The following is a 56,168-nucleotide window of genomic DNA, read 5'->3' as shown; positions in this document are numbered from 1 at the left end:
GCGCCCGGCGCGCGCGCCCCGCCCGCCGGGCCGGGGGGGGCGGGGGGGGGGGGGGCCGGGGGGCCGGGCCCCCCCCCCCGGGGGCGGCCGGCCGGGGCGGCCGTCGTCCTCGGCACGCTCTGCGCCCAACTGCTGTTCCCCAGCGACCGCGCGACCGGCGTCGTCGTCACCATCCTGGCCGCCTTCGCCGGGGCCGGCAGCGGCACGGCGCTGGCCCGGGCGGCAGACATCGGCGGTCCCGGCCGGACACTGTCGTCCGTCGCCGGATCCCTGCTTGCCGCCACCACGTTCGCCTTCGCGATGCGCGGCGAGCGGTCGGCCACGTCCACCGGCCCGGCGACGACGGCCCGGTCGGCCAACCCGCCGCTCACCGACCTCGACACCCCGCAGCCCGCGACGCACCCGGTGCCCTGACCATGCCGTCCGTCCCGACGCGGGCCGCTGGCGCGCACCGGGACGAGCGGCGTGAGGCGCGACAACCGGGGCGGGCGGTGCGAGCTGGCCGACAAGGGTGCACGATGCGGGTGGGCAGCGCCGAGAAAAGGTGCAAGGTGGATAGCGCGGGGCGGGACGGGGCACGGCGAACGGGCTGCTCAGACGCGGCGCCGGTGAACGCCGTGTCGGATCGCGCCCACGCGGGTCGTGACAACCCGGTTCGCCTGGAAAGCTGGCCTGCGGCAATACCTAGCCGAGGGGGTGTCGTGGCTGCCGGTCCGGTGGGCAACCGCATGGTGGCGGGCCGATATCGGCTTGTCGGGCGGCTGGGTGCGGGTGCGATGGGCACCGTGTGGCGGGCGTTCGACACCGTCCTCGAGACCGAGGCCGCCCTGAAGGAGATCGAGTTCGCCGGCGGGGTCGCCGGTCCCGAGCGGGCCGAGCGGGCCGACCGGGTCGAGCGGGCGATGCGGGAGGCCCGGCACGCCGCGAAGCTGCGCAGCCATCCGCACGTTGTCACGATCCTCGACGTCGTCCTGGAGAACGGCCTGCCGTGGATCGTGATGGAGCTCGTGCCGTCCCGGTCCCTGTACGAGCTCGTCCGGGATGACGGTCCGATGCCCGTCCCGGAGGTTGCCCGGGCCGGGCTCGCGATCCTCGACGCGCTCGTCGCCGCGCGGGAGCACGGCATCGTCCATCGGGACGTCAAGCCCTCGAACGTGCTGATCGCGACGGACGGCCGGGTGGTCCTCACCGACTTCGGCATCGCCACCGGCGACGGCGATCCCACCCTCACCGTCACGGGCGTGCTCGGAACACCGCTGTACATGGCGCCGGAACGGCTCAACAACGAGCCGGCGACGTTCGAGGCGGACCTGTTCAGCCTCGGCGGCACGCTCTACTTCGCCGTCGAGGGGCATCCGCCGTTCGAGCGGGACAGCTTCGGCGCGATGCTCGCCGCGATCGTCCTGTACCCGCCGGCGCCGGCGCACCGGGCCGGGCAGCTCGGCGAGGTGCTCGACGGCCTGCTGGAGAAGGACCCGGCCCTGCGGATCACCCCGCGGCGGGCCCGCGAACTGCTCGCCCGCGTGGCTGCGGCCGCCCCGGCGGCACCTGGTCCGACCGGCCGCGGCAGCGACAGCGATGACGGCCTGGGCGACGGGAGCGGTGACGTCACCCAGTTCGCTCCCCGCACCACGCGCCGGCCGCCGCCCGGGCGCCCTCCGGTCGACTTCCCGGAGCTGCCCGAGCCCGTCCCGGCCGTGTCCGTCCCGGCGCCACCGGTCCCGGCGTCCGCGACCGCCGGCGCGCCGGGCGTGGCCGGGGAGGCTGAGGTCGGCCCGGCGGCACCGGGCGAGGTCAGCGCGAGCGAGCAGGACGGCGCGGTGCTGCTGCGGTGGGAGCCGTCGGCGACCCCGGGGGTGTCCTACCGGGTCTGTCGGGTGCTGGCGGACCCGGCCGCGCCGAACGGCCGCCGGGAGCGAAGCCTGGGCATCACCAGCGGCACCGAGCTGTTCGACGCCGGCGTGCCCCGCGGCGTCCCGCACTGGCACGAGGTCGTGGCCGTTCTCGCCGGGCGCTCCGGCCGGCTGCGCTCGGAGCCGGCCCGCACCGCGTCACGGATCCTGACCCCGGTGGTGACCGCGTTGCGGGCGTCGATGTCGGCGGACACCGACGTCGGGGACGCGGTGGAGCTGTCCTGGCGGCCGATGCCCGGTTACGACGAGGTCCTGATCGAGCGGCGGTTCGCCGAGGCGTCGCCGCTGTCGGGCGCCAAGCGCCGCTTCCGCGGCGAGGGCGGTCATTTCGTCGACACCGACACGGCGGCGGGCGCGGTGTACCGCTACCGGGTGTGGGTCGCCGGCCCGGACGGGTCGGACGCGCTGTCCCCGGGGGACACGGCGGAGGTCGTCGTCCGGGTCGTGGCCCGGCCCCGACCGGTCCTCGACCTCGAGGCACGGTCGACGCTCGGGGGAGCCGTCCTGCGGTGGACGACAGTGCCGGGCACGGTCGTGCGCATCTACGCGACGGACAGCCCCGCGCAGTCCGGCCTGCTCGGGACGGGCCCGTTCGGCCCGGCGGACCACGAGGTCGGGGTCGGGTCGCTGGAGGGCCGGGCCCGCCTCGTCGGGGAGAGCCGGCGCGGGCGGCTCGTCGACCCCCATGCGGCCGGCACGGTCGTCTACACCCCGATCACCGTGGCGGAGAACCGCGCGGTGATCGGCAGCGCGGTCAGCCACACCGAGACCTGATCCGCCGAGACATCCGGCCCAGCCGAGACATCCGGCCCAGCCGACCCGTCCTCGCGGGGGCACCGCCGGCCGACCCGGCGGGAGATGCCAGCATGCAACCTCGTGGAGAGTCCAGACGACGCCGGCCACGCCGGCATGATCGACGCCGCGCCCGCCACCGACTCCGCCCAGGGCCCGGACGACGGCCCCTCGCCCGCCTTCGGCTACCTCGACGTCGACGCCGACACGGCGCGCCGCGCCAGCCGCGTCTACTGGGACGGCGCGGCCGCCGAATACCAGGCCGAGCACGGGGAGTTCCTCGGCGACAGCGACTTCTGCTGGAGTCCGGAGGGGCTGCGCGAGTCGGACCTGCACCTGCTCGGTGACGTGGCCGGACGGACCGTCCTTGAGGTCGGCTGCGGCGGCGCCCAGTGCTCCCGGTGGCTGCACGGGCAGGGCGCCCGGGTGGTCGGGTTCGACCTGTCCAGCGGACAGCTCGCGCAGGCCCGCACCTACGCCGCCCGGACCGGCATCGACGTCCCCCTCGTGCAGGCCGACGCCGTGGCCCTGCCGTTCGCCGACGGGAGCGTGGACATCGCCTGTTCGGCGTTCGGCGCGGTCCCGTTCGTCGCCGACAGCGGTGCGCTCATGCGGGAGGTCGCCCGGGTGCTGCGGCCCGGCGGGCGCTGGGTGTTCTCGACCACGCATCCGTTCGTCTGGTGCCTGCCGGACGACCCGGACGAGAACGGGCTGCGGGTCTACCACAGCTACTTCGACCGGCGCGCCTACACCGAGCACGACGAGCAGGGCCAGGCGATCTACACCGAGACCCACCGGACGATCGGCGACCGGGTCCGCGAGATCGTCGCGGCGGGGCTGATCCTGCACGACATCATCGAGCCGGAGTGGCCGGAGGGACTCGAGCAGACCTGGGGTCAGTGGGGTCCACGGCGCGGCGAGTACGTGCCGTCCACGTCGATCTTCGTGGCGAGCCGGCCGCCGGCAGGCTGAGGATCCGTCGTTGACCTGCGGGTTTCCGCTCGGCCGTGGGTAAGGCGACCCGCACTGCCGGCGAACGATAGTGAACCGGTCGCTCAACGGCGCACCAGTGCGCCCCACTATGCACACAACACCCAAGGGTGCGCGGAGGTGCCCTTATCACCCCCGTTATGGTTGGCCCCGCATTCGCCGTTGGGGGCACACCGTGGAACACACTCACTCCACACTCGGAGATGCCACGTTCAGGCGCGGCAATTCGGGGGTTCGTGCGTGCACGGCCGTGGCGCTCGCGTTGGCGCTCGGCCTGACGGCCGGATGTTCGGCCTCGGCCGGCGCCAGCCCGTTCACCCCGGCACCGCACGCGGCCCGGACGGCTCCTGACGTCGCCGCCGACCCGCTGCCGCCGCTGAGCAAGTTCGTCACCCAGCCGGACGGCAGCCAGGTGTCGACCGTCAGCGCCGACTACCTGTTCGAGTCGAGCAGCAGCACCCTGCTGCCGGCGGCGGTCACCGCCCTCGCGCAGATCCTGCCGGCGATCCGGGAGCACCCCGGACCGATCTCGGTGATCGGGTACAGCGACGGCATCGGGCGCGCCGAGGACAACCAGAAGCTGTCGCTGGACCGGGCGAAGGCAGTCGAGGCCTGGCTGGCAACGCAGGACATTCCCAGCTCCGTGCTGGACGTCGAGGGCAGGGGCGAGCAGGGCGCCCAGAACGACGTCGCCGACGCGAGCCGACGCCGAGTGGAGATCGTGCTGCGATGAGGTACCAGGTGCTGATCCCCCGGGTGCGGGCCCGCCTACCCCGTCGACGCCGACTCGCCGTGCTGGTCGCGGCCTCGATGCTCGCGACGCCGCTGCTGGCGGCCTGCGACACCGGCGGACTGCTGGGCGGCAGGGCCCAGGCCTCCGGGCCACTCGACTGCACCCAGTACCAGGAGGACACGCCCAGCTCGGGCGCGCCGCTGCTGCTGATGCTGCTCGACGTGTCCGACAACTCGGCGGCCACCGCGCAGCGGGTGGCCACCCGCGTGCAGCCCTACCTGGACACGGCGTTGAAGGACGGCGCCTACGTCAAGCTGGTCGCCAGCGGCGGCGGGCCCACGACGTACTCGGACTGCTTCCACGGCGACCGGATGTTCCAGATCAAGCGGAACAACAGCCGCCGGGCGGAGAAGGACCGGGCCGCCGCGTCGAAGGCCCTGGGCACCGAGATCAACCATGTCGTGCAGGCCGAGCGGGTCACCACGACCGGCAGTGTCACCGGTCTGCTGGGCGGGATCAACGACGAGGTGGCCGCCGTGCGGTCGACGCCCGGCGCGAAGGTCACCGACGTGACCGTGCTCGTCTGGACCGACCTGCTGGGCACCGGCCAGGATTCCGACTGCCTCGACGTCAACGGGAAGAAGGCCTCCGTCACGATCGCCGAAGCACTGGTCAAACGTTGCTTCTCCACCGGGCAGATCGCCTCGGTCGGCAACGACAGGGTCCGGTTCCTCGGCGTGAACGAGGGCGGCGCGGACCGGCCGCAGCAGGACCTCGCCCGCTTCCTCAAGGGTGAGCTGTGCCGTCGGATCAGCAGTGACTGTAGTTAGTTCCCTGGCCGACCCATCCTTACCGGCCACACCCACCAGCCCGTCCGCCCAGGCAGTCTCGGCCCCCCGCCCGCCCACGCCCCACCCCGCAGCGCCCGACATCCCGGAGCACGACGTCCGCACCCGTCGCGGCCCGCGCCACGCCGATCCCGCCGAACCGTCGCCGACCGCGACGGTCCTGGTGGAACCCAAGCCGAGGAGTCGACTCATGGGCGTCCTGCACGAACCCGAAGAGCAGCATTTCAGTCCCGCACTGATGCGCTCGACCGTTGTCATCCTCACCTGCCTCGTCCTGCTGGCGGTGTTGGAGACCTGGGTCTGGCTGACCTTGTCGACCTCCTTCGCCCGGGTCTCGGTGACCGGCTCAATGATCGTCACGGCGGTCAGTTTCTTCATCGCGGGCAACACCTTCCGCCTGCGTGACATCCGCCGCCGCGTCGGCAACCAGGCCCGCGCCGGCCGGATCGCCCCGATCGACGCCCTGTCGCAACTCCCGCCGCGGGAGACGATCCAGCGCCGGTTCATGCTCGGCGTCGTCGGCGCCATCGTCGGTGTCGGCACCCTGGTGCTGACCATGGTGTTCTCCGGCGACGAGGCGCAGGGCGCCCGCGAGGCGATGGTCGCGTCGGTGCTCGGCATCGTCTGCGCGATGCTCTGCTTCGTCGGCGGCACCTTCGCCCGCCCCATCGACTGACCGCCCGACACCGGAAAGTAGGAGCCTGAAACGGTGCTGCGCAGGGGAAACCAGCCGGGACGTCTGGCCAAGCAGCTCATCCGCCGGGTGGGAGACGCCGACGTCGCGCTCGCGGGGGCGGAGACCCGCCCGAAGGTACTCAAAAGCCTGGAGGAGGCGGAGGTCCAGGAGGTCCGGGCTTCCGTCCGCGCCGACGGGCGGACACTCGAAGAACTGATCGCCGAACTCCGCATGGAAATCGACTCCCGGGCGGAACGCCGGGAACGGCGCACGGAGCTGGTGAAGAACAAGGTCGAGCAGGGCCGGCTGTGGCGCACCGTCGGCGTGCAGGAACGCATCCCGCAGATGGACCTCGCCGGACCGGCCCGCACCGCGGTCCTGTCCGTGCTCGCGGCCCTGGACTTCTACGTGTTCGCCCAGTCGTACGCGGTGCTCGCCGACGTCGGCGGCTACGGCCCCGAATGGTGGCTGGGTGGCCTGCTCGGGGTCGCGGTGTTCATCGCCGGCGTGGCGCTCGCGCACGGCATCAAGGCGTCCATCCTGGCCCGTGCCCAGAAGCAGATGCTCATGGACGCCGACAACGGCCGGCTGCGGATCGACGAGGACATCCGGGAACAGCTCGTCGAGTCGCGCTCGTCGCCGCTGGCCCTGGGCCTGACGACGGCGATCTTCCTGCTGCTGTCGATCGCTGGGGTGCTCGTGCGCAGCCAGGGCACCGCCGGCACGACCACCGGCGGGGCGGTGATCCTGTTCCAGGCGCTGATCCCGCTGGTCGCCGTCGCCGTCGAGCTGTACCTGCACGACCCGACGGAACGCGACGAGCCGCTGCCGAACCTCGTCGACCGTCGCCTCGAGCGACGCCTCGCCAAGGCGGAGCGTCGGCTGCGCATCGTCGCCGCCCAGGTGGAGGCGAAGGTCTCCAAGATCGAGAAGCTCTACCGGGTCGAGGAGGCCATCCTCGACGTCGAACAGAAGGACATGGGCCTGCGCCACACCACCGACCTGGTGCTCGGCGGCGGCCACATCCCGACGGTCCCGACGAACGGGCGGGTCGCCGAGGTGGACCGCGACCAGCTCGAGAAGACCATCAAGATGGCCCGTCGCTCCTGACCACCGGCCTCGCCTCCGCCCGCGCCTCCACCGGCGCGGGCGGAGCATCGTCGTCGTGGCGCAGGCCGATCCAGGCGTTGACGACGGCCCAGTGCATGGTCAGCCACTGCCGGCGGCCGACGTCGGAGGCGGGAATCTGCGCCATCGGCACCCGCCACCAGCGCAGCAGCAGGGGGGCGGTCAGCGGCATCGCCCGCCAGACCTCACCGGGGGCGCTGAGTTCGTCCAGGCCGGCGTGCGCGACGACCATCGTGGCGGTGATCGTGCCGCCGGCGAGCGCGGCGAGCACCCCGGCCGGCCGCGGCGGAAGGACGGCGTCGAAGTCCTCGGCGACCGCGGCCCGGTCCCACTGACCGCGCGCCCGCAGCCGGGCGATCAGCCGGCGCCGCCGCGACGGCGTGAAGTTCGCCCCCTCCGGGAAGATCACCAGCGCCTCCGCATCACCCAGCCCGCGGGCCAGCGCGCCAATCCGCCGGGCCGCGGTGTCATCCGAGCCGTCATTGCGCAGGAAGCAGGCGCCGAGCCGGCCGAGCAGGACGTCGATCGCCGGATCAAGCTGAAGGCGATCGATGAGCACCACCCGCGGCACCAGCCCGTAGCGGCTGAGCAACAGGTGGATCAGGACGAACGAGTCCCCCGGGCCGGCATGGCGGCTGAGCACCAGGACCCGTGACGGGTCAGCGTCCGTCCCCGCATCGGCCTCGGCGGGCTCCGGGGGTGGTTCGAGGATCTCCAGCCGGAACCGGAGCCACACGCCGGCGGCGGCGAGCAGGAACGTCAGGACGCGACGCAGCAGCCAGACATGCGCGGCCTCGAAGCGCCGGCGCCCGAGCAGCGGCCGCGCCAGCCAGAGACCGAAGGCGGCGACCAGCACCACCACCTCGGCGCTCAGGTAGTTCGCCGCGAGCATCGCCGCCCTGGCGAGCCGCAGCCGGCGGTCCAGCGGCGCGGCCAGCAGGCCGAGCACGGCCACGGCGAGCGCCACCACCACCAGCACCCCCGCCACCGGCACGAACAGCGGATCGATCAGAAGCCGTCGCACCGCCTTCGGTGGAACGCGCATGCATCCCCGCCCTTCTCAGCCGACGTCGACCCGGTGCACCGAACCGTCCGCCGCCGTGTCGAGGTAGGCCGCAGTGGCCTTCCGGGCCGCCTCGATACGCCGCAGCAACCCGCCGGTCGACCGGTAGCGCAGCGGAACCAGCGGTGCGCCCCGATCACCGACCGGCAGCACATGCACGGCGACCCCCGCGGGCAGCCGCGCCATCGCCTCGGTGAACCCGCGGCGCCGGGCGATCTCGAAGGCGACCAGACCCGCCTCCCACGGCCAGCGCGGCGGCCGCAACGGCCGCTCGATCCGCCCGACGTGCAGCACGTAGACGGTGTGGGCGCCGAGCTCCACGGCCCGCCCGACCGGATTGCTGTCGACGATCCCGCCGTCGATGAAATGCTCGTCGCCGATGCGCACCGGCGGCAGCAGCGCCGGCACCGCGCAGGACGCCAGCACCGCGTCGACCAGCGGCCCGGCGTCGAACCAGTGCGCCGCCGCCCGCTCGATGCTGGCCGCGACGCACTGGAACCGGACGGCCAGCTCCTCGATCCGCACCGGCGGCAGATGCGTGTTCAGCAGCATCCGCAGCGGCCCGTTGGAATGCAGGTGACCATGGCGGACCACGGTGGCCAGCCGCTGCGCCGGGCCGCCCGCGAACACGTCGGTGACGCTGAGCTTCGACCACAGGTCGGTCAGCCGCTCGATCGTGGCCTGCGACGGCTCGGCCGCCACCGCGGCCCCGTTGATCGCGCCCACCGACGTCCCGACCACCAGATCCGGCAGAATCCCCGCGTCGAACAGCGCGGCCAGCATCCCGACCTCACTGGCCCCGAGAATGCCCCCACCCCCGAGCACGAAGGCCACCGGGCCGACTCCCCCGGTTCCGTCGGTTCCCCCGGTTCCCGCGCCCTTGCTGGCGTTGATCGCCGCACGCGCCGCCGGGACCCCGTCACCCGAGGGCGCGGGCACAGCGTCGCCGTCCGCCGCCGGCGCATCGCCGTCGTCCGCGTCCTCGGCCGCCGTCATCCGTACCTCCGTTGCCCACCGCCGGGGCCGACCAGGCACCGGGCACCGATCCGCTCCCTACCCGATCCTCCTCCGGTGACCCGTCCCGGCCCCCCGCGTTCGCCCCACCGAGCCGGACCGGGCGTGCCAGGCCGACTTGCTTCGATCAGCCGCCGCCGGGCGGTGGCCTCCGCAATTTCGAAAAGGTCCCGGTAGGAGACCGTGCTCAGGACGGCTGGAATTCGGCAGTCGGCGGTCCGCAGCGGGGTCAGTCGGCGGCGTCCACGCCTCATCCGCCCCGGTGCAGGAGACGAAGAAGTCCACTCGGTTCGCGGAGGAAGGCGCCGCCCCGCCAGCCACCGGGTATGTCGACCTGGCCCCCATCGATCCCGATCAGGGTTCGGTCGGTAGTCATGGCAGGACGTCCTGGTCGGGTGGAAAATGCCGCTGGGAATCGAATCTCCTACGTCCGACGAATACTTCTCGGGTTCGATGGAAGCAGTTGGCGGGCGTACCGGGCCTGGCACGCCGCGCGCGGTTGATCGTCGGGTTGGGTGTACCGCTCGGATGGTTTCCCGGGAACCGCTGCCGCGGCGCCGACGAGCACCGTGTTCCCCGGTCGGTTGCCTGAGGGGTGGAATGTCCCGGCACGGAATCTGCTGTTCACCGACCGGGATGAACTTCTCGACCACATGCACGACCAGTGCAACGGCGGGGTGAGCCGGGTCGCGGTCTGGTCACCAGCCGCGACTCCGCTGTGGCCCGGGTCGGGGTCGGGGCCGCCCAGCCGCACCTGATCCTCGCCGACGACACCCCGCACCATCCCGGGCTCACCGCGACCGTCACCGCCGCCCGTACCCGCCTCGAAGCCGACCGTGCCGGTCCGCCGCCCTGCTCGACCAACTCGCGTTCCTCGCCCCCGAACTCATTCCCCTGGCCCACACCCGACCCGGCGACACATCGCCGCCGGGCAGGGCGCTGGCTGGTGGCGAGGTCTATGAGCTGGGCCGAGCTGCCGCCGGCCGGGTCGGCGGCCGGTGATGCCTGGGTGGGCCGCGAGGCGCGCGGGCTGGGTGCGGACAACGGGGGCCGAGCGGTGAGAATGTGGCGCATGCTTACCGACGACGACGTGGACGACATCGTGTTCCGGGCGGCCGGCAGCGGCGATCATCGAGGGGCTGCGGCCACGTTGGAGGAGCTCGCCGAGCGGACGGAGAACCATGGCGAGTCGGTGTCCCGGGCCTCGCTGATGGTGGATGCGGGCAGCCAGTTCGGGCTCGTGCAGGACTGGGCCGAGGCGGTCCGTTGCTACCGGGTGGCCGTCGACGACGGTGGTGCGTGCCCGGTGGATCCGCGGGTCTGGCTGCACGACGGGCTGCTGCGCGGCGGGCAGAGTGCTGAGGCGGCGGAGCTGCGGGCGGAGCTGAAGGCGTCCCGTTCGACCGACCCGGGGGTCTACGAGGCCGTCGCGGAGAGCCTCGAGGCCGTCGACCTGCTGCAGGACGCCCACACCTGGTTCACGATGGGTTACCACCGCTGTGAGGGGTCCCCGGTGCCGGACTTCCTGCTCGATCTCCTGCTCGTCGGCCGCCGGCGGGTGCGCCGTGCGCTCGGCCACCCGGCCGACCCGCTGGACGAGGTAGCCGAGGACTACATCGAGACGGTGGGAAGCTGACTCCGACCTGGTGGGAGCGAGCGGATCGCTACCGGGAAGAGACGCCGCCGACCTCGTGTTGCGGCCTGTCGTGAGCCCGACCCGTTGCGTCCCGCTGTCCGTGCTCGACCTCGTGCCCGTCGGCACCGGTGTGACCCCGGCGGAGGCGATCCGCGGGTCGCTGGAGCTGGCCCGGCGCGCCGAGCAGCTCGGCTACACCCGGTACTGGCTGGCGGAGCACCACGGGATGCCGGGCATCGCGAGTTCGGCGACGACGCTGCTCATCGGGCAGGTCGCCGCCGCGACGAGCACGATCCGGGTGGGTTCCGGCGGGGTGATGCTGCCCAACCACGCGCCGCTCGCCGTCGCCGAGCAGTTCGGGACGCTCGGCGTGCTGTTCCCGGGTCGGATCGATCTGGGCATCGGCCGGGCCCCGGGCACCGACCCGGCGACCGCGCGGGCGCTGCGGCGCGCCGCGGGGTCGCTCGCGGTCAACGACTTCGCCGACCGGCTGGCCGAGCTCACGACCTTCCTGGCCGGTGGCGCGTTCGCGGCGGACCATCCAATGCACGGCGTGGCCGCGTTTCCACAGGCTCCGACGCCGCCGCTGTGGCTGCTCGGGTCCAGCGGCTACAGCGCCCAGGTCGCCGGGATGCTCGGCCTGCCGTTCGCGTTCGCCCACCATTTCAGCGCGGCGAACACGATCCCGGCGCTCGATCTCTATCGCCGGTCGTTCCGGGGGTCGCCCGGGCGGGAGCGGCCGTACGCGATCGTCGCCACCGCGGTGATCTGCGCCGACGACGACGATCAGGCGCAGTGGCTGCAGGCGCCCGTGCGGCTGGCGATGCTGCGGCTGCGGGGTGGCCGTCCCGGCATGTTCCCGTCGCCGCAGGAGGCCGCCGACCATCCCTGGACTCCGCAGGAACGGGCGGCGGCGGAGAACATCACGTCCTCGCACATCGTCGGCTCGCCGATGACGGTGCGCGCGGGCCTCGACGCGCTGCTCGACGCGACCGACGCGGACGAGATCATGATCGTCACCAATACCCAGCAGCCGGCCGACCGCGTCCGTTCCCTCGAACTGGTCGCCGAGATCGGCGACCTCGCCCCGGCGGACCCGGCCGGCGTGGGCGTGGGCTGACGGATCGGCCTGAACCGCGTCCGGGCGTCCGGGCACGGCCGGGAGGGTAGGCCGGCCGTGCCAGGTCGGGAGTAGACCGGTCAGGCGGCGCGGCGTAGTCCGAACCGGCGGCCGGCGGCGTGGCCGTGACGCGGGCCGGTCAGGGAACCGGAGCGCAGGGTCCGCTCGGTGATCTTCGCGACGAGGCCGCGCGGCAGGAACCGCGAGGCGTTGGACGTCAGGTAGTTCAGCCGGCCGTCGATGACATACGCCTGGCCCCGGTCGAGCGCCCGGAAGGCCGCCGCCACCACCTCGTCGGTCGTGCGCAGCCGCCCGCCGGCGGACATCCGCGACCCGAGCACCCGGAAGAAGTCGGTGTCGGTCGGCCCCGGGCACAGCGCCAGCACCTGGACCCCGCGCGGACGGCACTCGGCCCACAGGGCGATCGACAGGGACAGCACGAACGCCTTCGTGGCGCCGTACACGGCCATGTACGGGACGCCCTGGAAGGCCGACGTCGACGACGTGTTGATCAGCGTGCCGCTGCCCCGCGCCACCATCGCGGGCAGGAACAGGTGGGCCACTCGCTCGACTGCCACGGCGTTCAGCATGACCTCGCGGTGGTCCTGGTCCGCGGACAGCTCGTGGTAGGCGCCGCGAGTGCCGAACCCGGCGTTGTTGACCACGATGTCGATCTCCAGGCCGATCTCCGCGACGGCCTTGGCGAGCTGGTCGGGGCCGCTTTCCTCGGCCAGGTCGACGGCGACGGTGTACACGTCGACGCCGTGACGCTCGCGCAGCCCATCGGCGACCTGGCGCAGCCGCGGCTCGGCCGGCGCGACCAGCACCAGCCGGGCGCCCCGCGCCGCGTACGCCTCGGCGAACGCCGCGCCGATGCCCGACGACGCCCCGGTGACCAGCGCGGTGCTCAACTTCAAATCCGCTTCCGCGGCCATGGTCCTCCCTGCTCGGCCGCGCGCGTGACCGTGTTCGGGTCACCCGCGCGACCCAGAACGGTTTCCGGATAGCGACATCATTGAATATGTCGCTCCAGACCTAATATCCGACCGCAGGGCGGGACACCGATAGGTACGGGCCCGTTGGTGGCGGACGACGGCGCGTGGCCCGACCGGGCTACACCTGGTCGAGCAGGTGCCGTTCGCGCACAGCGGCCACCGACAGCGTTCGGTAACCGACGTCGTCGAAGAGCACGGTGATCCGGTCGTCCTCGGCGCGCACCACCTGGCCCGCGCCCCAGGACACATGCCGCACGGCGCAGCCCGCCGGGAACGGCGCCTCGCCCTCGCCGGACTCGACGCGGCGCTGGTCGGCCCGCAGCTGCTCGGCCTGGCGCTGCTCGGGCAGGCCCGTCAGGCAGGTGTCGCAGTTCCCGCACGGCCCGGACGTCGGCTCACCGAAGTAGGTGAGCAGGAAGACCCGCCGGCAGTCCCGGGTCTCGGCGTAGGCGCGCATCATCTCGACGCGGGAGCGCTCGATCTCCACCCGCGACTCGGCGACCGCGGCCGCCCGGCGGGCGGCCTCCGGCGGCTCTGGGGCGTCCGCCCGCGCGGCCACCCGGCCGTCCTCGTGCATCGTCACCACGTCCGCGCAGGCCAGCAGGTCGACGAGCCGGGTCAACGCCGAGTCGCGCAGGTCGGCCGCGGCGGCCAGTTCCTTCGGGGTCACCGGTCCCTCGGCGTGCCCGAGCAGCGTGGCGACGCGCTGCAGCGCGGTCTCGTCGACCCGCCCGGAAGCGAAGAAGCGCCGCAGCCCGAGGTCCTCCGGCCGGTAGAACAGGCAGGCCACCGCGGCCTCGCCGTCCCGCCCGGCCCGGCCGATCTCCTGGTAGTACGAGTCGATCGAGTCGGCGACGTCGGCGTGGATGACGGCCCGGACGTTCGGCTTGTCGATACCCATCCCGAACGCGGTGGTGGCGACCACCACGTCGCACCGGTCCGCGGCGAAGTCGGCCTCGACCTCCCGGCGCACGGCGGCCCGTAGGCCGGCGTGGTACGGGTGGACGGACAGGCCGAAGCCCGCGAGTTCCTCGGCCAGTTCCTCGGTGGCCCGCCGGGTCGCCGCGTACACCAGCGCCGGCTTGGTCTCCGCCGCGATGCGCTCGACGAGACGGGCCCGCTTCTCGTCCTCGTCGGTGAACGACACCACCGACAGGAAGATCTCCGGCCGGTCGAAGCCGCGGACGACCTCGACCTCGTTCCGCATCCGCAGCCGCTCGCGGATCTCGCGGCGCACCGGTGGTGCCGCCGTGGCGGTCAGCGCCACCACCGTCGGCCGGCCGAGATCCTCGATGACCTGGCCGAGGAGCAGGTAGTCGGGCCGGAAACCGTGCCCCCAGGAGGCGATGCAGTGCGCCTCGTCGACGACGAACAGGGACGGCCGCGCCTCCCGCAGCGCCGCCCGCACGTCCGCGCGGGCCAACTGCTCCGGGGCCAGGAAGAGAAACTCGGTGCGGCCCTGGCGGACCGCGTCGAACGCGGCCTGCCGCGCCGCCGCGCCGGCGTCCGAGTTCGCCGCGACCGCAGGCTCGCCGAGCAGGCCGGACAGGCGTTCGGACAGGCTGCGCACCTGATCCCGCTGCAGGGCGATCAGCGGCGAGACCACGACAGTCGGACCGTCCCGCAGCAGCGCCGGGATCTGGTAGACCGCCGACTTGCCGCCACCGGTGGGCAGCACGCACAGCGTGTCCCGTCCTTCGAGGATCGCCCGCATGGCGTCGAGCTGACCGTCGCGCAGCTCGGCGAACCCGAAGCCCTCCGCGGCGACCAGCTCCAGCAGATCACCGAGCTCGTCGTGTTCCTCCTCCGCGACGGCCGCAGCCGCCCCGGGAGACGGTTCGGTGCCCGAGGACGGGGCCGGTTTGTCGTCCGGCGGGACCGCCGGCGCGCCACGCAGCCAGCCGGACAGCAGTCTTGCGATTCGATCACGACGTTTCATGGTCCCCACGGCGTACCCCGTCCCCGCTGAACAGCACCCTCCGGCGAACACGAAGGTGACAATCCTCGCCCGACCAAGCCCCTCGCCCGACCGGGTCAAAACCGGGGCGGGCAGTTCCGGCCCCGCCGGCGCAACTCGCCAGCCAGCCGCGACTTCGGAAAGTATCTGATCGGTTACAGTCGTGCGACTACCGGTCGGCTCGTCGCGGAAGGACAGTATTGATGCGTAGCCGGAGAGTCCGACAACAGCTTGTGCCGATTATCGCGATGCTGGCCGTGGCTGCGGTCGCCTTCGTGCTGGTCGCCCACGTGCTGGCCGACTCCACCGGCGGCGACGCGACGTCCTCCGCCCCGGCCGGGACCGGCGCCGACGACGAGCAGGCGGGCGCGGCTGCGCGCCGGGCGCTCGCGGCGGGCGTCCGCCCCGTGCCGGCGACGCCGCCGGGCAAGCTGCGCTTCGGGCTCGGCCCCGGGCTCGACAGCGCCCAGAACTCCCCCCTGGCCCAGGACCTCGACTTCTACAGCACCTGGTTCAACGGCCACAGCGACCTGAGCTTCCTGCGCCAGTGGAAGGCCGACCTGATCCCCCAGGTCTACCGGTCGGGCCACGGCATCCACCTCATCGTCTGGCTCGACGGCACCGGCGCGACCAGCTCCTTTCAGACCCCGCACGGCCCGGCCTGCGGCCGTGAGTACCCGCTGTCGAGCTCGTTCCTCGACGACGCCCGCGAGCTCGCCTCGATCTTCACCGGCCCCGCCGACGGCCCGGCCCTCTACGTCACCCTCTTCACCGAGTTCCAGACATACCCGTGCCAGCCGAACGCGTGGGCCGCGAGCCCCGAGACCACGAACTACTACCTCACCCTGCAGGACCAGTACCTCGCCGCGTTGCGCATCTTCCACGACGGCGCGCCGAACGCGCGGGTCTCCCTCGGCTGGGGCGGCTGGCAGGACCGCTGGGACGACCCCGCGACCGGCGCCGGCCGGTCGATGTTCCCCCATTTCGCGGACGTGATGCGAGCCTCGGACTTCGAGAGCTTCCAGGCGATGGGCGACGACCCGAATGCTCCGGACGTCGTGGCGATGACAGGGCAGCTCGGCCAGTACGGCCCGGTCATGCTCGCCCATTTCAAGTCCGGCTCCCCGTCGACGTGGACGGCGGACATGTACACGCTGCTGTCCGGCGACGCCCCCCGCCAGCTCAGCCAGAACGGCCTGTTCGCCTTCAGTTTCATGGACCAGGACAACATCAACGCCTCCCCCGCGGCCCTGGCCCAGGCCCGCGGCGCCATCCAGAGCCACGGCGTGCACGCCCCCCGCTGACCAGCGGCGCACCTGGGTCGTGTCCGGCCGATCATGCTAGGGGCAGCCGGACCCTTGACCGCTACTCCCCGCAGCGGGGCTGCGGGGGGTGGTCCCTCTGAATCGCAGCGACCCCTGACTGCCGTCGCTCACCGTGACCTTTGACCGGCAGCACAGCCGGCGCCTCCACCGAAGCCGACCGACCGGCCGACCGGCCGGGCCACAGCACACCCAGAGACGACTCGCCCACCAGCAAGATCGCCCGGACGCGACCTAGCCGGTGGCGGCGCACGGTTCGGGGGCGCGGGCGGCGGCGACGAGGGCGGCGAGGGCGGCGGACAGGTGGGGGGCCTGCTGGGAGCCGCGGCGGACGGCGGCGAAGATCGGCCGGACCGGCGCCCGGCCCGCGATCGGGCGGATGACCACCTCTGGTGTCGAGGACAGCCGCGCCAACCGGGGGATCAGGCTGACGCCGCAGCCCGCGGCGATCAGGCCGAGGACCGCGGCGAAGTCGTCGGCGTTGTGGCAGACCCGCGGGACGAAGCCGGCCGCCGCGCAGGCGGAGTGGGCGACCTCGCGGCAGGCGGTGCCCGGCCGGCTGACGATGAAGTCCTCCGCCGCGAGCGACTCCAGCGAGACCGCCGGCGCCGAGGCGCACGGATGGTCGGCGGGCAGCGCGACGTCGAGCGGGTCGTCGAGCAGTGGGATCTGCAGCAGCCGCGGATCGGCGGGACGCGCCGCCGCGTGGGTGATGCTCAGCGCGAGGTCGAGGTCGCCCGCGAGCAGCAGGTCGAAGCACTCGGGCTCGGGGACGTCCGTCACGTGCAGCTGCAACCGCGGCCGGCTCTCCCGCAGCGCGGTGAGCGCCGGGGCGACGATCGCGGAGATCGCCGTGGCGAACGCGGCCACCGCGACCGTCCCGACCCGGCCCTCGTCGAACGCCGCGAGATCAGCTTCCGCCCGTTCGAGCTGGGCGAACAGGATGTCGGCGTGCTCCAGGAGCACCCGGGCGGCCGGGGTGAGCCGCACCCGACGGCCGGCGGGGTCGAGCAGCCGGACACCGGTCTCCTTCGCGAGCGCGGCGAGTTGCTGACTGACCGCCGACGGCGTCAGGTGCAGGGCGGCCGCGGTCGCGACGACCGTCCCCCGAGTGTCCAGTTCCCGCAGCAGCCGCAGCCGGCGCACATCGATCATGCAGGGAATCTTAATAGTCAGGTCCACAGAAATTAGCTGGACTGCACATCCCGCGATCGGAATGGTAAGGGCCATGAGCTACGTGATTCTGACCGCGGCGACGATCATCGGCCTCGCTGCCTGGCTGTGGGGGCCGGACACCCGCGACGGCAGGGACTGGGCCCGCCGCGGCACCGGCTCCGGCCTTGGCTTCGGCCCCGACAGCAGGCTCCCCGGCCGGGACGAGTTCGGCCTTCCCGGCGACTTCGACGAACGCGGCGGAACCGGCCGCGGCCCGGGTGGCGGGGGACCGGGTGGCGGCGGACCGTGGGCGGGCTGGGCGAACGCCGCCCGCAGCCGGCGGGGATCAGCGCCTTCCGTGGATCTTCGACCACCCACACGAAGATCCACAGCACGACGATCCCAGCCGCGATCGCGCCGACACCACACCCCACGAATCGTCAAGATCGACGGGGGACGAGGACGGGCCTAGCGCGCGGGGTCGCCGACGGCGGCGACGTCCTCGCCGAGATAGGCCTGGCGGACCCGGTCGTCGGCGAGCAGGCCGGCGGCGCTGTCCGCGAGTACGACCCGGCCGTTCTCCAGCACGTAGCCTCGGCCGGCGATCCGCAGGGCGCTGGCCGCGTTCTGCTCGACCAGCAGCACCGCGACCCCGTCCCGGTTGATCTCGGCGATCACCTCGAAGATGGTCTGGACGACCATCGGCGCGAGGCCCATCGACGGCTCGTCGAGCAGGACCAACCGGGGCCGGCTCATCAGCGCCCGCCCGATGGCGAGCATCTGCTGCTCTCCGCCGGAGAGCGTCCCGCCGGCCTGGCCGATCCGTTCCTGCAGCCGCGGGAACAGGCCGTACACCCGCTCCAGATCCTCGCGCGTGTGGCGGCGGTCGCGGTAGGCGCCCATCAGCAGGTTCTCCCGGACGCTCATACTCGGGAACACCCGGCGGCCCTCGGGCACGTGACTGACCCCGCGGGCGACCAGGTCGTGCGCGGGGATCTCGGACAGCGGCCGGCCGTCCAGCAGGATCTCGCCCGACCGGGGCCGCAGCAGCCCGGAGACCGTGCGCAGGGTGGTCGTCTTGCCGGCGCCGTTCGCGCCCAGCAGGGTGACGATCTCTCCTTCGCCGACCTCCAGGCTGATTCCGCGCAGGGCGATCACCGCCCCGTAGGCGACCTCGACGTCCGTCAACGTCAGCAGCATCAGCGCAGCTCCTTGCGCGTCCCGGCGTCGACGCCGCCAGCGGGTGCGGCGTCGCCGGTGGTGTCGGCGACGCCGAGGTACGCCTCGATGACCGCGGGGTTGCGCTGCACCTCGCCGGGCGTGCCGTGGGCGATCACCCGGCCGAAGTTCAGCACGGTGACCGACGTCGCCAGCGACATCACCAGGGTCATGTCGTGCTCGATGAGCAGCACCGACACACCCGTGCCGGAAATTCGGGTGATCAGCGCGGCGAGGTCGCGCTTCTCCGCCGGGTTGGTGCCGGCGGCCGGTTCGTCGAGCAGCAGCAGGCCTGGGCCGGTGCCCAGCGCGCGGGCGATCTCCAGCCGGCGCTGCTCGCCGTACGGCAGGGAGGCGGCGAGTTCGTGCGTGCGGTGCCCGAGGCCCACCAGGTCCAGCAGCTCGCCCGCGCGACGCACGCCGTCCCGCTCGGCGCGCCGCGCGTGTGGCAGCCCGAGGATCGCGCTCACCGCGCCGTAACGCTGCCGGACCTCGGTGCCGATCTGCACGTTCTCCAGCGCGGACAGCGCGGGGAACAGCCGGATGTTCTGGAAGGTCCGGGCCACCCCGAGCCGGGTGATCGCGTGCGGACGGCGGCCGACGAGTTCGGCCGGGCGGCCGGAGGACGGCCAGAAGGTGACCGACCCGTGCTGCGGCCGGTACGCCCCGGTGAGGCAGTTGAACAGCGAGGTCTTGCCCGCGCCGTTCGGGCCGATCACGGCGAGGATCTCCCCGCGGCGCTGGCGGAGCGAGACGCCGTCGAGGCTCGTCACGCCGCCGAAGCGCAGTTGCAGGTCACGCGCCTCGACGACCAGGTCACCGGTGTCGTCACCGGCGCCGGGGCTCACGGCCGGCCGCCGGCGGGCGCGGAGCCGAGGGAGTCGGCGGAGCCGATCCCGGCCTCGGACAGCTCGATCTCGCGCCGTCGGCGCCGGGACGGCACGAGCCCCTGCGGACGGAAGATCATCATGATCACGATGACGGCCCCGAAGTAGATGTAACGGTCCGCGGGCTCGACCTTGTCCCGCAGGTAGAAGGCGAGGCCCTGGAGCACCACCGCGCCGACGACGACGCCGAGCCGCGAGCCCATCCCACCGAAGATGACCACCGCGACGACGAAGAACGACGCCTGCAGACTGAAGGACTGCGGGTTGAAGAACTGCTTCGACGCGAACATCACGCCGGCGAAGCCGGACACCGACGCGCCGATCGCGAAGGCCAGCAGCTTCAGCCGCAGCGTCGCCACCCCGGTGGCCTCGGCGGCGACCTCGTCCTCCCGGATCGCCGCCCAGGCCCGGCCGATCCTGGACCGTTCGAGCCGCCCGAAAGCGATCATCACCAGGACGACGATGGCCAGCAGCAGGTAGTAGTAGGGCTTGGGATCGATCCCCCACGTGTAGTCGAGGCCGAGCAGGTGGACCGACAGGTGCGGCACGCCGAACGCGCCCCGGGCCCCGTTGGTGATGCCGTCGGCGTTGTTGGCGACCAGATGGATGATCTCCCCGAACCCGAGGGTGACGATCGCCAGGTAGTCACCGCGCAGCCGCAGGGTCGGCGCGCCCAGGATGACACCGGCGAGCGCGGCGAGGACCAGCGCGATCGGGAACACGAAGAACGGGTTGAGCGTGAACGGCGCGTGCCACGGCATCGCCGACTGCGAGGTGAAGTAGGCCGTGGTGTAGGCGCCGATGGCGAAGAACGCGATGTAGCCGAGGTCCAGCAGGCCGGCGTAGCCGACGACGACGTTCAGCCCGAGCGCGAGCAGCGCGTAGATGCCGATGTCGGTGACCATCGACTGCTGGGCCGCGGTGGAGACCACCTGCGGCGCGATGATCGCGATGGCGAGGAGCACGACGTTCAGGACGATCGGGGCGCCGCGGCGGCCGTAGGCGGCGCCGACCGGCGCGCGCACCGGCGCGGTGAGCCGGGTGAGCACCCCCCGCAGCTCCGCCCAGAGCACCAGCACCACCCACAGCGCGACGGCGAGGATGAGGAACAGCACGATCCGCGGATCGGCGATCGAGTCCCAGGCGGCCTGCAGGGGTTCGTCGGAGTTGCCCGTCGGCCCGGTGACGACCGCGGCGAGCAGCCCGACCAGCACCAGCGCACCGAGCTGGCGCAGCCGGGCCGGCGTGAACAACATCGCCGGATGCCACGGCGACCGCCCACCCGGCGCCACCCCACCCGCGGGCGCGCCGCGGCCGACAGCCGCCGAGTCGCCGGCAGGACTGCGGGGCGGGGGCGCCGGGCCGTCGGTGGGGTTGGCACCGGCGGGGCGCGCTGCCCCGGACTGGGCCGGGGGGCGTCGCAGCGCCATGGTGTCGGCGTCGGGAGCCGCGCCGGCGGGGACGCCGCGGACCGGGTCCGGCTGGTCGCCCGGGTTCGCGGGCGAGGGCTGGCCCGGGACGTTCGGGGCGCTCACGCGGCCCGCCCCAGGCGCTCACCGAGCAGGCCGGACGGTCGAATCATCAGGATCGCCACCAGCACGAGGAAGGCGATGACGTCCTTGTAGGACGCCTGGAACAGGTAGCCACCATAACTCTCGACGAGGCCGAGCAGCAGGCCACCGAGCATGGCCCCGCGGACGTTCCCGATGCCGCCGAGGACGGCGGCGGTGAACGCCTTCACCCCGGGGACGAAGCCCATGCTGTACGACGCGTTGAACGTCATCGCGTAGAGGAAGCCGCCCGCGCCGGCGAGCAGGCCGCCGACGATGAACGTGACAATGATGATCCGCTCGACGTCGACGCCCATCAGCACGGCGGTGTCGGCGTCCTGGGCAACCGCCCGGATGCCCTGGCCGAGGCGGGTGCCGGCGACGAGGCGGTCGAGGCCGACGAGCATCGCGATGGCGACGGCGAAGATGACCAGCGACTGGGTCGACACGTCGGCGCCGAAGAGCTTGAACACCGTGCCGTTGTGGAACAGGTCGGGCAGGTCGACGTTCTGCCGGCCGAACTCCTTGCCGGCGAGGTTCACGGCGAACAGCGACGCGCCGATCGCGCTGATCAGATAGGCCAGCCGGGGCGCCGAGCGGCGGCGCAGCGGCCGGTAGGCGACCCGTTCGAGGGTGAGGGCGGCGAGCCCGCCGCAGATCGCGCCGGCGCCCAGGCCGATCGCGACCAGCCCGACGGACTCCAGCCCGCCGGGCACCGACCCGTCCCCGGGCAGCAGCGCGCGGGCCACGAACAGCCCGCCGAAGGATCCCAGCATGAACACCTCGCTGTGGGCGAAGTTGATCAGCTGGAGCACTCCGTACACCAGCGTGTACCCGAGCGCGATGACCGCGTACAGCGACCCGACCATCAGACCGTCGATGGTGAGCTGCCAGAACTGGTCGAGGAAACCCATGCGTAGGCCGTTCGTCAGTTGGCAAGGTTCGTGGGACAGAGCGGTTCGTGGGACAGAGCATTCCGCCGGACGGAGCGGTTTGCCAGCGGGCTGGCAGGGCGGTGGCCGGACACCACCCGGGTGTCCGGCCACCGCCGCGCCGATGTCAGGACTTGAGCAGGTCCGCGGTGTTGCCGAGCACGGCGATCTGACCGTTCTTGACCTGGTAGATGAACACGTTCGAGCCCTTGACCTCGCCGTTGGACTCGAAGGCGACGGTCTTGGTGATGCCCGCGTGGTTGACGCTGGGGAACGCCTTGAGGACCGACTCGCGGCTCACGTCGCTGCCCAGCTGCTTGAACACGTCCGCCAGCGCGAGGGTGGCGTCGTACGCCTCACCGGAGTAGGTGCCGGGCTTGGCGCCGTTGTTGACCTTCTTGAACGACGCGACGAACGCGGCGGCCTTCGGGTCGGAGTTCACGTCACCGCAGGGGCAGGTCAGGTAGGTGCCCTCGGCGGCGGCGGCACCGGCCTGCGCGACGTACTGCGGGTCGAGCGAGCCGTCACCGCTGACGACCTTGCCGGCGAAGCCCTTGTCCTTGAGCGCCTTCGACAGCAGCGCCGTCTCGGCGTAGTAGCCCGAGTAGTACAGGACGTCCGGCTTCGCAGCGATGATCTTCGTCGCCTCGGACGTGTAGTCCTTGGTCGGGTTGATGCCGTCGTGGATCACGGTGACGCCCTTGGCCTTGAGCTCCGGCTCCAGAGCGCCGGACAGGCCGGTGCCGTACTCGCTCTTGTCGTCGAGCGAGTAGACCGTCTTGGCCTTGAGCACGGTCGCGACGTAGTCGGCCGCGGCCTTGCCCTGCACCGTGTCCGGCGCGATGACCCGGTAGAAGGTCTTGAAGCCCAGCGTCGTCAGCGCGGGGTTCGTCGCCGACGGGCTCACCGAGAGCAGGCCGGCCTCGGTGTAGTTCGGCTCGCTGGCCTTCGTGGCGCCGGAGAACATCGGCCCGACCACGGCGACGACCTTGGAGTTGTCGATCAGCTTCTGGGCTGCGGTCGGACCCTGGTCGGCGGAGCCGGCGTCGTCGGACTCGACCACCTTCAGCTCGAACGGCGAGCTCGCGTCCGCGTTGACCTCCGCGACCGCGGTCCGGATGCCGTACAGCGCGTTCAGTCCGAGCTGCTGGTTGTCGCCCGAGAGCACCCCCTGATAGCCGATGGTGATCGTTTTCTTCCCACTGGACGAGCTGTCACCACCGCTGCTCCCACAGGCCGCTGCCGACAGTGTCACCGTCGCGGCCAAGGCTATCGCTCCCAGGAGCGGGCGCCTACCCATCGATGTTCCTCCTCCGGTTCGGCCGGACGCGACCACACTGCCGTCGCCCGACCACGCTGTGTCGCTGCCCCCGCACGCCCGACGTCTCGCCGCCGGCCGCGTTCGCCGCGCTTGAGATGGCGGCAACCTAGTCCTTCGAGCAGATCGCCCGAAAGCGGCCACAACAGGTTGTTACACCAGTGACACATTCGTGGACGTTAGGCGCGCCGCCGTTCATCTGCGTGGGCTTCCCGAGACCGAGTTCCCACTACAGACCAATTACGGTGAAAGAGTGCGGATATGTACCTCTACCAGGCAGGTTGGCTGGTACCCGGCCTCGCGGGCGGTCGCTGCCAATGCGGGGCGACGCCGGCGACCGTCCCCGCCGGACGAATGTAGGACAACTCACCGAAATCGCTCGGTAACACATCCCGGTACGCCGCGACGTCATCCACGGTCTGATTGACTGACGCGAGAGTGTCGTGCCTACCCAACGACTGAAGCCAGCGTCCGGTTCGGGCCAGCGAGACCTGGACGTGCCAGCCACCGCCCTCGCGGACCCGGCGGGCCAGCGCGTCCAGCACGCCGTAGGCGGCGAGGTAGCCGGTGGCGTGATCGAGCGCCTGGGCGGGCAGCGGCACCGGGCGCGCCGATCCGCTGGCCGCCGCCGCGCCGAGAGCGAGCCCGGACGCGGTCTGCACCAGACTGTCGAACCCACGCAGCCCGCGCCAGGGCCCCCGCCGCCCGTAGGCGCTGATGGACGCGTAGACGATGCCGGGCCGCAGCCGCGCCACCGCGTCGGGCCCGAGGCCGATCCGGTCCAGGGCGCCCGGGCGGTAGGCCTGTAGGACGACGTCCGCGGTGGCGATCAGTTTGCGCAGCCGGCGCGCGTCGGCCGCCACCCGCAGATCGAGATACGCGTTGCGTTTGCCGAAGCCGGTGTCGGCCAGCAGACTGCCCATCTCCGGCAGGTGCGGGGCGTCGATCCGCAGCACGTCCGCGCCATAGGCGGCGAGCGTGCGCCCCGCGACCGGACCGGCGATGACGCGGCTCAGGTCCAGCACCCGCAGCCCGGCGGCAGGCAGTGCGTCCATCCCGGCCGCCATTCCGGCGGGCATCCAGGCGGGTATGGCCCGGACGGGCGGCAGTGGCTCCGCCGCGGTCTCCCCCAGCCGGGTGGTCTCCACCAGCGGCAGCCCGTCCAGCGCACGGGCCTGCTCGTGCGCCGACCATGCCTGCTCCGATCGGGCCATGGTCGCGCACATCCCCGCAGCCTGAAGGTCCGCCTCCAGCGACGACGCGTCACGGCGGCGGATGGCCCGGGCTACGGCGGCCGGGTCGTTCGACGCGCCGAGCAGTCCCAGTACTCCGTCGCGATGGTGCGCGAAGTTGCAGTGCAGCTGGATCCACCGGTCGTCGGCGGTGGCGTAGTAGCCGGAGACCGGATCCCACGGTGTTGGCGGCGGCTGCCCGTCGGTCCGCAGATAACGCTCGCTGCGGAAGGCTGCGGCGGCATGCCGGGTGTCCACCGCCACCGCCACGTCACCGCCGCCGAGGCGGGTGGCCAGCAGGCGCCCGGCCCCGACCGCGGCCGCCGCGACGGCCGTGGCGGCGATCGTCGTGACCCGGTACAGGCTGGGCAGCACGTCCGGCGGGCCGGTCACGGTCAGCCGGCCGGCGACGTCCGGCTCCCCGACGACCGATGCGAGCTGGTCACCGACCGCCGGACCCGGCGGCGGGCGGTGCGGCGGCGAGCAGTGCGGGCTCGGGCGGTCCGCGGCGGTGTCGGGCGGCTCGCCCGCGGGTGGTTCGACGCTCATGCTGGGCACAGTTCCCATACTGGCCACGCCACCGGCTGGCCTGTCACCGTAACGACTCGTCCCGCACTGCCGTGACATGGTGTCGCCGCACCACCCACCGGGGTGGCCCGCCGGCGGCCGGGAAGGCGCCGCATGGGTGCCGAACCATCGCTGTACGACGTGCTCGGGGTGGCGCCGGACGCGACCGCCGAGCAGATCCGGCACGCCTACCGGGCCGCCGCGCGGCGGACCCACCCGGACACCGGCGGCCGCGCGCCGGCCTTCGCCCAGGTGAACGTCGCCTATCGCGTCCTGGCCGACGCCACCCTGCGACGGCAGTACGACCAGCGCCTGGCCGCTCCCGCCCGACCCGGCGCCGCCGGGCCACCACCCCCGCCCGGTCGGAGGGGCGGGGCCGGTGCGCCGCAGCCGGGGGCCGATCCGGTGGTGCGCCGGCGCTATCTGGTCCTCATGGGGATCGCGCTGGCCCTGTTCATCTCCGGAGGTGCGGTCGTCCGCCTGTACTCCCTGCCGGCTGCCATGGTCATGTGCGCGGTCGCGGCGGTGATCCCGCCCATCGCCGTCGCCGTCGCGGGCCGCCCTCGCCAACCGCCGGGCACGGACAGCCGGCACCCCCCGAACGGACCAGCGGGCTGAGGCCGGGCAGGAGACGCGCCGCCGTGGCCCGGGCGGGGCTCAGCCAGGCAGCCGCGCGCGCACCGAGCCGACGGGCTGCCCGCCGCCGAGCACGACCGGCGCCGCCAGGAAGGCGATCTGGGCCATATCGGTCTCCGTCCGCCCGGGGATGTCACGGGCGGGTAGGGCGCCCAGGCGGTTGAGCGCGGCGATCGCGACCGGGATGCCCGCCCGCCCGTTGCCATCGGCGATCTTGACCGCGACCGCGTGACCGTCGGCGGTCGCGACCACCGTGACCCCTTCGGCGCCGTTCTTGGCGACGATGCCGGGCACGGCCCGCATCAGTTCGGTGTCGGGCAGCCCCAACCCGCCGATCAGCTCAGGGTGCGCCCGCATGGCATCCACCACCCGCCGCCGCTCGCTGCCCCGCTCGGCCTGGACCATCGCCTGCAGGCCACGCGCGAGGCCGGTCAGCGACAGGGCGAACAGCGGTGCTCCGCAGCCGTCCACCGTCGTACCGGCGATCTCCACACCGCACAGGTCCTCGATCGTGGCGCGCACGGCGAGCTGCAGCGGATGGTCCGGCGCGAGGTAGTTTTCGATGGGCCAGCCGGCGGCCACGCAGCAGGCGATCATTCCGGCGTGCTTGCCGGAGCAGTTCATCAGGATCGGCTCTGCGCTGCCGCCCGCCCGAAGGTGCGCCTGCGCCGCCGCCGCGTCCAGCGGCAGGTCCGCCGGGCACTGCAGGGCGTCGGTCGAGACGCCCGCCACCGAGAGGATCTCCAGCACCCGGACCAGGTGCGGTCCCGCGCCGCTGTGTGAGCTGGCGACGATCGCCAACAGGTCGGTCGGGACGTGCCGGCTCAGGAACACCCGGTCGAGACCGGCCCGCAGAATCGCCACGGCCTGCATCGGCTTGACCGACGAACGCGGGAACATCGGCAGGTCCGGCGCGCCGACCCGGAGCGCGACCGAGCCATCTCGGGCCAACCCCACGACCGTGCCGTGATGGAGGCTCTCCACGAACGGCTCACCACCGCGCAACCCGCGGACGACCTCGGCGACCACCTGGGGACCCTCCGGTACCACCATGCAGGTCAGCGTACGACGGGCGGCTCGTCAGGGCGGACGTTGTGCCGATCCTGCGCAGATGCCGCCGAAACTCCCGTAACGACCCATGTGCGCCGGCGGATGGCGAGACCCGCGGCTGGTTGCGCGGAGCGGTCACCGCTGCGGGCCGCTCGGCTTACCCTGGACGACATGCCTGCCTACGACTACCGATGCCGGATCTGCGACGCGTCGTTCGAGATCCGCCGGAGCATCAGCGAGCCCGTCCCGGCCGGCGGGGTGGCCTGCCCCGCCGGGCATGCCGAGACCTCGCGGGTCTTCTCCGCGGTCGCGGTCAGCCGCGGCGCCGCCGCCCCGGCGATGGCCGCGCCCAGCGGCGGTGGCGGGGCGTGCTGCGGAGGTGGCTGCTGCGGCTGACCGCACCCGTCCCGCGGCGGGGGTGACCCCGGCGCAGTCCCGGGCTCAGCCCCCGCCGTGCTTCGCCGTCGGCGCACGGGCCGCCCGGCTGCGCGGCCCGACGTCGACCTGACGTTCCCGCTGGCCGTCGAAAGCAGCCGCGCGGTCCTCGGCAAGTCGTCGGCGGAGCAGGCGCAGCGTCTCCTCACGTTCGGCCTGGCTCAGGCCGGAGACCAGAGTTCGCAGCAGGCCACCAGCGCCCGGCCACCGTTCGTCCCCGCCGCGCCCACGCATGCCCATAGCACCGTCCTACCCCCGGTGGACCCTCGGTATGCCGCCGGTCACGCTCGGTGCGTTGCGCCCGGACGATCAGTCCACCGGCTCCGGCGGCTCCCTGGTGGCCTGCTCGCGCCCACGCAGCCGCGCTCGCGCTTTCCCGCTCTGGGTCCGCAGGGCCGCGTACTGCTCCCGCAGCAGCAGACCGTCGACGGCCGGCGGCCCGAAGATGATGATCCATGCCACGCCAAGTGACCACAGCCCCGCCAGTGCGCCGAGCGCGAGGACTCCGAACGCCCCGAGCGCGGCGAAGAACAGCAGGAACGCGACGCTCGCGACCAGTCCCCAGATGACCAGCCGGCGAACGCTGGCCGGCTCCGCCTGCGCCGCTCCCGCGCCCGCCGTCGCCGCGGTCGACCCGGCGAGCCGACTCCGCGTGGCCGGAACAGCGCCACCCCGGACAGCGCCACCCCGGACAGCGCCACCCCGACCGGCAGTTCCCCGGGCCGCAGCACCTCGGGCCGCAGTGCCCCGATTTCCAGCGCCTTGACCAGCGGCGGTCCTTCTGGCGGCGGCCCGGTCATCGACCGTGCTGGCCGGCGCCGGCGCGGCACGGCCAGGAGTCGAGGCGGGCCGGACCGGAGTCGTCGTAACAGCGACCGCAGAGGTGGAGCCGGCGGCACTCCGCCCAGCCGCCCCCGGCCGGGCGGCTGGTTCCGTCGCCAGGTCCCGACCCGGCTGGGCGGCACGACCCGGCTGGGCCGTGCGACGGGACGGGCTGGTGTGGCGGGACGAGGTGGCCTCGCCCGATCGGGCGTCGGCAGCGACCGCTCGGGCTTCCCGCCGGCCTGGGCGAGCGGTGTCCGCTGCGGCGTCATCTCGGGAGACGACGTCACGCCTGGTAGCGATACGAGGCCGTCGATCCAGCACGGTGCGTCCCATGCCTGTTCTGTGCCCTAACCACGCGGAGGTCATGCCGCCGTCTTCATCCGGCGAAATACATTTCTCCGCAGCCGCGAATCTCTTTGTCCCGTAGCGGTTTCACCGATGGTGGCATGGCGGCCGGGCCTGATGCCCAGCCACGGGGCGCCCCCGCCACCCTCGCGGGCACGTCAAAATGATCTACCACGATCCGTGACCGCAGCCGAGGGCGCCCCGGCCCGCCGCGCCGGGGGCGCTGACCGACCGTTCTCGCCTCCGCCTCGCCCGCATTCTCGTGCAGGTGACCGGACACCTCGTCCGGGGAATGTGCACGCTCGGTACGAAACAAACCTGATCCGGTGTTGGCCGGGATCATCAGCATTCGGCGGGCCGTTCGACCCGGGCGCGGACGGATGCCCCAAACGGACCATGGGCGGCGCGGTTGCGCGGCCCGAGCGGGCCACCGTCACGTGGGTGGTCCACGCGGGTCATCCAGGGCCCGGAGGACTGGCCCGTTCGGGCTCCGGCACGCGTCGGGCGCGCGGCGCGGCTACCGCGCATCCCCCACTCGGGTCATGAAACTCCGTAGCCCGGACCGGCACGCCTCCCCTGTCCGGGCCGGTGGGATTAGCCCGTAGGAACCAGGTCGGCCCGCGGCCCGACACCGCCCCCGCCCGGGTCACGGCGTCACCGGCGTGACGAGATCCGCCGAGTGCGGTGATGTCCGGACCTCGGCGCGTTCGGCATCAATGGCCGTCCGTACGCCGATCTCATACAGCGCACAGGCCTTTCCGATCACCGGCCGGGCGACATTGCGAACGGGTACTCCGCCTGCCGTCGATCCACGCTCCGAACCTGCGTGCGCATGACCGTGCAGCGCGAGTTCGGCACCGCCGGCATCCACCGCCTCGGCGAGGTGGTAGCTGCCGAGGAAGGGATATATCTCGGCCCGCTCCCCGATGAGCGTGTCCGGCACCGGCGCGTAATGGGTCAACGCCACGCGAATATCACAGTCCAGCTCTTCCAGCGCGAATAGCAGGTTATTCGCAACATCACGGGCATGTCTGACGAATGCCTTCATCAGCGGCTCGCCGAAGTCGGAGCCACTCGCTCCGGCAAAGCCCCCGCCAAACCCCTTGACCCCGGCCACTCCGAGCCGCACACCGCCGATGTCGTGGACCGTTCCCGCGCCTTCCAGAACCGTGGCTCCCGCCGCGGTGAGTATCGCGGTGATCTCCTCCTCCGCGTCGCCGTGGTAATCGTGGTTGCCCAGAACGGCGACAACCGGGATCTCCGCCCGCGCGATCTCGGCCGCCACCACCTCGGCCTCCTCGGGCCGGCCGTGCTGGGTGAGGTCGCCGGCGAGCAGCAACACGTCCGCGCGCCCGACCAGGTCACGCAGCACGGGCGCGAAGGTCCCGGCGCTGTCCGTACCGAGATGGATGTCGCCGACCGCGGCGATTCGGATCATTGGATCGTCTCCACGTTCGCCGGTCCGTCGGCCGTGGTCCGGCCGGTGATGGTGACGTCGTTGCGCACCGGATGCCCCGGAGCCGCCTCGGCGATCACCTGCGCGACCGCCCGGCGACGGGCGTCCGTCGCGACCTCGCCCTCGACGAGGACGTATCCCTCCCGGACGGCCACTTCCAACCCCAACTCCGCCACCCGCGGATCCTCGGCAAGCAGTTCGTGCAGGTCACCGGCCAGGTACTCGTCGGCTTCGGCCGGGTCCACCGCCCGGCGAGCGGCCTGCGACGCACCGGCACCCGACCCGGCCGATCCCGATCCCGATCCCGGGGCGCCGGCGGACGGCTGACCCGCCACGGACCGGCCAGCGGTGGCGACCCGCTCCTCGGGCCGGGAATCAGCACCCGGCACACCCCCGTCAGCGGCCGTGTCCGCCCTGCCGGCCACGATCGCCGGCTCGGCCGTACCCGGCGGGCTGGTCGGCGCCGGGGAATGGGGAGAAACTCCGGTGCCCGTCGCCGCGATTCGCCCGGCCTTGCGATTCGCGCCATTGCGGCCAGGTGGCGTCGACGCGAGACCGTCTCCGGGGGGTATCAGGCTGAGCCTTGTGGCGACCAGCAGGGCGGCTTCGGCAAAGGGTGAGGCGGCCGTGGCGCGGCGGACCTGATCCCAGTCGACCTGTTCCCGCATCGCCCGGATCATCGGCAGTACGCGGGCCAGATCGCAGTACCGTTCCTCCAGGGCCAGCAGGGTCATCTCGAACCAGTCCGTCGCGTCCAGGACGGGCATCCGCACCGAGTCGACCGACATCTCGCTGGAGCGTTCCAGCATCTCGCCGGTGACGGCACGACCGACCGGATGATGGATCAGATCGACGAGCACCTCGCCGTCGAACACCTTGGTGAGCCAGTCCTCCGGCGGATCCACCGAGCGCAGGCCGGCGGCGGCCAGCACGGAGACAGCGCGGGCGACATCTTCCTCCCGCAGCATGAAATCCACGTCGTGAACAGGCTCGGGGCCGCCCCGGGCCCAACATGCGTAGCTTCCCCCGAGGGCGAACGGGATGTCCGCCTCCTTCAGGGTCACCGCGACACGTTTCAGACTCTCCCGCAGACCTCTGGGCGCATCCTCCATACGGGAGCCACTACCCGCACAGTGCCCGTCATGCACCCACCACCAGGAGGTTGTGCCCGGGGCCTCCCTGTCACGAGCATGACATCCCCGAATGGCTACCCCGAAGCGGTGATGAGCCTACTACGCACGTACCAGGATGTCCGGTAATCCCTAGTTATAATTTCACTACATGCCACCCCAGTAACGGCGCAGACGCCGAGGCACCACGTGATTCTGACAGCCTGGCGACAACGAGCGTCGACATGAGCGATGATGACCTTTGCGGCGAACTCGTCGGCCGCCTACTTCGACACCGGATTGGAAGCGAACCCTGAACGCGCGCACACGATCCGACCAGTTGCCCCGGGGTGTCGGTGATGACACCAGCGCGCTGGAACATTCCGGCGAGCGCCTACCCGGGCAACGCGCAACCGAGCCGGCAGCCCTGCCTTCGCCGCCGGCCGAACCGCCCGCCACCAGCGGCGTCGTGGACATGTCCAGCCACCCGGGCCAGCTCGCCCGGCGGCTGCAGCAGGTGACCTACCAGCTGTGGACGACCACGGTCTCCACCGAGACGACACCCCCGCAGTTCGTCGTTCTCAACAGCCTTCTGGCGGATCCCGACATCGACCAGCGCACGCTCGGCGAACGGGCGTCGCTCGACCGGTCCACCGTCGCCGATGTGGTCGCGAGACTCGTCCAGCGGGGTCTCATCCGTCGGGTCCGGGATCCGCGCGATGGCCGGCGCAACGTCCTGCGGCTGACCAGGCGCGGCGAGTCCACCCACGCTCAGGTGGCGGATCGCATCGAGCAGATGAACGACAAACTGCTGGCGCCGCTGTCCAAGGAGGAACAGGGCACCCTGCTGTCCATGCTGACGCGGATCGTCGACCAGGACAGCCAGCGCTAGCCGGGCCTACCGCCTGCGGGCCTGCCCTCAGGCCGGCGACCCCAGTCGTCGGGCTTGCCGTTCTCGCGGTCGGCACGGTCGGCGTCACCGCCTCGTCCCCGCTCCACGGACGCGAGGCCGCCCGGTCCGCCGCCCGCACGCCGGCGGGCGGGGCCGCCCCGGCTGCGGTGAGCCCGACGGCGGGACATCCCCAGATTCGATCAGCCCTGTCCTGGCAGCATCTTTCGCCGCCCACGAAGATCGAAAAAAGATCAAACTAATTGCAATTAGCGTGTCAACTCTGACAACCCGCTACTGTCGGCGCTGCGACATCGGCGCGCCGGCCGCCGTCGCCCCGCGAAGTAGCCCGGTTCGAGGAGGACACGTGACATCGCCTGACACCGCGGCCCTGGTGCTCCGGGTCATTGTGGGTCTCACCCTGATCGCGCACGGCTACAACCACGTGTTCGGGCCCGGCGGGATCAAGGGGACGGCTGGCTGGTTCGGCAGCATGGGGCTGCGGCCACCGCTCGTGCACGCCTGGATGTCCGGGCTGGTCGAACTCGCCGCCGGGGCCGGGCTGATCGTCGGCTTCCTCACCCCGTTCGCCGCGGGTGCGATCATCGGCACGATGGTCGTCGCCGGCATCACCGCGCACCGCACCAACGGGTTCTTCATCTTCAAGCCCGGTCAGGGCTATGAGTACGTCCTGATGATCTCGGTCGTCTGCGCGGCCATCGGCATCCTCGGCCCGGGCAAGGCCTCGCTGGACCACGCGATCGGCATCGAGCTCGACGGCTGGGTCGGCGGCATCATCGCGCTCGTGCTCGGCGTCGGCGGCGCCGCCCTGCTGCTGGCGACCGCGTGGCGCCCGGAGCGCAGGGCCGCCGGGTCGACGAGCGCCTGACCGCACCGCCGCCGGACTGATTCCCGCCGGCCGGGCCGGACGCAGCACTGATTCCGGCCCGGCACAACGTGCATCTCGACAATCATTGTGCTGATACTGGCATTCGTGGTTACCGACATCGATGGTGGACAGCAGGACCGACCGACCCCGGCGCCCGCGCTGCACCTGCCGGGCGACGGCCTGGAAGTCGCCGCGGACGCCTACGGCGATCCGGCCGATCCCCCCGTCGTGCTGCTGCCCGGAGGCGGCCAGACGCGCCACTCGTGGCGCCGCACGGCTCGCCGGTTCGGCGACCACGGCTGGTACGCGCTGACGGTCGACCTGCGCGGCCACGGCGACTCCGGCTGGGCACCCGACGGCGACTACGCCTTCGAGCGCTTCGCTGCGGACATCCTCGTGCTGTGCGGAGCTCTGAGCCAGCCACCGGTGCTCGTCGGAGCCTCCCTCGGCGGGCTCGCCGCGCTCATCGCCCTCGGCCGCGAACCGGAAGTGGCCCGGGGCCTCGTCCTCGTCGACGTGTCCCCGTTCCTGCAGAACGAGGGCACCGCGCGGATCACCGGGTTCATGCGGTCGGCGCCGGAAGGCTTCGCCTCCCCCGCGGAGGCCGCCGACGCGGTCGCCGCCTACCTGCCGCACCGGGAGCGTCCGCGCGACACCAGCGGGCTGCGCAGGAACCTGCGCCTGGTGAACGGACGCTGGTTCTGGCACTGGGATCCCGTGTTCCTCTTCCCGCCCGGGGAGCCCGACCCGGCGCGGGTGAACAGGATGGCGACCGACCTCGCCGCCGCCGCGGCAGGCCTGCGGCTCCCGACGATGCTGGTCCGCGGCAGCCGGTCGGACGTCGTCAGCGAAGGTGACGCCCACCGGTTCCTCACCCTCGTCCCGCACGCCGACTACAGCGACGTGGCCGGCGCGCACCACATGGTGGCCGGCGACGACAACGCATCGTTCGACGAGCGCATCCTGGACTTTCTCGATCGCCGGATCCGCCCCCGGCTGATCCTCGACGCCTCGCTCAGCGGCGACCCCATGGCCGGGGACGAGGCTGCTGGGGACGAGGTGTGCGCCTGACCTCGACGCCGACGGACGCCGGACCCCGCGTCGGGCGGCGGCCCGGCGCGGCCGGCCTGTTGCTCGCCGCCGGCGCCGGGCGGCGGATGGGCCGTCCCAAGGCGTTGGTGGAGATCGACGGCGAGCCGCTCGTCGCCCGCGGGATCCGGTTGCTCGCCGACGGCGGCGCCCGGCCGGTCGTGGTCATCGCTGGCGCTGCCGCCCCGCAGGTCGAGGCGGTCGCCGCCGCGCTGACCACGGTGACACCGGTGCGCCTGGTCCGCGCGCAGCGCTGGGCGGAAGGCCTCGGCGCGTCACTGCGTGCCGGGCTCGCCGCCGCCGCCGACCTGGACGTGGACGCCGTGGTCGTGGCCCTCGTCGACCAGCCCGACCTGGTCGCCGCCGCGGTCCGCCGGCTGATCGGGGCCGCCGCGCCGGGCGGCGGCTACCCGCACCCGGCGTTGACGGCGAGCTACCAGGGGCGGGCGGGGCATCCCGTCCTGCTGCGACGGGCGGTCTGGGAGCGGGTCGCCGCGTCGGCCGTGGGAGACGTCGGCGCCCGGGCGTGGCTGCGCGCGCACCCCGCCGAGGTCGGTCTCGTCCCCTGCGACGGGCTGGGCTCCCCCCGGGACGTCGACACCCCGGCGGACCTGGCGGCGTCCCGCGCCGGTCCGGACCACGGTCGGCGCGGACCTCGTGACCTGCGGGAGGATGCGGACATGGAGCTGTCCGTCATCGACAACCCCGACCGGCACCGCCACGAGGCGCGCACTCCCGAAGGGGAACTCGCCGGCCTCGTGCAGTACCAGCGGCGGCCGGATCGGATCGTGTTCGTGCACACCGAGGTCCTGCCGGAGTACGAGGGCAGAGGCGTGGGTTCGGCGCTGGCCGCCGCCGCTCTCGACGCAGCCCGCCAACAGGGCCTGGCGGTTATTCCGGAATGCCCCTATATTCGCGGGTACATCGACCGCCATCCGGACTATGCGGACCTGGTGGCGGACGTCGGCGAATCCCGTTCCGGCTGACCCTCAGCGGACGCCCAACTCGGCGAAAACGACCGTCCTGGCGGGTGCCACGTGGTCGACGATGTGGGAGACGGACACACAGCACCCCATCCCGGTGGTCACATCATCGTGGTGGCGGCGGGTCCACGGCGGGCTCGGCGCCCGGGAAAGGACGTGTGCGTGTCGGCCGCCCGTCATCGGTCCCGAGGTGCCGCACCTCGGGGGGAACAGCCGCCGCCGGCCGGCCCGCGCGACGCCGAACGTGGTCGACGCCGCTGGCCCGGGGCGGTCAGCGGGATGGCGGTTCTCCTGCTCGGCGGGCTCACGATCACAGGTCTCGGGTTCGTGGCGGCGGCCGTCTGGCATGGCAGCTCGTCCGAGGAGTGCGCCGACGGCACGCCCCGCGCCGCGCTGACCATCACCGCCGCCCCGACCCTGGCGACGCCGATCCGACAGCTCGCCACCGCCTACGGGCAGGCGCATCGCGAGGCGGGCCAGCCCTGCACGTCGATCACGGTGGCGTCGACGCCGTCGGACCGCGCGCTGGACACCCTGGCCCGCTCCGACGCGTCCGGGTCGGGCACGCCGGACGTGTGGATCCCCGAGGCGGCGGACTGGCTGGAACTCGGCCAGGAGTCCGATACCGCCGCCCGGCAACTGCCCGCCCGGGCGACGACGATCGCGGGCTCGCCGATCGTCATCGCGATGCCCCGGCCGATGGCGGAGGAGCTCGGCTGGCCGGAACACCATCTGACCTGGGCTGAACTCGCCACCGACGCGGCGACGCCCAGGTTCTGGGCCAGTCGGGGCAAGCCCGAGTGGGGCGAGTTCCGCTTCGCCATGGCAAACCCGGAGAACTCCGCCGCCGCCCTGCGCGCGGTGATCGGCACGGTCAGCGCGGCGCGCGGCATCGCTCCCGCCGAACTCACCGCGGGCACCTTCGACCAGGACCGCGCCGCCCAGGCCACGGTGGTGCGCCTCGACAGTTCGGTGGCGTGGCTGCCGCAGTACGACAGCGAGCTCGTCGACGCGGTCCCGGACGGCGTGCCGTCGGCGTTCCCCGCCCTGGAGTCCGACGTCATCGCCTACAACCGGGCGGCGGCCCGCGCCTCGTCGCCGGCGCCCACCTCGCTGGTGGCGTCCTATCCCGCGGACGGATCGTTCACCGCGTCGGTGCCGTACATCGTCCTCAACCGGGCGTCCGGCACAGCGTCGAAGCAGGCCGCGGCCGACGCGTTCCTCCGCTATGTGCAGGGCGACGCGGGTCGCCGGGCGCTGAGCGCCGCGGGCCTGCGCTCTCCGGCGGAACTCGCCGGCGGCAGTGACCCGGCCGGCCTGGCGGGCACCCTCACGATCACCGACGGGGTGCGCACGACACCGCCGAAACTGGCCAGCACCGACGCCTCGGACACCGTGCTGGGCACCGCGCGCCGGTTCTTCCGCCATGCCCGCCAGCGCATTGCCGTGCTCGCCCTGGTCGACACGTCCGGTTCGATGAGACTGCCGCGCACGGACGACCCCGGCCGAACCCGGATCGCGGCCGCCGCCGACACCGCCCAGGCCGGCGTCGGGCTGTTCCCGCCGGACAGCGATGTGCAGCTCTGGCAGTTCTCCGGCGATCTGCCCGACGGTCACCGCGAGCTGGCCGCGATGGCGCCGCTGAACTCACCCGGTGTCCACGGGACGCACCGCGACGACCTGTTCGCCGCCGGCACACCGCCCGCCGGCGGCGTCACCAACCTGTACGCGACGGCGGTCGCCGCGGTCCGCGACCGCATCGACCATTACACCGCGGGCCGGTTGAACGCCGTCATCATGTTCACCGACGGCAGCGTCGACGACACCGGCAGCACCGGCGGTTCCAGCAGCACACGGTCGGCTGCGGCCAACGGGCCGACGCTCGACCAGGCCGTCGCGGCGTTGCGGTCCGAGGCCGACCCGAAGCGCCCGGTCCAGATGATCATCGTCGCCTGTGACCCGTCGGCCGACATGGCCGGGCTGACCCGACTCGCGGCGGCCACCGGTGGTCATGCCTACCTCGACCCGGACGTCAACGGCCTGTTCGACGTCTACGCCGACGCGCTGACCCACGCCAACGGCTGACCGCCGGCCCGCGGGGGCGGTGTGACCGCCTCCGCGCCGGCGTCGGCGATCAGCCGGCCACGCCAGCCGCGCGGCGGCTGCCGGCCCTCGTGCGCAGTGGGTCGGGACTGGCGGCCTGCGGGAAGCGGCGAAGGTACTCGCGTTCGAGTTCCAGCATTCTGGCGGTGTGGGTCTCGAACGCGTCCTCGCTTCCCGCGATGAAGGCGTCGTGTCGGGTGCGGTGCAGGTGCTGCAGCTCCCTGGCAAGATCAAGATCGGCCAGGTCCGGGGCGGGGATTCCCGCGGGTCGATGCGTCATGTCGGGGGTGTACCCGCTGCGGCGTCGGAACTCCCGCGTCATGACCATTTCGCGCGGCGGTCCGCTTCCGACGCTCACAGCGGCGGCGCCGGCGGCACCGGATCGGGCCCTGGCCCCGGCGGCACCGGATCGGGGCCCGGTCCCGGCGGCACCGGATCGGGGCCTGGTCCCGGCGGCACCGGATCAGGGCCGGGACCGGGCGGCACCGGGTCGGGAACGGGCGACGGCGGCACCGGATCGGAGGGAACCGGACCCGGTCCGGGCGGCGGCAGCACCGCGACACTGGCCCCACCCCGGCTGGCCGAACGAGGGAGGGTTCTCCTGCGACTGAGGGTTCTCATGGGGCTGAGGGTTCTCATGGGGTGGCGGTGCCCGGTCGGCGCGCGTCGCACACCGCGGCGACCAGATCCGTCGCGGGGGGTGGTCGAGCCGGCGCCCGATCACTACGGTTGCAACCTATGACCGGGATGGTCGGAATCATGGGACCGCCCCAGGACGTCGTCGTGCGCACCGAGCAGCGGATGGCCCGGATGGTCGGCTATGCACGGGCGGCCTGCGCGACGTTCGTGCTGGTCCCGCTGTTCGGTTGGGACCAGTTGCGGCATCCCTGGATCGCCGTGGTGGTCGTGGTGGCCGCCGCCGCCGAGGCCGGCTGGTTCTCCTGGTCCGCCTGGCACAGCACCTCCCGCCTCGCCGACCGGCTGGTCCTCGCCGACGTGGCGTTCTGCGTCGCGCTGATGCTGGTCGGCTCGCGCGCGGCCGAGCCGGGCGAACGCAACAGGATCATGACCGAGCTGGTGCCGTTCAGCCTGGTGGCTCCGGCCGGAGTGGGCTTCGCGCTGGGCATCGGCGTCGCCGGGGTCGTCATGGTGGCCGCGCTGATGGCGGCGTGGAGCCTGGCCGTGCTGCCGGACGTCACTCTGAAGCTCGGCTCGGACCTGCTGGGCTTCGCGCTCTGGTACGCGGTCGCGCTGCTCATCGCGCGCGAACTGCGCGCGTTGTCGGACGCGACGGCGGCCGCCCAGGAGGACGCGGCCGCCGCCTGGCGACTCTTCGTCGAGCAGGAGCGGGAGGCGGAGAGCCTGCGGCACCGCGAGATCACCCATCGCGAGATCCACGACTACCTGCTGCCGATCGTCGACCATGTCGCGGCCGGTGGGACGCCCAGCGCGGCCCTGGTCCGGGAGGCCCGGCGGGGAGCGCAACGGGCCCGCCGGATCATCATGGACCCGCGGGGCATGGACCCCCGGGTCCTCACCGACGACACCTCCGGTTCCGGCCCGGGCGAGCCCCCCGCCAGCAGCGGCTCCGACGTGGTTCCGGCCGGCGCCGACCGGGGGGCCGGGCCCGGCGAGAGCCAGGCGTCCCGGGAGGACGGCGAGACCGGCCTCGAGGCGATGATGTCCGCCGTCGTCGACATGTTCGCCGACGAGGGTCTCCCGCTGGTGCCGTTCGTGGCCGTGCGCGGCGAGCCGCCCGAGGCCGTGCGCGAGGCGCTGGTCGCCGCGACCCGCGAGGCGCTGCGCAACGTGATGCGGCACGCCGGTCCCGTGGACGAGGTCAGCCTGTTCGTCGAGGGCGACGCGGAGGAGGTGCTGGTCGTGGTCCGGGATCGGGGCGTCGGTTTCGACCCGGCGACGGTCCGCCGCGGCGGTGGGCTCGCGGGCAGCTACCCGGCGATCTCCCGCCACGGCGGCCGGGTGGAGGTCACCGCCCGGCCCGGCGGCGGGGTCAAGGTGACCCTGCGCTGGCCGGCACCGCCGGCCGGGGTACCCGGCGGCGCCCCGTGAACGCCGAGCTCCCGGACCAGGTGGCCGGGGACCGCCGCCCGCTCTCGGTGGCGATCATCGATGACCATCCGATCGCGACGGAGTCCCTGGCCGGTCGGTTCGCGGGCGCCGGGTTCTCGGTGCTGGCGCCCGCACCGAGCCTGGAGGCCCTCGACCCGGCCGCCACCCCCGACGTGGTCGTCTGCGACCTGCACCTGCCCGGGCTGTCCGGTGCCGCCGCCGTGGCCGAGCTGCGCGGCCGGGGCCTGCGGGTGCTCGCGACGTCCGGGGTGGCGACGTCGGACGAGGTACTCGACGCGATCGCCGCGGGGGCCGCGGGGTTCGTCGACAAGACCGTGCTCGCGCAGCAGTTCATCGCGGCGGCGACGGCCGTCGCCGCCGGCGGTCACCATGTCTCCGCCCGACTGGCCGGCTTTCTGCTGGAGGACGCGTCCCGGCGGCGGCTGGCCCGCGACGAGATCGACGACGACGAGCGGAACCTGCTGCGCGGCCTCGCCCAGGGCGACACCCTCGACGAGCTGTGCGCCGAGTGGGGACTCACGTCCGCGGCGGCCCACCGCCACCTGCTCCGGATCTTCGATGCCGCCCGCCGCCGGCGCCGCCTGCACCGGCCCTCACCGCGCGAGGCCGAGGTGATGGTGCTCGTCGGCTGCCGCGGGCTGTCCCACAAGGAGGCGGCCCGGGCGATGAACGTCAAGGTGAGCGTGGTCGCCGACTATCTGCGCGCGGTGCGGGTCAAGTACCTCGCCAGCCATCCCGACGCACCGGTGACGATCCCGCCGAGCACCGCGGCGACGCTCTGGGCCCGGGAGCTCGGCTTCGGCTGACCACCGGGCACGCGGACCCCCGGATTTCGTGGGATTGCCCGCGCGGGCCCGGCACCGGGACGCTCGTCGGAATGGGTACCGACGGGGGAGCCGGGAGCCGGTCCCGGTCCGGCCGGTTACAGGCGGCCTTCGACGCCTCCTTCCTCACCGCGGTGGCGCTGCCGGCCGATCTCACCCTGATCAGAGCCCCGGACACGCCCGGTTCCCCGCAGGACGCGGCGGCGGTGCGCCACGGCCACGCAATCTGGCTGGGGCAGCCGGACGCCCCGCTGTACCGGCTCGACGACGAACGCTGGCTGCTGGCCAGCGTCCGCCGGGCCGACGCGCTGGCCCGTGACCTGCTCGGACCGGCACCGGCGACCAGGGCGGCGGCGGGAACGGCGGCGTGCGTCGAGCGGGGCGACCCGACCGCGGGCGTCCTCCAGGTGAGCTGGCTCGGGCCGGTCGTGGCCCGGCTGCGCATCACCCCGGGTGAGGACGCGGCGCTTCCCGACGATCTCCCCGCGGGCCTCGCCCGGCTGACCCGCTCCGAGGTCGCCCGACTCGCCGAGGTCGCCGCCCGGCCACGCCGTCCCCGGTGGCCCGCGGGGCGCTGGCGCCGATGACCACGCTCGGAAACCATCCTCCGACGGCTTCCGTCCGGCGGTTTCCCCCGAAGATCAGGGGATGGTGCGCCTCCTGGTGATCCCACAGGATGAGCCTGGGAATCACGCCGTGCGACGGCACGGGCGGGCTGACCTCGGGGGAGCAGCCGCCCATGTCGTACGGGGGCGTGCTGGTGTGGTTCTTGGGCTGCCGGCCCTCGGGGGAGGCCGGCAGCCCGCCCACGCCCGGATCTGACCCGCCACAAGGGGCGACTGGACACGGACGATCCGTCCCGTTGTTCGCTGGTTTGGCGAGGGTGTCGACGCCGCCCCGGCAGACGCCGCTACGATCTGCCCACCGGAAACGTGGACAGGGGGTGCTGTGGGCGAGCCGATCCTCGCGATCGACTACGGCACCTGCAGTGCCAGGGCAGCCCTCGCGGTCGATGGCCGCATCGAGCTGGTCCGGGAGCCGGCCAGCGGCTCGGCGAGCTGGCCCGCCTCGGTGTTCGCCGACGGCGACAACCTGATCGTCGGCACGCTCGCCGAACGGCGCAAGCGGATCTGGCCCGCCGCCTACCGCGGCGAGATCAAGCGCGACCTGACCCGGGACTTCGTCGTCCCCCTCGACGGCCGCGGCTACCCGGCGCGGGACCTGGTCACCGCCGTGCTCGCCGCGCTGAAGACGGAGGCCGAGCAGCAGATCGGCGGCCAGACCCTGACCCGCGCGGTGGTCACCGTCCCGGCCAGCTACGACCCGGCGGGCCCGCTGCGCCGGATGATGATCGCGGCCGCGGAGGCCGCCGGCTTCGTCGACGTCGACCTGCTCGCCGAGCCGGTCGCCGCCGCCTGGTCGCCGCTCGACGGCGCCCAGCCGGAGCCCGGCTCGCTCATGCTCGTCCACGACCTCGGCGGCGGAACGTTCGAGGGCGCGCTGGTCGCCGTCGGCGCCGACGGGCGGCACGAGATGCTCTCCCACGCGGCGCTGCACGACTGCGGCGGCCGCGACCTCGACCAGATCCTGTTCGACGAGATCCTCGGCCTCTACGGCCCGGGCCTCGAACCGCTGCTGAACCCGCCGGGCATCGGCGAGATGTACCAGACGACGGCCAGCCGCACCCGCCACGAGCTGCTCGACTTCGCCCGCGCGGTCAAGCACCAGCTCAGCGACATCGCCTCCGTCGAGGACGTGTTCAGCCCGGCGGGCCTGCTGGTCAGCATGCGGCGCGAGCGGTTCACCCAGCTCGCCTCCCCCACCCTGGCCCGCACCATGGCGTGCTGCCAGCACCTGCTGGAGGCGGGCGGCTACACCCCGGACAAGCTCAGCGGGGTGCTGTCCGTCGGCGGCTGCGCGCACATCCCGGTGGTCACCGACATCCTCACCGGCCGCCTCGGCGTCGGCACCGACTGGCCGACGCAGCAGATCTACACCGCCGTCGACCCGGAACTCGCCGTGGTGCTCGGCGCGGCGGCCTGGGCATCGTCGGTCTCGACCCGGCGCACCACCGCGGCCCGCCCGAACCCGGTGCTCCAACCCGCCCGCTGGGACATCCCCGGCGGTCGGGCGACGATGGTCCGCTGGCTCGTCGAGCCCGGCGAGCGCTTCGACGCCGGCGCCGTGCTCGCCCGCGTCCGCCTCACCGACGGCTCGCTGTTCGACCTGGCCATGGACGTGCCCGGCAGCCTCATCCACATCCACGCCGACCCCGGCACGCCCGTGCGCGATGCCGACTGGCTGGCGACGACGCTGCCGTCCGGCCCCGCGCCGCTGGTCGGCGGCTCCTCGGTGGGCGGCGCGGACCTGCGCGGCTTCGACCGCAGCAGCCGCCCGTCACACCATGTCGAGGTCACCGCCCGCGCCACCCTGAAGGGCCACGAGCGCGACGTCACCTCCGCCGCGTTCTCCCCCGACGGGACGCTGCTCGCCACCACCAGCAAGGACGGCACCCGCCTGTGGGACGTCGCCACCGGGCGCACGTCGCTGACGCTGACCAACCGCAAGAGCCTGATCGTCCACGCCTGCGCGTTCTCCCCCGACGGCAAGCTCCTCGCCACCACCGGCAGCGACAGGACCGCCAGGATCTGGGACGTCGCCACCGGCCGCCATTCCCTCACCCTCACCGGGCACCGCGGCCCCGTCTACGGCTGCGCGTTCTCCCCCGACGGCAGCCTCGTCGCGACCACCGGAACCGACCGCACGGTGCGCCTGTGGGGCGCGCTGACCGGGAAGAGCATCGCCACCCTCGCCGGCCACCGCGGCACGGTCTACGGCTGCGCGTTCTCCCCCGACGGCCGGCTGCTGGTCACCGCCGGCGCCGAGTCCACCCTGCTGTGGGACGTCTCCGTCGGCGAGATCATCATGAGCCTGCCCGGCCACACGAACTTCACCGGCGGCTGCGCGTTCTCCCCCGACGGCGCCGTGCTCGCCACCGCCGGCAACGAGGGCACCCGGCTGACCGACACGGCCAGCGGCACCACCGTCGCCACCCTGCCCGGTTCCGCGCAGAGCTGCGCCTTCTCCCCCGACGGCCAACTCCTCGCGACCGCGAGCACCGACGACACCGCCCTGCTCTGGGACGTCGCCACCGGCACCGCCATCGCCACCCTCACCGGTCACGAAAGCACCGTGATGAGCTGCGCGTTCGCCCCCTTCGGCCTGCTGCTCGCCACCACCGGCACCGACATGACCGCCCGCCTCTGGGACATCATCTACACCCCCTGACGGACGTCCGCAGCACAGTCACGGCACTCGCGCGAGGTGGCAACCGGACCACGGCCGTCCGACACGCCGCCGCCTCCGTTTCGCACATATGTGCGGCTCACTATGAAAAGATCCACTCCGAAGGAGGTGTTCCATGGCGGACCGTAGCGCGATCGAGTGGACACAGGCCACCTGGAATCCAACTACCGGATGCGACAAGATATCCACAGGCTGCGACAACTGCTATGCGCTGAACCTGGCTGGTCGACTGAAGACGATGGGGAGCCCGAAGTACCAGCGAGACGGCGATCCCCGGACGTCCGGGCCCGGTTTCGGCGTCACGATGCACCCCGATGCCCTGGCCATCCCGCTTCACTGGAAAGCGCCCCGCCAGATCTTCGTCAACTCCATGAGCGACCTTTTTCACGCCCAGGTCTCCGCGACGTTCGTCCGGGAGGTCTTCGACACCATCGCCGCCGCCCCCCAACACACCTTCCAGGTCCTTACCAAGCGCTCCCTGCGGCTCGCCCGCCTCGCGGACACGCTGTCGTGGCCAGACAATCTCTGGATGGGCGTCTCGGTGGAGAACGCCGCAGCGTTGTCCCGGATCGACGACCTCCGTCACGTCCCCGCCGCTGTGAAATTCCTGTCCTGCGAGCCGCTCCTGGGCCCGCTGACCGGCATCGATGTAGATGGCATCGACTGGGTCATCGCAGGCGGGGAGTCGGGTCGCCACCACCGTCCCATCGAGACAAGCTGGGTCGCTGAACTCCGCGACGTGTGCAACCACGCGGACGTTCCCTTTTTCTTCAAGCAGTGGGGCGGGCGAACTCCCAAGGCGAAGGGCCGCCTCCTCGACGGACGAGTCTGGGACGAGATGCCGCTGTCCAGCCCCGCGGCCTGACGACCAGTCAATAGGTATCCGCGCCCACTGCTGGACCCCTGTCAAGGTTTTGGAATCTCCAGAACCTCGTCACCTCATGACGGATCATGGTTGTGGGATCCAAGGGGGTGGGGGCGACGGTCGCCAACGACGAGTTCTTCCAGCGGCGCCAGGCAGCCGCCGTCCTCAAGCATGGTGTTGTCCGGCGGTACAGCACCATTTTCACAACGATGACCAGCACCCACAGCTCAGGCCGACGTGTTGTCTACCTCGACGGATACGCAGGCCGCGGCGGGTACGAGGACGGCACGCCTGGCTCCCCGCTACTTGCTCTGGAGACCGCCCGGGCCGTCGCCGGCTGGGATCGGCATGTCGAGAGTGTCTTTGTCGAGGCTGACCGCGCAAGCTACCTGGAGCTCACGAAACGTCTACAGGAGGCAGCAACGGGCGGCGCACAGTGGAGGGTGCGCCACGGCGATGTCGTTGAGCATCTCGACGAGACCCTCGAGCTGGCCCGCGGCCTTCCCCTGCTGGCGTTTCTCGATCCGTTCGGCACGGCCCTGCCTTTCGACGCACTCGTAGAGCGCATACTCAACCGTCACGAGACCGCACCGACCGAGGTGCTGCTCAACCTCAATATCGATCTAGTGCGGCGATGGGGCGGACTCCTCGACCTCGAAACCCGCAACATCGGCCAAGAAACCATCCTCGCCCGCCTCGACCGCTTCTTCGGAGACAGCTGGTGGCGAGACGTCTATCTTGACACCCGCGGCGGAGACTCCGCGCTGGCGGCCAGCCAGGCCGCCCTCGCCGTCGTCGACACATTCCACGAAAGGATCCGCGCCCGGACAGGGCACGGGGCCTTCTGCGTTCCCATCCGCCGAAAGCCACACCATCTGCCGCTCTTCATCCTAGTGCTGTTCCACCGCCATCCTGTAGCCCCCTGGAAGTTCAACGAGGCCGCATCACTTGCCAACGCCGACTGGAGGGCAGCGTGCCGTAGCGAGGCGCTCGCCCAGGAGGGGCCACCTCTCCCTGGCCAACTCTCCCTCCTGGACCTGGCGACCCTTCCGGACGAGCAGGCCGCCGTCGAGGAGGGCCGTCTGGAGCGGGAGTGGCTGGCAGAAATCTCGAACAACCTTCGAGCGCTGGCTGCCGACGGCCGCTCGGTACCGTTGGTCAATCGCATTTCAGAGATATACGGGCGAACCCTGGGTCAGGCGCGAGACAAACACATACGCAGAGCATGGGACACCCTTGCGAAGGACGGCATTGTGCGCCCCCGTGCCAGTGGCGTGCGCGTCCACCAGGACACTCTCGTTCCGCATCAATCCCGATGATCTCAAGTCAGTGCCTGAATTCAGAACCATCTCAGCGGAGTTCGCGGGCGAACAGCTCGGTGAGCTTCTCCCAGTGCCGGGCGGCGGCGGCCTCGTCGTAGGCGCCGACGTGGTCGGGGACGGCGAAGCCGTGGGGGGCGTCGTACTGCTCGAGTTCGTAGCGGACGCCGGCCGCGTCGAGGGCGGCGATCAGCAGTTTCTGCTGCTCCGGGGTGCAGGTGCGGTCGTCGGCGGCGATGCCGAAGTAGAGCGCGGCCTGGATGTCGCCGGCGCGGTGGTGCGGGCTGGTCGGCTCCTCGGTGGCGATGCCGCCGCCGTGGAACGACGCGGCGGCAGCGACACGCTCCGGCAGCGCCCCCGCCAGGGTGAACGCCATGAGGCCGCCGCGGCAGTAGCCGTACGCGCCGACCCGGTCCGTGCGCAGGTCGTCGCGGGGGGCGAGGACGTCGAGCAGCGCCGCGGTGTCCCGCACGACCGACTGCGGGTCGGCCTGCGCCAGCCTGGTCATGACCTTGGCGCGTTCGTCCGGGTCCCGGAAGGCCGTCGTGAGGTCGAAGGTGAACGGGCCGTAACGGTAGTAGTAGTTCGTGAGCGCCACGGCGTAGCCTTCGGCCGCGAGGCGCTGGGCCATCTCGTGGGCGACCGGGCGGACCCCGGCGGCGTCCGGGTAGAGGATCGCCACGGGCAGCGGCCCGGCGGCGTCCGCACGACCGGCGTCCGGGGTGTGGAGATGGACATCCATCACTCCGTCGGAGGTGTGGATGTCGAGTTCGGTGACTGGCATGCGGTACGCCTCCCGCTCGCTGCTCCCGGGTCCTCGTCCCTCGTCCGAGGACGACCGTTGACGGAACAAGCATCCTCCGTCGGGCCCCCGAACGAGCGGAGTGGGGGCCCTGAAACGGGCAACGCCCCCGGTGGACGGGAGCGTTGAAGGCCGTGCCGAGGCTCGCGGAAGATCCGAGGGACCTCAGGCGGGCTGGGCGTCGTCCGCGGCGGGAGCGGTGGTCGTCCCCTCCGGGGGCGGGCACTGCAGGCCGAAGTCGTCGAGCACCGCGCTGGGGGCAACGCCGCAGCCGACCTCGTAGGTGCCGACCTGGACGAGCTCCCACCCGGCGGGGGTGCGGTGCACCAGGCCTTCCGCCCGGTCGAGGTCCTCGACCGTCGGTTCCAGCTCGGTGAGGGCCCAGCTCGGGTCGCTGGCCGCCAGCACCGTGCCGGTGACCTGGTAGTTCGTCGCCGGGACGGCGGCGGTGTACTGACTGCCGCGAACCGCTTCGGCGATGGCGTCGGCATCGGTCGTGGACGGTGAGCGGGTATCGGCGGCCCGCACTGGAGTCGCGATGACAGCGCCGTTGCCAGCAGCGGCGGCGGTGGACCGCGTGGTCGCGGCGGAGGATCCGGGACAGGCGAACGCAGTACCCACGGTGACAACTCCCGCGGTGAGAAGGGTGGCGGCAGGCAGTACCACCCGGCGCGCAACGCGGGAGCGCGCGCCATGACCGGCGGACTGAGGACGACGGTGTCGAGCCATGCGGTGCACGTACCCAGTTTGGCCTGATGAACCCTCTCTTAGGGGGCAGTTTGGTGGTCACCCTCGCGACAGATCACACCGTGCCCCCAGGAAGTTCGGACTGTCAGCCGGGTACCGGCTGGCCCGCCGCCTCCTCACCCCCGAGCGACGAGATCAACACCGTCGCGAACGGGTCCGCTGCCAGTGGCCCGGTCGGGACCCACGTCCGGGCCAGTCGTCACCGTGAGGCGTGTCAATGTCGGAGCAGCCAGCGCGGACGATCCCCGGTCGAGCCCGACACCGCCGCCGGGGTCAGCGCGATGGCGGCTAACGGGTGCGGCCCGCCCGGTGCCGGCGATCACGTTCACCGTGTCCGCCTCGACCCGCGCCGACAGGGGCTGTTCGGCCCCGGCCCGGACGAGCAGCGAGCCGAACCGGTCCCCGTCGAGACGCGCGGTACCCGCCGCAGCCGGGACGGTCAGGCCGCCGACGGTCGCGCTCACGGTGCGCGGGTTGGTGCCGGCCAGAAGGGCGCGACGGCCCTTCTGGCGGCTCGATGTCCGTATCCATAGGATCCAGCGGCCGGGGAAGCGTGGTAACCCTCACCGCCGATTAGCTGTGATCCCACCCCGACGAAGAATCAGTCCGCCAAATAACGGTGACATTGACGCTGGCACAAAAATCTAGCAGGTCCGGCCGAGGTTTCGCCGAAACCAGGAGGTTAAGCCTGGGAGTTGGCTCTATAAACCGCCGATAGTCAAGCAGTTGCCCAACCCCCATTCGCACAACGTCGCGCGTAACAACACTTTTCGCTTCCACCAAATCGCCGGTCGTCTCGTCGTAAAGATCAGTCAATAAAGGACCCAACTCGCCGGCTGGGCGGATGCTGTTTCGGTAAACCACGTGACCAAGTGACCGCAAATAACCAGCATACTCGTGGACGAGCTTACCCTCCCGACGGACCACCATTCCACTTTCCGTCGGCCTAGTTACCTCATAGCTAGGAGTGTGCGAAAGTTCAAGCGGTATGGATACCACTTGGCTGGGCGCGTCGCCGCCAGCCGGAATCGCTGTCACGCCCTCATATATTTCACCCTCCGGGCGGAGACGAAAGACGATGACCGATCGCCACCGCCCACCCCCTGTGGATGGTGCCCGGCTGGTGTAGGAAGGGAAGTCGGAGTCCAGCACGAACTTTCCAGAGTACTGCACCAAGCCCCTTTTGACGGCCTGAAACAATCTGAGCGCGCGCCCCGAACCTCGATGTTGCAGAATGGCGAGATTATCCCCGTCCATTCTTTGATCGCCATTTTGACCGGTTCCAGTGTAATGAAAGGCGCCATCGTCTCCCCAGCCATCAAAATATCCGTGCTGGCGCCCCTTGATGAGATCGAAAAGAGGAGGATATTTCTACTTTGCGCCGATGGAGATATACCAGATTGACGATTTCCGCCATACTTTGAATGCACAGAAACTCGGCGCAACGTTTCACCGAGAGCAATATCCCACTCGCCATCATGCCGAGGACCAGGGACAACCGAGGAATCGATCAGTGAATTGAGTGCAGCCACGAATCGTTCGCGACTAGAGATATCTTGGAGGAGCTCGTAGGCCGCCGTCGAGAGCCCGAACTCAGGATCCTCGTCATCCAACCATCTGCGAGTCCGCGAGCCGTGCGCAGGTGGCACCTCGGAACTGGCCCGGATCTCCCACAGCGGCGAGTTCCGCAGGGCCACGACCGGGAACTCCGGCGCCGGCCGTTCGCCGGGCGCACCACCGCGTGCGGCGAGTTCAGCTGCCAGATCATCTCGCACGTCCGACCACCTGATCAGTCGGATCTTCTCGCTCAGGCGTGCCACTGCCCAGAGCAGCGTCAGAGGTTGATGCGGTAGCGGTCGACCCTGGGCGGATGCTCTCCGCATCTGACCCAATGCGTCCAAAGCTTCATCTAGTTGCACTAGGCAACAATACGATCACTCCTCCGACCGAATCACACCAGACCGACCAACGGCCGCTGGCGTCCTTGCGCAAGGACGCACGCTCACAGGAAGTTCACAGCCAAGGCTTAGGCAACGGCTAGGCACCTGAGGGACGCTGTCCCGTATGCAACCGGTGCGGGTACTCGTGGTGGACGACGAGACGACACTGGCGGAGCTGCTGTCGATGGCGCTGCGCTACGAGGGGTGGGAGGTGCGCAGTGCGGGGGATGGACGCACCGCGCTCCGGCTGGCGCGGGAGTTCCGGCCCGACGCGGTGGTGCTCGACATCATGCTGCCGGACATGGATGGGCTGGAGGTGCTGCGGCGGCTGCGGGCGGAGAGCCCGGACGTCCCGGTGCTGTTCCTGACCGCCCGGGACGCCGTCGAGGACCGCGTCGCCGGGCTGACGGCTGGCGGCGACGACTACGTGACGAAGCCGTTCAGCCTGGAGGAGCTGGTCGCACGGCTGCGCGGGCTGATGCGGCGGGCGGCGCGCAGCGCGGAGGCGTTGCAGGGTGCGCGGCTGATGGTTGGCGATCTGACGATGGATGAGGAGAGCCGCGAGGTAGAGCGCGCCGGCGTCCCGGTGCACCTGACGGCCACCGAGTTCGAGCTGCTCCGCTTCTTCATGCGCAACCCGCGCCGGGTGCTCTCCAAGGCCCAGATCCTCGACCGGGTCTGGAACTACGACTTCGGCGGCCAGGCGAACGTCGTCGAGCTGTACGTCTCGTACTTGCGCAAGAAGATTGACGCTGGTCGATCCCCGATGATCCACACGATGCGTGGCGCCGGCTACGTGCTGCGGCCCGCGGAGGCGGCGGCCGACTCCGCGCTGTCCGCCGGTTCGGTCTCCACCTCGTCCGCGGCCCGCCGGATCTGAATCGGATGGCCACCGCGCAGCATCCCGATGTGGTTCCAGCCCGTCCGGGCGGACGCCGTCGATCCCGGCGCGGGCGGACGATGGCGCCGTCGCGGTGGTCTCTGCGCACGAGGCTGATCGCCCTGCTCATGGTGCTGCTCGCGACCGTGTCGATGGCGATCGTGTTCATCACGGCGGTGGCGCTGCGCGGCGTGCTGCTTGACCAGCTCGACCGCCGGCTGGGTGAGGCCAGCGGCAGGTGGGGCCGGATTCTGGCCGGGCCGTTCGATCCGACGCCGGACGGCGGCCTGCCGCCCAGCGGCAGTTCGGGATCTGGCGGTTCGTCCGGGCAGGATTCCGGCAACGGCACGGGTTACGGCTACGGCGCCGGCTACGGCGTCCGCACCTCGCTGCAGACCACGACGGCCCTGCAGAACACGCTGTACAGCGCGACGGCCGCCACCCTGCTCACCGCGTTCTTCCGCGGGCCGGTCGAGCCGGGCACGGTGGCCGCCGTCATCGACGCCACCGGGACCTACGCCGCGTACCTCGACTCCGAGGAATCGGCCCAGCAGCTCACCACCAGCCAGAGCACCACCGTGGCCGCGGTGCCGCGGGACGGGAGATTCCACACCGACACGCTCGGCTCCGATGAGTACCGGCTGGTCGCCATCACCGAGCCGAACGGCCTGACGCTGGTCACCGCGCTGCCGATGAAGCAGATCAACGCGACGCTGACCAGGATGGCGGTGGTCAGCGGCGTGGTCGCGCTCGCGGGAGTGGCGTTCGCCGCGGTCGCGGGCACGGTGATCCTCAGAGTGACGCTGCGGCCGTTGCGCCGGGTCGCGGCGACCGCGTCGCGGGTCGTCGAGCTGCCGCTGGACCGCGGCGAGGTGGCGCTGTCCGTCCGGGTGCCGGAGGTCGACACCGACCCGCGGACCGAGGTCGGGCAGGTCGGCGCGGCGCTCAACCGGATGCTCGGGCACATCGGCGGGGCGCTGGAAGCCCGGCATGCCAGCGAGATGCGGATGCGGCAGTTCCTCGCCGACGTCAGCCACGAACTGCGCACCCCGCTCGCCGCGATCAGCGGCTACGCGGAACTGACCCGGCGCACCCACGAGCCGGTGCCGGCGGACGTCACGTACGCGATGAGCCGCGTCGAGTCGGAGAGCGCGCGGATGACGGCGCTGGTCTCGGACCTGCTGCTGCTCGCCCGGATCGACTCCGGCCGACCGTTGGAACACGAGCCGGTGGACATCTCCCGGCTGGTCGTCGACGCCGTCAGCGACGCGCACGTCGCCGCGCCCGAGCACCGCTTCGCCCTGGACCTGCCCGAGGAACCGGTCACGGTGACCGGCGACTCCGCCCGGCTGCACCAGGTCGTCGCGAACCTGCTGGCCAACGCCCGCACCCACACCCCACCGGAGACGAGGGTGACGGCGAGCCTGAGCCTGGCCGACGGCGAGGTCGTCATCGCCATCGTCGACGAAGGTCCCGGCATCTCCCCGGAGCTGCTGCCCCAGGTGTTCGAGCGGTTCGCCCGCGGCGACAGTTCGCGTTCCCGCGCCGCCGGCAGTACCGGCCTCGGCCTCGCGATCGTCTCCGCCGTCGTCGAAGCGCACCATGGCCGGGTCGAGGCGCAGAGCCGGCCGGGCCGCACGGCCTTCATCGTGCGTCTCCCCCAGACGCGGCCCGCCACGGCCGTGGGATCCGAGGGCGGACCGCTGGACCTGGCGGCGAACCCTACGCCGCGGGTCGCGCCGACGGCGGGCTTCCCGCCAGCGCTGCGGGCCGGGGCACCACCGCTCACGGTCGATCGCCCGACCCGCCCGATCCTTCCTCCGCTGGCGCCCCCACCCGCCGCGTCCAGCCGCCACATCTGACTGGCGGCGGGCCCAAAGAAGACGATCATGGTGTTCCGCGGGGCCGTCCCCGCGTCGTTCCACCCGTGACCGTCGATGGTTCGGGGGCCCACCGACGCGCTTCACAGGTTCCTCACAGGTGAGGCACAAGGAGACAAAAGGTCTGGGAGTCACGGTGATCCCATGTCGTCGACTCTCACCGACCCGATCCCCGACGCCGGGGGTCGGCCCGCCCGCGGGCCGCGTCCCAGAATGCCGTGGACCAAGGCGGATCCGACCCGACCGGCCGACCCGGACGCGCCGACCGAAACCGATTCCGGCGAGGCCGGTGAGGCCGGCGATCCCCGCTGGGTGCTGCCCGCGCTGGCGGTCCTGCTGATCGGCACCGCGGTGCTCTACCTGTGGGACCTCAGCGCCTCCGGCTGGTCGAACTCCTTCTACTCGGCGGCGGTCCAGGCCGGCACGGTGAGCTGGAAGGCGTTCTTCTACGGCTCCTCGGACGCCGGTAACTCGATCACGGTCGACAAGCCGCCCGCGTCGCTGTGGGTCATGGCCCTCTCGGCGCGGATCTTCGGGCTGAACTCGTGGAGCATCCTCGTCCCCGAGGCGCTGATGGGCGTCGCCTCCGTCGGGCTGCTGTACAAGACGGTGCGCCGGTACGCGGGCGCCGCGGCGGGCCTGCTCGCCGGGGCCGTGCTCGCGCTCACCCCGATCGCCGCGGTGATGTTCAAGTTCAACAACCCGGACGCGATGCTCGTCCTGCTGCTCATCGGCGGCGCCTACGCGACGCTGCGCGCCGTCGAGAACGCCAGCGCCCGCTGGATGGTGCTCGCCGGGGTGTTCGTCAGCTTCGCGTTCCTGACGAAGCTGCTCCAGGCGCTGGTCGTCGTTCCGGTCTTCGCGCTGGTGTACCTGGCGTTCGCGCCGGCGACGTTCCGGAAGCGGGTGCGCGACACCCTCCTCGGCGGCCTCGGGCTGCTGGTTCCCGCCGGCCTGTTCATCGCGATCGTGGAGCTCGTGCCGGCGTCCTCCCGCCCGTACATCGGCGGTTCGCAGCACAACAGCCTGCTCGAGCTGACCATCGGCTACAACGGCCTCGGCCGGCTCACCGGTAACGAGACCGGCAGCGTCACCGGAGGTGGCGGCGCCGCGCGCCGCGCCGCGGCCGGTGCGGCCGGCCAGGCACTGCAGGGCGGAACGGGGACGGGCGGAGCCGCCGCCGGCGGCGCGGGCACCTTCATGGGCCCCGGCGGACCGGGCGGCGGACCGGGTGGACGCGGCGGCGGCATGTGGGGGCAGTCGGGACTGACCCGGATGTTCGGCTCCGAGGTCGGCGGCCAGATCTCCTGGCTGCTGCCGGCCGCGCTGATTCTTCTGGTCGCCGGGCTCTGGTTCACTCGACGGGCACCGCGCACGGACCGGCTGCGGGCCGCGCTCGTGCTCTGGGGCGGCTGGCTGCTCGTCACCGGTCTGATCTTCAGCGAGATGAAGGGCATCTTCCACCCGTACTACACGGTGGCCCTCGCACCGGCGATCGGCGCCGTGGTGGGTATCGGCGCGGTGCTGCTGTGGCGCGACCGGCGCAACCCGGTGGCCGCGGTCGCCGGCGCGGCCGCCATCGGCATGACGACCTGGTGGTCGTACAAGCTGCTCAACCGCACGCCTGACTGGCATCCGTGGATCCGGTACGTGGTGCTCGTCGCCGGGATCATCGCGGCGCTCGGCTTCCTCGCCTCCATCCGGCTACCGCGCCGCGCCGCGCTCGGCGTCGCCCTCGTGGCCCTCGTCGCCGGCCTGTTCGGCCCGGGCGCCTACACGATCGCCACCGCCCAGACCCCGCACACCGGCTCGATCCCGTCGGCGGGTCCCGCCGGCGCCGGCTTCGGCGGCTTCGGCGGTGGCCCGGGTGGTTTCGGGCGGCGCGGAAACGGCGCCAACCGCGGCTTCGGCCAGCGCCAGGCCGGCGGATTCCCGGGCTTCGGCGGCCCGGGCGGAACCGGTGCCCAGGGCGGCGCCGGCGCACTGCCCGGCGGCGGCACCCTCCCGGGCGGCACCGCGGGTGGCCAGGGCACGGTTCCCGGCCAGGGTGGCACGGCCGCCGGCGGTACGGGTACGGCCGCTCGTCCTGGCGGCATGGGCGGGGGCGGCCTGCTCAACGCCGCCACCCCCGGCAAGGAGATCGTCGACCTGTTCAAGGCGGGCGCCAGCGGCTACACCTGGGTCGCCGCGGCCGTCGGTTCCAACAGCGCCGCCGGCTACCAGCTCGCCACCGGCAAGGCCGTGATGCCGATCGGCGGCTTCAACGGCAGTGACCCGTCGCCGAGCCTCGACCAGTTCAAGACGTACGTCAGCGAGAAGAAGATCCACTACTTCATCGCCAGCGGCGGCTTCGGCCAGGCCAACGGCGGCAGCAACGACTCCGGCAGCATCGCGAGCTGGATCGAGGCGAACTTCACCGCGAAGACCGTCGGCGGCGTCACCCTCTACGACCTGACCGCCCCGAAGGCAGCCGCGTCCACCACCTCCACCGACGCGACCGCCCAGACCACCTGACCCCTCGGTCGGCCCGAACCGGCCGTGCGCTCCAGCCCGCTTCCCCCCTCGGGCTGGAGCGCACGGCCATCGGCGCGTCCCCGACGCGAAGGCAGACCCGGCAGGCAACCGCGCAACGGCGAGAAAGGACGGTCTGACGTGCCCGATCCGGACGATGATCCCGCCGAGAACGACCCGTCCACCGAGGGCCCACCTGCGGGTGATGACACCCCGCACCTCACAGGCGGCCCACAGGATCGGCACACGGGTGGCACAGGTCGCGAACCGAGAGTGAGTGGCATGACGACGTGGATGCCATCCCAGGCGACCGGTACCCCCGCGCCGGCTCCCGCCCCCGCGCAGCGCGTTGCCGGGCAGCGGGCGCTGGTCAGCACAGGCACGGCGACGCTGGCGGACGGCGGCCATCCCAGCCCCGTCCTGGACGTCGTCGTCCCGGTCTACAACGAGGAGAACGACCTCGGTCCGTGTGTGCGGCGACTGCACGCGCACCTGCGGGACACCTTTCCCTACCCGTTCCAGGTCACGGTCGCCGACAACGCCAGCACCGACAACACCCTCGGCATCGCCCTGGCGCTGGAGGAGGAGCTGGCGGGCGTGCGGGTGGTGCACCTGGACGCCAAGGGCCGCGGCCGCGCGCTGCGGGCCGCGTGGAGCATGTCGTCGGCGCCGGTGCTGGCGTACATGGACGTCGACCTGTCGACCGATCTCGCCGCGCTGCTGCCGCTGGTCGCGCCACTGATCACCGGGCATTCGGACCTGGCGATCGGGACCCGGCTCTCCCGGGCGTCGCGGGTGGTCCGCGGGCCGCGCCGGGAGGTCATCTCCCGCTGCTACAACATGATCCTGCGGGGGACGCTGTCCGCCCGGTTCTCCGACGCGCAGTGCGGGTTCAAGGCGATCCGCGCGGAGGCGGCTGCGGCGCTGCTGCCGCTGGTCGAGGACACCGGCTGGTTCTTCGACACGGAGCTGCTCGTCCTCGCGGAACGGGCCGGGATGCGCATCCACGAGGTTCCCGTCGACTGGGTCGATGACCCGGACAGCCGCGTCGACGTGGTCGCGACGGCGATCGCCGACCTCAGGGGCGTCGCCCGGCTGCTCAAGGCGCTGGGCTCGGGTGCGTTGCCGCTGGCCGACCTGCGCCGGGAGTTCGGCCGGGGACCGCTGACCGCAGCCGCCGGCTCCGCGCTCGCCGGCAACGGGCAAATTGGGTCCACGGATTCAGCGGGATCGGGGGGCGGCGTGCAGGTGCCGGGAGTGCCGCGTGGGCTGCCGAGGCAGCTCCTGCGCTTCGGCGCGATCGGCGTGGCCAGCACGCTCGCCTACCTGCTGCTGTTCGTGCTGCTGCGGTCGTTCACCGGCGCGCAGGTGGCGAACCTGCTGGCACTGCTGATCACCGCGGTGGCGAACACCGCGGCGAACCGGCGGCTGACCTTCGGCCTCACCGGCCCCGAGCAGGCCGGCCGGCACCACCTGCAGGGCCTCGTGGTCTTCGCGATCGGGCTGGCGCTGACCAGCGGTTCGCTCTCCGCGCTGCACGCGGGCCGCTCCCACCCCAGCCGCGGCCCGGAGGTGACGGTGCTGGTCCTGGCGAACCTGCTCTCCACTGTCATCCGCTTCCTGCTGATGCGCGCCTGGGTCTTCCGCTCCAGCCGCACCGTCGGCGAAGCGTCCTGACCCAGCCGACCTGGCCGCCGCCCAGGGCATTCGCCAGGCCGGAGTGCGCCGCGGAACACCATGATCACGATGATTGATGGTCCAGTGCGTCTTCAGTGGTTCATGCGTGGCCGAAAATTGTCGGTGGTGGCTGAGAGGATCGATCCGTCCTGTTGATCTTCTCACCCCTGGCCCGGTGATGATGTCCGCAACGCTGCTCACCGACCCCACCCACCACCTCGACCCCGACGACACCCCCGCCGCTCCTGCACCGCACGCCACACCGCCCGTCGACCACCCACGCCCCGGCCCTCCCGCTCCACCCGCGGTGGACATGGGAATCGATCCGGACAACGCGCCACTCGCCGAGGTCGGAGAGTCCATCTGCCGGTGGGCCGGCCGCTTTGCCGCCGCCACCTGCGGCTGGCTCGGCCTGCTCGCCGCCTTCGACCGCCGCCGCGGCTGGACCGCTATCGGCATCAACTCCTGCGC

Annotated in this window: 47 protein-coding genes and 3 pseudogenes; 28 read left to right on the top strand and 22 right to left on the bottom strand. The window is 72.3% G+C overall.

Going from position 1 to position 56,168, the window contains the following annotated elements:
• The 7 genes and pseudogenes from MXD60_RS13965 to MXD60_RS13935 all read left to right on the top strand — a co-directional run.
• A pseudogene (locus tag MXD60_RS13965) lies at positions 1–414 on the top strand (serine/threonine-protein kinase); the annotation flags it as partial.
• 287 nt (positions 415–701) lie between these two features.
• Entirely contained in the window at positions 702–2,687 is a 1,986-nt protein-coding gene (locus MXD60_RS13960; RefSeq protein WP_248819480.1) for a protein kinase domain-containing protein, read from the top strand.
• A 135-nt stretch (positions 2,688–2,822) separates the two neighbouring features.
• Complete coding sequence (locus MXD60_RS13955) at positions 2,823–3,677, top strand: class I SAM-dependent methyltransferase (protein WP_248819487.1); 855 nt, start codon at positions 2,823–2,825, stop codon at positions 3,675–3,677.
• A 268-nt stretch (positions 3,678–3,945) separates the two neighbouring features.
• Complete coding sequence (locus MXD60_RS13950) at positions 3,946–4,428, top strand: OmpA family protein (RefSeq protein ID WP_248819479.1); 483 nt, start codon at positions 3,946–3,948, stop codon at positions 4,426–4,428.
• Positions 4,429–4,436: 8 nt separating this feature from the next.
• Positions 4,437–5,258 (top strand): hypothetical protein, encoded by an 822-nt coding sequence (locus MXD60_RS13945; RefSeq protein ID WP_248819478.1) that lies wholly within the window; start codon positions 4,437–4,439, stop codon positions 5,256–5,258.
• Positions 5,259–5,466: 208 nt separating this feature from the next.
• On the top strand, positions 5,467–5,952 hold the full coding sequence (locus MXD60_RS13940; RefSeq protein ID WP_248819477.1) for a hypothetical protein: 486 nt from the start codon (positions 5,467–5,469) through the stop codon (positions 5,950–5,952).
• 33 nt (positions 5,953–5,985) lie between these two features.
• The gene (locus MXD60_RS13935) at positions 5,986–7,062 is read left to right on the top strand and encodes a hypothetical protein (RefSeq protein WP_248819476.1); all 1,077 of its coding nucleotides are present in this window, start codon (positions 5,986–5,988) and stop codon (positions 7,060–7,062) included.
• On the opposite strand, the gene MXD60_RS13930 is transcribed toward MXD60_RS13935, so the two are convergent.
• Positions 7,040–8,125 carry a 1-acyl-sn-glycerol-3-phosphate acyltransferase gene (locus tag MXD60_RS13930; RefSeq protein WP_248819475.1) on the bottom strand — a complete coding sequence of 362 codons (1,086 nt, stop codon included), beginning with the start codon at positions 8,123–8,125 and terminating at the stop codon, positions 7,040–7,042. The two genes, MXD60_RS13935 and MXD60_RS13930, sit on opposite strands and share 23 nt — an antisense overlap.
• Before the next feature lie 15 nt (positions 8,126–8,140).
• Positions 8,141–8,977: a patatin-like phospholipase family protein gene (locus MXD60_RS13925; RefSeq protein ID WP_248819486.1), complete on the bottom strand. Its 837-nt coding sequence runs from the start codon at positions 8,975–8,977 to the stop codon at positions 8,141–8,143.
• An 844-nt stretch (positions 8,978–9,821) separates the two neighbouring features.
• Here MXD60_RS13925 and MXD60_RS29395 point away from each other — a divergent pair.
• Together MXD60_RS29395 and MXD60_RS13915 are read left to right on the top strand one after the other, a co-directional pair.
• Positions 9,822–10,793, top strand: coding sequence for a soluble NSF attachment family protein (locus MXD60_RS29395; RefSeq protein ID WP_308222473.1), 972 nt, complete (start codon positions 9,822–9,824; stop codon positions 10,791–10,793).
• A 70-nt stretch (positions 10,794–10,863) separates the two neighbouring features.
• The gene (locus MXD60_RS13915; protein ID WP_248819474.1) at positions 10,864–11,913 is read left to right on the top strand and encodes an LLM class flavin-dependent oxidoreductase; all 1,050 of its coding nucleotides are present in this window, start codon (positions 10,864–10,866) and stop codon (positions 11,911–11,913) included.
• A gap of 80 nt (positions 11,914–11,993) precedes the next feature.
• Here MXD60_RS13915 and MXD60_RS13910 read toward each other — a convergent pair whose 3' ends face one another.
• Together MXD60_RS13910 and MXD60_RS13905 are read right to left on the bottom strand one after the other, a co-directional pair.
• Positions 11,994–12,848 (bottom strand): SDR family NAD(P)-dependent oxidoreductase, encoded by an 855-nt coding sequence (locus MXD60_RS13910; RefSeq protein ID WP_248819473.1) that lies wholly within the window; start codon positions 12,846–12,848, stop codon positions 11,994–11,996.
• Positions 12,849–13,026: 178 nt separating this feature from the next.
• Positions 13,027–14,847: a RecQ family ATP-dependent DNA helicase gene (locus MXD60_RS13905; protein ID WP_248819472.1), complete on the bottom strand. Its 1,821-nt coding sequence runs from the start codon at positions 14,845–14,847 to the stop codon at positions 13,027–13,029.
• 266 nt (positions 14,848–15,113) lie between these two features.
• Here MXD60_RS13905 and MXD60_RS13900 point away from each other — a divergent pair, with 266 nt between their 5' ends.
• Complete coding sequence (locus tag MXD60_RS13900; RefSeq protein WP_248819471.1) at positions 15,114–16,169, top strand: hypothetical protein; 1,056 nt, start codon at positions 15,114–15,116, stop codon at positions 16,167–16,169.
• 252 nt (positions 16,170–16,421) lie between these two features.
• Here the strand turns inward: MXD60_RS13900 and MXD60_RS13895 are convergent, their stop codons facing one another.
• From MXD60_RS13895 to MXD60_RS13865, 7 genes are all read right to left on the bottom strand, one after another.
• Complete coding sequence (locus MXD60_RS13895) at positions 16,422–17,342, bottom strand: LysR family transcriptional regulator (protein ID WP_248819470.1); 921 nt, start codon at positions 17,340–17,342, stop codon at positions 16,422–16,424.
• A gap of 468 nt (positions 17,343–17,810) precedes the next feature.
• On the bottom strand, positions 17,811–18,542 hold the full coding sequence (locus tag MXD60_RS13890; RefSeq protein ID WP_248819469.1) for an ABC transporter ATP-binding protein: 732 nt from the start codon (positions 18,540–18,542) through the stop codon (positions 17,811–17,813).
• Positions 18,542–19,408, bottom strand: coding sequence for an ABC transporter ATP-binding protein (locus MXD60_RS13885; protein WP_248819468.1), 867 nt, complete (start codon positions 19,406–19,408; stop codon positions 18,542–18,544). Before MXD60_RS13885 ends, MXD60_RS13890 begins: the two co-directional genes overlap by 1 nt.
• Positions 19,405–20,877: a branched-chain amino acid ABC transporter permease gene (locus MXD60_RS13880; protein WP_518467933.1), complete on the bottom strand. Its 1,473-nt coding sequence runs from the start codon at positions 20,875–20,877 to the stop codon at positions 19,405–19,407. Before MXD60_RS13880 ends, MXD60_RS13885 begins: the two co-directional genes overlap by 4 nt.
• Positions 20,878–20,978: 101 nt before the next feature.
• Positions 20,979–21,911, bottom strand: coding sequence for a branched-chain amino acid ABC transporter permease (locus MXD60_RS13875; RefSeq protein WP_248819467.1), 933 nt, complete (start codon positions 21,909–21,911; stop codon positions 20,979–20,981).
• A gap of 145 nt (positions 21,912–22,056) precedes the next feature.
• The gene (locus tag MXD60_RS13870) at positions 22,057–23,229 is read right to left on the bottom strand and encodes a branched-chain amino acid ABC transporter substrate-binding protein (protein ID WP_248819466.1); all 1,173 of its coding nucleotides are present in this window, start codon (positions 23,227–23,229) and stop codon (positions 22,057–22,059) included.
• 287 nt (positions 23,230–23,516) lie between these two features.
• On the bottom strand, positions 23,517–25,028 hold the full coding sequence (locus tag MXD60_RS13865; protein WP_248819465.1) for a CoA transferase: 1,512 nt from the start codon (positions 25,026–25,028) through the stop codon (positions 23,517–23,519).
• 132 nt (positions 25,029–25,160) lie between these two features.
• On the opposite strand from MXD60_RS13865, the gene MXD60_RS13860 reads away from it, so the two are divergent.
• Positions 25,161–25,664, top strand: coding sequence for a J domain-containing protein (locus MXD60_RS13860; protein WP_248819464.1), 504 nt, complete (start codon positions 25,161–25,163; stop codon positions 25,662–25,664).
• A 39-nt stretch (positions 25,665–25,703) separates the two neighbouring features.
• On the opposite strand, the gene MXD60_RS13855 is transcribed toward MXD60_RS13860, so the two are convergent.
• The gene (locus MXD60_RS13855) at positions 25,704–26,735 is read right to left on the bottom strand and encodes an asparaginase (RefSeq protein WP_248819463.1); all 1,032 of its coding nucleotides are present in this window, start codon (positions 26,733–26,735) and stop codon (positions 25,704–25,706) included.
• A 168-nt stretch (positions 26,736–26,903) separates the two neighbouring features.
• Between MXD60_RS13855 and MXD60_RS13850 the strand changes: the two genes are divergently transcribed.
• A complete protein-coding gene (locus MXD60_RS13850; RefSeq protein WP_248819483.1) occupies positions 26,904–27,128 on the top strand; it encodes an FmdB family zinc ribbon protein in 225 nt (74 codons plus the stop codon).
• Between the two features lie 45 nt (positions 27,129–27,173).
• Here MXD60_RS13850 and MXD60_RS13845 read toward each other — a convergent pair whose 3' ends face one another.
• The 4 genes from MXD60_RS13845 to MXD60_RS13830 all read right to left on the bottom strand — a co-directional run bounded on the left by MXD60_RS13845 (position 27,174) and on the right by MXD60_RS13830 (position 30,857).
• The gene (locus tag MXD60_RS13845) at positions 27,174–27,407 is read right to left on the bottom strand and encodes a hypothetical protein (RefSeq protein WP_248819462.1); all 234 of its coding nucleotides are present in this window, start codon (positions 27,405–27,407) and stop codon (positions 27,174–27,176) included.
• Positions 27,408–27,476: 69 nt separating this feature from the next.
• A complete protein-coding gene (locus MXD60_RS13840; protein WP_248819461.1) occupies positions 27,477–27,629 on the bottom strand; it encodes a hypothetical protein in 153 nt (50 codons plus the stop codon).
• Between the two features lie 1,354 nt (positions 27,630–28,983).
• On the bottom strand, positions 28,984–29,775 hold the full coding sequence (locus MXD60_RS13835) for a metallophosphoesterase family protein (protein WP_248819460.1): 792 nt from the start codon (positions 29,773–29,775) through the stop codon (positions 28,984–28,986).
• Positions 29,772–30,857, bottom strand: a complete 1,086-nt coding sequence (locus MXD60_RS13830) for a BON domain-containing protein (RefSeq protein WP_308222471.1) — start codon at positions 30,855–30,857, stop codon at positions 29,772–29,774. Before MXD60_RS13830 ends, MXD60_RS13835 begins: the two co-directional genes overlap by 4 nt.
• Positions 30,858–31,242: 385 nt before the next feature.
• Here MXD60_RS13830 and MXD60_RS13825 point away from each other — a divergent pair, with 385 nt between their 5' ends.
• From MXD60_RS13825 to MXD60_RS13805, 5 genes are all read left to right on the top strand, one after another.
• Entirely contained in the window at positions 31,243–31,794 is a 552-nt protein-coding gene (locus MXD60_RS13825; protein WP_518467923.1) for a MarR family winged helix-turn-helix transcriptional regulator, read from the top strand.
• Positions 31,795–32,158: 364 nt separating this feature from the next.
• A complete protein-coding gene (locus tag MXD60_RS13820) occupies positions 32,159–32,680 on the top strand; it encodes a DoxX family protein (RefSeq protein WP_248819458.1) in 522 nt (173 codons plus the stop codon).
• Between the two features lie 105 nt (positions 32,681–32,785).
• Entirely contained in the window at positions 32,786–33,751 is a 966-nt protein-coding gene (locus tag MXD60_RS13815) for an alpha/beta fold hydrolase (protein WP_248819457.1), read from the top strand.
• Complete coding sequence (locus tag MXD60_RS13810) at positions 33,742–34,755, top strand: GNAT family N-acetyltransferase (RefSeq protein WP_248819456.1); 1,014 nt, start codon at positions 33,742–33,744, stop codon at positions 34,753–34,755. The genes MXD60_RS13815 and MXD60_RS13810 overlap by 10 nt, the downstream gene beginning before the upstream one ends.
• 276 nt (positions 34,756–35,031) lie before the next feature.
• On the top strand, positions 35,032–36,837 hold the full coding sequence (locus MXD60_RS13805) for a substrate-binding and VWA domain-containing protein (RefSeq protein WP_248819455.1): 1,806 nt from the start codon (positions 35,032–35,034) through the stop codon (positions 36,835–36,837).
• Between the two features lie 49 nt (positions 36,838–36,886).
• Here MXD60_RS13805 and MXD60_RS13800 read toward each other — a convergent pair whose 3' ends face one another.
• Positions 36,887–37,135 carry a DUF6158 family protein gene (locus MXD60_RS13800; protein ID WP_248819481.1) on the bottom strand — a complete coding sequence of 83 codons (249 nt, stop codon included), beginning with the start codon at positions 37,133–37,135 and terminating at the stop codon, positions 36,887–36,889.
• Positions 37,136–37,614: 479 nt separating this feature from the next.
• On the opposite strand from MXD60_RS13800, the gene MXD60_RS13795 reads away from it, so the two are divergent.
• The 6 genes from MXD60_RS13795 to tcmP all read left to right on the top strand — a co-directional run bounded on the left by MXD60_RS13795 (position 37,615) and on the right by tcmP (position 45,260).
• Positions 37,615–38,925 (top strand): sensor histidine kinase, encoded by a 1,311-nt coding sequence (locus MXD60_RS13795; protein WP_248819454.1) that lies wholly within the window; start codon positions 37,615–37,617, stop codon positions 38,923–38,925.
• Complete coding sequence (locus tag MXD60_RS13790) at positions 38,922–39,752, top strand: response regulator (RefSeq protein ID WP_248819453.1); 831 nt, start codon at positions 38,922–38,924, stop codon at positions 39,750–39,752. The genes MXD60_RS13795 and MXD60_RS13790 overlap by 4 nt, the downstream gene beginning before the upstream one ends.
• Before the next feature lie 71 nt (positions 39,753–39,823).
• Positions 39,824–40,357 carry a hypothetical protein gene (locus MXD60_RS13785; RefSeq protein WP_248819452.1) on the top strand — a complete coding sequence of 178 codons (534 nt, stop codon included), beginning with the start codon at positions 39,824–39,826 and terminating at the stop codon, positions 40,355–40,357.
• 361 nt (positions 40,358–40,718) lie between these two features.
• Positions 40,719–43,058 (top strand): Hsp70 family protein, encoded by a 2,340-nt coding sequence (locus MXD60_RS13780; RefSeq protein WP_248819451.1) that lies wholly within the window; start codon positions 40,719–40,721, stop codon positions 43,056–43,058.
• A gap of 133 nt (positions 43,059–43,191) precedes the next feature.
• Entirely contained in the window at positions 43,192–43,941 is a 750-nt protein-coding gene (locus tag MXD60_RS13775; RefSeq protein ID WP_248819450.1) for a DUF5131 family protein, read from the top strand.
• A gap of 86 nt (positions 43,942–44,027) precedes the next feature.
• Positions 44,028–45,260 carry a three-Cys-motif partner protein TcmP gene (tcmP, locus tag MXD60_RS13770; protein WP_248819449.1) on the top strand — a complete coding sequence of 411 codons (1,233 nt, stop codon included), beginning with the start codon at positions 44,028–44,030 and terminating at the stop codon, positions 45,258–45,260.
• A 31-nt stretch (positions 45,261–45,291) separates the two neighbouring features.
• On the opposite strand, the gene MXD60_RS13765 is transcribed toward tcmP, so the two are convergent.
• The 5 genes and pseudogenes from MXD60_RS13765 to MXD60_RS30320 all read right to left on the bottom strand — a co-directional run.
• Positions 45,292–46,044 (bottom strand): dienelactone hydrolase family protein, encoded by a 753-nt coding sequence (locus MXD60_RS13765; protein WP_248819448.1) that lies wholly within the window; start codon positions 46,042–46,044, stop codon positions 45,292–45,294.
• 183 nt (positions 46,045–46,227) lie between these two features.
• Positions 46,228–46,683 carry a hypothetical protein gene (locus MXD60_RS13760; protein WP_248819447.1) on the bottom strand — a complete coding sequence of 152 codons (456 nt, stop codon included), beginning with the start codon at positions 46,681–46,683 and terminating at the stop codon, positions 46,228–46,230.
• A 242-nt stretch (positions 46,684–46,925) separates the two neighbouring features.
• Positions 46,926–47,273 (bottom strand): hypothetical protein, encoded by a 348-nt coding sequence (locus MXD60_RS13755; protein WP_248819446.1) that lies wholly within the window; start codon positions 47,271–47,273, stop codon positions 46,926–46,928.
• A gap of 109 nt (positions 47,274–47,382) precedes the next feature.
• Complete coding sequence (locus tag MXD60_RS30325; protein WP_518467931.1) at positions 47,383–48,156, bottom strand: SRA domain-containing endonuclease; 774 nt, start codon at positions 48,154–48,156, stop codon at positions 47,383–47,385.
• A 233-nt stretch (positions 48,157–48,389) separates the two neighbouring features.
• Positions 48,390–48,692, bottom strand: a pseudogene (locus MXD60_RS30320) (phosphorothioated DNA-binding restriction endonuclease family protein); the annotation flags it as partial.
• A gap of 181 nt (positions 48,693–48,873) precedes the next feature.
• On the opposite strand from MXD60_RS30320, the gene MXD60_RS13750 reads away from it, so the two are divergent.
• The 5 genes and pseudogenes from MXD60_RS13750 to MXD60_RS13730 form a co-directional block, all read left to right on the top strand.
• Entirely contained in the window at positions 48,874–49,629 is a 756-nt protein-coding gene (locus tag MXD60_RS13750) for a response regulator transcription factor (RefSeq protein ID WP_248819445.1), read from the top strand.
• A gap of 80 nt (positions 49,630–49,709) precedes the next feature.
• Positions 49,710–51,491: a sensor histidine kinase gene (locus tag MXD60_RS13745; RefSeq protein WP_248819444.1), complete on the top strand. Its 1,782-nt coding sequence runs from the start codon at positions 49,710–49,712 to the stop codon at positions 51,489–51,491.
• Between the two features lie 162 nt (positions 51,492–51,653).
• Positions 51,654–54,023 carry a glycosyltransferase family 39 protein gene (locus MXD60_RS13740; protein ID WP_248819443.1) on the top strand — a complete coding sequence of 790 codons (2,370 nt, stop codon included), beginning with the start codon at positions 51,654–51,656 and terminating at the stop codon, positions 54,021–54,023.
• A gap of 291 nt (positions 54,024–54,314) precedes the next feature.
• Complete coding sequence (locus tag MXD60_RS13735) at positions 54,315–55,697, top strand: bifunctional glycosyltransferase family 2/GtrA family protein (RefSeq protein ID WP_248819442.1); 1,383 nt, start codon at positions 54,315–54,317, stop codon at positions 55,695–55,697.
• Between the two features lie 178 nt (positions 55,698–55,875).
• Positions 55,876–56,168: pseudogene (locus MXD60_RS13730) on the top strand (hypothetical protein); the annotation flags it as partial.

The organism is Frankia sp. AgB32 (genome assembly GCF_023243045.1).
Classification (GTDB): Bacteria; Actinomycetota; Actinomycetes; order Frankiales; family Frankiaceae; genus Frankia.
Note: the sequence above shows the minus strand (reverse complement) of the source record. Positions and strands in the feature narration are given on the sequence as shown.

Bases quoted from the DNA above. Each gene is read 5' to 3' on its own strand.
- MXD60_RS13850 (WP_248819483.1), top strand. From the start codon at position 26,904: ATGCCTGCCTACGACTACCGATGCCGGATCTGCGACGCGTCGTTCGAG.
- MXD60_RS13740 (WP_248819443.1), top strand. From the start codon at position 51,654: ATGTCGTCGACTCTCACCGACCCGATCCCCGACGCCGGGGGTCGGCCC.
- MXD60_RS13855 (WP_248819463.1), bottom strand. From the start codon at position 26,735: ATGGTGGTACCGGAGGGTCCCCAGGTGGTCGCCGAGGTCGTCCGCGGG.
- MXD60_RS13890 (WP_248819469.1), bottom strand. From the start codon at position 18,542: ATGCTGCTGACGTTGACGGACGTCGAGGTCGCCTACGGGGCGGTGATC.
- MXD60_RS13735 (WP_248819442.1), top strand. From the start codon at position 54,315: ATGCCATCCCAGGCGACCGGTACCCCCGCGCCGGCTCCCGCCCCCGCG.
- MXD60_RS13795 (WP_248819454.1), top strand. From the start codon at position 37,615: ATGGGACCGCCCCAGGACGTCGTCGTGCGCACCGAGCAGCGGATGGCC.
- MXD60_RS13805 (WP_248819455.1), top strand. From the start codon at position 35,032: ATGGCGGTTCTCCTGCTCGGCGGGCTCACGATCACAGGTCTCGGGTTC.
- MXD60_RS13870 (WP_248819466.1), bottom strand. From the start codon at position 23,229: ATGGGTAGGCGCCCGCTCCTGGGAGCGATAGCCTTGGCCGCGACGGTG.
- MXD60_RS13745 (WP_248819444.1), top strand. From the start codon at position 49,710: ATGGCGCCGTCGCGGTGGTCTCTGCGCACGAGGCTGATCGCCCTGCTC.
- MXD60_RS13800 (WP_248819481.1), bottom strand. From the start codon at position 37,135: ATGACGCATCGACCCGCGGGAATCCCCGCCCCGGACCTGGCCGATCTT.
- MXD60_RS13750 (WP_248819445.1), top strand. From the start codon at position 48,874: ATGCAACCGGTGCGGGTACTCGTGGTGGACGACGAGACGACACTGGCG.
- MXD60_RS13900 (WP_248819471.1), top strand. From the start codon at position 15,114: ATGCTGGCCGTGGCTGCGGTCGCCTTCGTGCTGGTCGCCCACGTGCTG.
- MXD60_RS13860 (WP_248819464.1), top strand. From the start codon at position 25,161: ATGGGTGCCGAACCATCGCTGTACGACGTGCTCGGGGTGGCGCCGGAC.
- MXD60_RS13940 (WP_248819477.1), top strand. From the start codon at position 5,467: ATGGGCGTCCTGCACGAACCCGAAGAGCAGCATTTCAGTCCCGCACTG.
- MXD60_RS13930 (WP_248819475.1), bottom strand. From the start codon at position 8,125: ATGCGCGTTCCACCGAAGGCGGTGCGACGGCTTCTGATCGATCCGCTG.
- MXD60_RS13880 (WP_518467933.1), bottom strand. From the start codon at position 20,877: ATGGCGCTGCGACGCCCCCCGGCCCAGTCCGGGGCAGCGCGCCCCGCC.
- MXD60_RS13955 (WP_248819487.1), top strand. From the start codon at position 2,823: ATGATCGACGCCGCGCCCGCCACCGACTCCGCCCAGGGCCCGGACGAC.
- MXD60_RS13845 (WP_248819462.1), bottom strand. From the start codon at position 27,407: ATGGGCATGCGTGGGCGCGGCGGGGACGAACGGTGGCCGGGCGCTGGT.
- MXD60_RS13835 (WP_248819460.1), bottom strand. From the start codon at position 29,775: ATGATCCGAATCGCCGCGGTCGGCGACATCCATCTCGGTACGGACAGC.
- MXD60_RS13895 (WP_248819470.1), bottom strand. From the start codon at position 17,342: ATGATCGATGTGCGCCGGCTGCGGCTGCTGCGGGAACTGGACACTCGG.
- MXD60_RS13865 (WP_248819465.1), bottom strand. From the start codon at position 25,028: ATGAGCGTCGAACCACCCGCGGGCGAGCCGCCCGACACCGCCGCGGAC.
- tcmP (WP_248819449.1), top strand. From the start codon at position 44,028: ATGGTTGTGGGATCCAAGGGGGTGGGGGCGACGGTCGCCAACGACGAG.
- MXD60_RS13775 (WP_248819450.1), top strand. From the start codon at position 43,192: ATGGCGGACCGTAGCGCGATCGAGTGGACACAGGCCACCTGGAATCCA.
- MXD60_RS13910 (WP_248819473.1), bottom strand. From the start codon at position 12,848: ATGGCCGCGGAAGCGGATTTGAAGTTGAGCACCGCGCTGGTCACCGGG.
- MXD60_RS13785 (WP_248819452.1), top strand. From the start codon at position 39,824: ATGGGTACCGACGGGGGAGCCGGGAGCCGGTCCCGGTCCGGCCGGTTA.
- MXD60_RS13905 (WP_248819472.1), bottom strand. From the start codon at position 14,847: ATGAAACGTCGTGATCGAATCGCAAGACTGCTGTCCGGCTGGCTGCGT.
- MXD60_RS13875 (WP_248819467.1), bottom strand. From the start codon at position 21,911: ATGGGTTTCCTCGACCAGTTCTGGCAGCTCACCATCGACGGTCTGATG.
- MXD60_RS13765 (WP_248819448.1), bottom strand. From the start codon at position 46,044: ATGCCAGTCACCGAACTCGACATCCACACCTCCGACGGAGTGATGGAT.